We start from the raw sequence: 57,671 nt of genomic DNA, 5'->3' as shown, positions 1-57,671 counted from the left end.
GCCGCTCGTACTGCCTCAGCATCACACGTGTATATTAAAACCTGTGAACGATGTGGATTTTAATATAACGATAGACCATCGATTCTTAGTTCAGAAGAAAGTAAAATCTATTCAATATAGAGTAGCTGAAGAGAAGATACGATTTGCTAGATTTCGTCCATTTCCATTTTGGAAACGAGTTAAAGAATCGTTCGTTGGAGATTGATATGAACAATTTTAAAATGACTTGGACTGTGGAAGAAAAAGAGGCTCCCGTACTTTTACGAGACTATTTAAAAACGAAACAAATTTCTAAAGCAGCGCTGACCGATATTAAGTTTCACGGCGGCGCTCTTTTTGTGAATAAAGATGAAGTAACGGTAAGAACGCTCTTAAAAAGTGGGGATGAAGTAACAGTATGTTTTCCACCTGAGACGAAAAGTGAATCTATGGAGGCAGAGGATATTTCAATCAACATCGAATTTGAAGATGAGCATTTTTTAGTTGTAAATAAACCTGCAGGTATGCCAACGATTCCTTCTTTATATCAACCAAAAGGATCGCTCGCTGCAGCAGTGTTATTTTATTATCAAGAAAAGGGAATACCAGGTACTTTTCATGCTGTAAACCGACTGGATAAGGACACTTCAGGAATCGTTTTAATCGCCAAACATCGATTTTCCCATTCTCTTATGTCGAAGCAGCAGATCAATAAGTCAATAAAAAGAGGTTACATCGCTTTTGTACATGGAAAAATAAAAAACCAAGAAGGTACAATAGATGCTCCGATTGGCAGAAATCCTGACAGCATTATTGAACGAATGGTCAGGGAAGATGGACAGCATTCCATCACTCATTATGAAAAAATAGATTATCTTCCTGATCGTGACTTTTCAGTAATCAGACTAAAATTGGAAACTGGAAGAACTCATCAAATTCGAGTACATATGGCATCAATTGGCCATCCGCTTTTAGGAGATGATTTGTATGGAGGCAGCTTGGACCTCATTAATCGCCAGGCGCTCCATAGTGAACGAACAATTTTTACACACCCATTTACCGGTGAGCAAATAAAATTAGAAGTAAGCTGTCCAACGGATATGAAGGATTTGTGGCAATAGCACAAATCCTTCATATTTTTTAATCATCAAATGAGCGAAACTTTTCCGGTACAAAAGGAAGAGACGACGGAACACTTACTGACTCAAGCTCAGGATATCTTAAGGCACTTAATTTGCCCCCAAAGACACAGCCTGTATCTATATTCCACGTGTTTTGAATATGGCGGACTTCTTCAACCGGTGTATGGCCATATACGATCGTAATTCTGCCAGAATGTTTTTTTGCCCAGTCTCTTCTAACTGGTGTTCCATCAGGATTCGTTTCACCTGTTATATCTCCATATAATACGAAGGTTTTTACTTTCTTATGGCTCTGACCTACATAATCTTCACGTATACCAGCATGAGCTACGACTAACTTCCCATCATCAAGATGTAAATAAAGCGGAGCATTTTCATAAAGGCTGCAAAAATGATTTCTAACCTTAGTTCTTTCCTCCTGACTGAGTGCCTCTAATTCAGCAACAGTCGTTTCTAATCCGTGTTTAACCTGTACGTTACGTCCTAAAAAGTATCGATAAAGTTTGTTGCAGTGGTTTCCAGGTGTATAAAGTGCAAGATCATTTTGTACAAGGTCGTAAACATGTTCCATAACTTTTATTGACTCAGGCCCTCGATCCATTAAATCACCTAAGAAGACAAGTTTTCTGTTTTCTTTATGTACGGGAAGGCCGTTATGCCACTCGTATCCTAACACTGTTAATAGTTCACAATACTCTTTAAAGCATCCATGAATGTCACCAATGATATCGTATTTCATATTTTCACCTCATGACTAATAGGATACTTCAAAGGTAAAAGAAAAACACCTGAAAAAATTCAGGTGTTATTCAAACATATATTTTACAGTTCTTGATCGAACATTCAGAACGAGCCCAAATGCAATCATACATGCGAGTACTGAACTGCCTCCATAGCTGATAAACGGGAGAGGAATACCAGTGATCGGCATAACTTGAATGTTCATACCGATATTTTGAAATACTTGAAAGGTAAACATACCGATAACACCAGCACATAGATAACTTCCAAATGCTTCATTGCTTTCGAGGGCTGTATTAATCATTCTGTAGACCATTAAGAAAAAGAGTGAAATAACAAAGCTTGTGCCTACAAAACCAAATTCTTCACCGATGATTGAAAAGATAAAATCTGTTTGCGCTTCTGGTAGGTATACAGAGCCTTCTGTGAATCCTTTTCCAAAAAGCATTCCGCTGCCAATTGCAAGCAGAGCGTTTCTCGTATGATATCCTGCGTCTTTATGTCCATATGGATCAAGCCATGCATAAAATCGGTTGAGCTGATATTGATCCAGAATGTGTTCTACGAAAAATTGCGGGAAGGTAAAATATATCCAAACTAGGATTGATATGAACAAGATAAAGGAAAGAATAAGAATAAGTATAATTCTCCATCTGATTCCTGACACAAGTAGAAGGCTACCTGTGATTGCCATGAAAACAAGGCTCGTACCAAGGTCAGGCTGCAATAAAACAAGAAAAGTCGGAAAACCAGCGATTAAAGCAATTTTCCCGAGTAATAATAGGTCTTCATGAATTGTACGAATAATATACTTTTCATTATGTGTTGCAATCGTATTAGCTATGGCAATAACGAGTGCGACTTTAACAAGTTCTGAAGGCTGAAGTGCAAAAGGACCAAACCTGTACCAACTTTGTGCACCATTAATGTTTGGAACGATGCTTTCTGGTGCAGCAAGAATTCCTAATAGCAATATGATGCCTAGTCCATAAAGATACCAAGATAACTTTCTGAACTGATCAAAGTCTAAAACCATTACTCCGACTACAGCAATTCCACCGATAATGTACCATACGATTTGTTTAATCACGAAGTTGCTGCCGTATTGATCCATCATCTGTGCACTATAGATCGCAATACAGCTTGAGATGACCATTAAAAATAAAATAAACAATAGATTGTAATCGAGTTGTTGCCATGGAGATTTGTGGTTATTTTGCATGTGGAATCGACTCCTTAAAGTAAAACAATAACATGTATTATCTTACCGAAAAACAGAACGTTTGCAAATCATTTTGAGCACAATCGTTTGACATTTCTTTTTCCGCTTTACTATAGTAAACCAATAATATATAGAAACTATGGAGGGATTATGGAAGAACATGCATCTTTTGCTTCATTAGTTATTGTCATTCTTACAGCATTTTTTGTTCCTATCTTACTAAACAAATTTCGTTTGAGGATTATACCTGTTGTAGTTGCAGAAATTATAGTAGGAATTATTTTAGGAAAAAGCGGTTTTGATATCGTTCATTCTGACGCTTGGCTTGAAATATTATCCGTACTCGGCTTTATCTTTTTAATGTTTCTAAGTGGTCTTGAAATTGATTTTAGTATTTTTGCAGGAGAAACAAACGCTAAGAGAAAGAATAATGGAAAAAAAGAGCCAAACCGTATTGTTGTCTCGAGTGTGATTTTTCTATTTATTCTTATCCTCTCTTATGGTTTATCTCTATTATTCGTTTGGGGTGGATTTACAGAGAGTGCATTCTTCATGACGCTCGTTATCTCTACCATTTCTTTAGGTGTTGTAGTACCAACATTAAAGGAAGAGAAGTTATCAAAAACCACGATCGGTCAGATCATATTACTGGTGGCGGTTATAGCGGATCTTGTTACCATGATTTTATTAGCTTTATTTGTTTCACTTGAATCAGGCGATCCTGGTCGGATGTGGTTATTGCTTATCCTTTTCGCTGCAGGTGTGATTCTGTACTTTGTCGGAAAGCAACTAAGACACCGATCTTTTCTTGACACGATGTCAAAAGGAACAATACAGCTGGATACACGAGCTGTCTTTACGTTGATAATCGTTTTAGTTGGCCTTTCTGAGTCGGTTGGTGCTGAAAATATATTAGGAGCTTTTTTAGCGGGAGTATTAGTTTCGCTTTTATCGCCTAATAAGCAGCTTGTTCATAAACTAGACTCATTTGGATACGGATTTTTAATACCAATCTTTTTTGTTATGGTCGGGGTAGAACTAGATATTCGTTCCATTTTTGCTGATCCGAAAGCATTGGCGTTAATTCCGTTGTTATTGTTAGCGTTGCTCATTTCTAAGTTCTTGCCCATTTTATATCTTCGAAAGTGGTATGACTGGAAAACAGTAACAGCTGCTGGCTTTTTATTAACGTCCACACTTTCACTTGTTATTGCTGCGGCTAAAATTGGAGAACGAATCAACATTATTGATGCACGTACATCATCTGCGTTAATCTTAACAGCCGTTATAAGTGCAATCATTACACCGATATTCTTTAAAAAGTTCTTCCCTAAAAAGAAAGAAGAAGAAACACCGAAAGAACAGCTTGTGTTTGTAGGTGCAAACCAATTTACGCTGCCATTAACTACAGAACTAGATCAAACTCGTTTTGAATTTAGACTGTATCATACGAAACAAGAAGAAAAAGATCAGAAACAGTTAGAAAGCTTTAATATACGTGAACTTGAAAATTACGAAGTAGACACTCTTAAAGTGGCGAACGTCTTTGCAACCGATGTTATTGTTTTTGCTACAGGAAATGATGAAACGAACAAACAACTTGCTCTCCTCGCAAAAGAAGAAGGAGTACAGCGAATCGTTGCACGGATAGAGGATTCGGTTAAAAGAGATGCACTAAAAGAAGAAGGGATAGAAGTATATTCTGTTTACTTCTCATCACAAGTCTTATTAAAAGCATTAATCGAAAATCCGGCAGTTGTTGATATTCTTACAACATCAGACAACAGTCTAAATGAGATCATCGTTTCAAATAGTTCGTATCACCGAACAGCATTAAGAAATTTCCCGTTCTTAGGTGACAGTATCATCGTACGTATTTATAGAGGAAAAGAGTCGATCGTTCCACATGGTGATACAGAGATTCTATTAGGAGATAAGATGGTTGTAACAGGAAGCAAGGAACAGATTCTACAAATGAGACAAATACTGAGTTGATAAAAGTGCTGGTTTATGCCAGCGCTTTTTTGTATTTGCTTAGCTTTTTTCAAAGGAGTGTTGCTAACGGACATTTTTTTATTTTTACGTCCTTGAAATTTGATTGGAGTGTAAGATGCGAGACTCCTGCGGGACAAGCGGTCAGGTGAGATCCTTAAAGGCGCATAGCGGCAAGGGGCTCACCGCCTGCCCCGCGGAAATGGAGCATCTGAAACGGAAATCAACTACTTCTTTGATTTCTTTCAGAGCTACAAAGTTTGTCATAACAGCCTTAATTTTCGTGAAAAATGAGCATGCTAAGAATATAAAAAAAAGGGAGCTGAAAGATTTATGAAGCCAGTTGTTCATTGTCCCAAATGTCATAAAATGCATGATTTAAACCATGAGATATTAATTGCTCAATCTAATCAAAATGTGATTTATCGCTGTGATTCTTGCGGATATGAAGTGAAAAATATTCAGACTAGTAAAGGTTAACTAGTGAATTTCCTTATTATTTCTGTTATACTAATTAGGACTTGGTACTAATAACAATTACTAATTTGATAAAACTATGAATGTAACTACGGGGAGGAGAACTTTTATGTATCAATTATCATTAGAAAACAAAACGTTTGTTGTCATGGGTGTAGCGAATAAGAGAAGTATCGCATGGGGAATCGCACAATCTCTATCAAACGCGGGAGCACGCTTAGTGTTTACATACGCAGGAGAAAGACTAGAGAAAAACGTTAGAGATTTAGCAGAGTCACTTGATCGAAATGATTCAATCGTACTTCCTTGTGACATTACAAATGATGATGAAATTAAAAAAACGTTCGCTCAATTAAAAGAAGAAGTTGGAGTTATTCATGGATTAGCACACTGTATTGCATTTGCAAACACAGAGGAGCTTAAAGGTGAGTACTTGAACACAACTCGTGAAGGTTTCCTGTTAGCTCATAACATTTCCTCATATTCTCTTACTGCAGTAGTAAAAGAAGCACGTCCATTGATGACGGAAGGCGGCAGCATCGTAACGCTAACTTACCTTGGCGGAGAGAGAGTTGTGTCTAATTATAATGTAATGGGTGTTGCAAAAGCGTCATTGGATGCGAGCGTAAAATACCTAGCAAGTGATGTTGGAAAAGATGGAATTCGTGTCAATGCAATCTCAGCTGGACCAATTCGTACACTAGCAGCAAAAGGAATCGGTGACTTTAACTCTGTATTAAAAGAGATTGAAGAAAGATCACCGCTTAGAAAAGCGAACACACAAGAAGAAGTTGGAGACACTGCATTATTCTTGATGAGTGACCTTGCTCGTGGTATCACGGGAGAAATTCTTCATGTAGACAGCGGCTATAATATTATAGCTCGTTAAAAAAAACCTTGAATGGAATTCCATTCAAGGTTTTTTTTAGTTTAGGTTACTATTTGTTGAAAAAATTTCTTGAAGCTCGGGAAATACCCTGAAATTAATATATGTAGTATTCAAAAAATCTTGTGCATATTGTATAGAAATAATGGTAAGAGAAAAGAGGTGCAATATGTCTGTTGTCGTCATTACAGGTTCGGCAGGCTTAATTGGTTCTGAAGCCTCAGAATATTACCTTTCTAAAGGCTATACGGTAATCGGCATCGATAACAATATGCGTAAATTTTTTTTTGGTGATGAAGCAGATACATCATGGAACAGGACATATTTAGAACAGAAATACCCTAAAAATTATATTCACCATGAAGTAGATATAAGAAATACTCAGGAAGTTTTTCAAATTTTTAAACGATACCAAAATGAAATTGTATTAATAATTCATACAGCTGCACAGCCTTCACATGATTGGGCAAGTACAGATCCGATTACAGATTTTAATATAAATGCAAATGGTACCTTGAACTTATTGGAAGCATTTCGCCTATATAGTCCAAAAGCTGTGTTTATTTTCACATCTACAAATAAAGTTTATGGAGATTATCCTAATCAGCTTCCTTTGAAAGAATTAGAGAAAAGGTGGGAAATAGATCCCTTACATCCTTATTTTAACGGAATACAAGAGAACATGAATGTAGACCAATGTTTACACTCATTATTTGGAGTTTCAAAGCTATCGGCAGATGTATTAGTTCAAGAATATGGAAAATATTTCAAACTACATACTTATTGTTTAAGAGGGGGGGTTCTGAGTGGGTCAAAGCAATCTGGAGTTGCGGCACATGGTTTTATTAATTATCTCATGAAATGTGTAATGTTAGACATTCCATATATCATATACGGACATAAAGGCAAACAAGTACGTGATGTCATCCATTCAAAAGATGTAATATCAGCAATGGACTGTATTTTTCGTAATCCCCAAAAATGTGGTGAAGTTTATAACTTGGGTGGAGGACGTCATTCAAATGTATCAATATTAGAAGCTATTGATATTGCTCAAGAAATATCAGGACAGAAACTTAAGTATCAATATTCACCCAAGGCACGAATAGGAGATCATATCTGGTATGTAAGCAGCTTGAATAAATTTAAAACGGACTATCCAGATTGGGATATAAAATTTGATATTCAAAAAATTATGAAACAAATTTATAAAGAAAACAAAACCAAATGGAAAAAAACAACTTAAGAGATAAATGACTGAAAAACGAATAAGGGGGAGTATGATGAGTATTGAAGTTAGTGTGATAATGATTTCTTACAATAAATACCCGCAAAATCTGTTTTCATTATTTGCACTAGAAAATCAGACATTTGACCTCTCAAAAATGGAAGTCATTTTTGTAGATGACTCTTCTTCTGACGAAACACCTAAACTAAAAGAATATTCATCTGAATTTGAATTTAAGTATATACGCTGTGACCAGAATGTTGGAAGATCAAAGGCGAAAAACATTGGCATACAGGCATCAAGTGGGAGTATTCTTATTTTTATTGATGCTGAAATGATACTAGATCCAGAGTTTGTTGAACAGCACTATAATTATCATCAGATTGAAGATAATTTTGTTTTGACAGGTTGTTTACAGCATTACTGCGCCTACACAGTTATAGATCCAAACTATAATACTAAACAAAGAAAGCATGTATATTCACTAATTAAAAAAGCAAATCGAAAATCCTCTAAAAAAATAAAAATAAGTAAAAGTTCATTGAAAAGAACCCATGAAAAAGTCCAATTGTTTTCAGAAGAAGATATAAAAAATCTTCAATATAAGGATTTATCATTTTATGAACCCTTTTATCCGGAAATTATTAATAAGTATGGCATTGAATATAAAGACTTTTATATGCCTTGGATGTTTGTTATTACACATAACATATCATTACGGAAAAACCTGTTGAAGGAAGTTGGCCTTTTTTTTGAAGGTTTCCAAGGTTATGGATGTGAAGATTGGGAGTTAGGATACAGGTTATATAAGAATGGAGCAAAAATTATAGATATTCCACATGTACATGTATACCATCAAGAACACCCAAGAGGAAATAATGACAGCAATGAAGGGATAAAAAATTATTATAGGTTTTTTAGACAACATCCTAATTTTGATGTTGGGGTTCTTTGTCTTGCATGGATGGGTAAGTCATATATAGAAATAAACGATTTGATTGGTGAATTTGAAAAGCTTATTAGCGAAAATCCAAAACAGTATATTAATTTTACTAAAGTCATAGTTGAATTGTTTAATGGAGTATTTGTTTGTTTGAGTGAGAATAAAAGAATTGCTAACCTTCTTTCCTATTCTAAGATGAAAAATGATTTGAATGTAGAGTTAATGTTAAAAGAGAAGGAAAGATTAACAATTGAAAAAAAAGCAGGAAAATTAGTTAATACAATGAACTATTTATTAAATATTTGAATGAATCCACGTTTGAGATTTCAAAAAGAGGTGAACTCATTTGTTAGCTTCAGTAATAACAGCGGTTTTTAATGGGGAAAAATACCTACAAGAGTCTATTGAAAGTATATTAAATCAGACTATTAAAGAAATTGAATTTATCATTGTTAATGATGGATCAACAGATAGCACAAAAGATATATTAGATGCCATTACTGACAAAAGGGTGAAAATTATACACTTAGAAAAAAACCTTGGTGCTGCTAATGCATTAAATACAGGCATTAGTTATGCCAAAAGTGATTGGATAGCTATTCAAGATGCAGATGATATAAGTATGCCTACTAGAATAGAAGAACAATTACTTCATGTTTCTAAAAATCCTCACTTAGTAGGTGTTAGTTCTCTTGTCGAATGTATTAAAGGAAATATCCCAGTTTCTCCAAGTATATTTTATGGGGAACAAACTTTATATAACATTGTATTAAACAAGGAAGATAACTTTAATTCTCGATTATATAATTGCTATGTTTGCCATGGTTCAGTCATGTTTTCAAAAGAAGCTTTTCAAAGAGTAAATGGTTATAATCCACATTTTAAAATTTCCTATGATTATGATTTATGGCTTCGATTATATGATATATATCCGATTGAAAAGATTAATAGAATACTTTATCAATACCGTGTTCTTCCAAATTCATTAGGGAAAAGAAGTAAATCTGATACTATTTCAGAACTTATGACAAGTGTAATACATTTTATAGGTAATTCGATTATTTCAAATAAAAAAAAGAACAATCCTTCCTTTGTCGTTTTAGGATCTAAAAAGGGATGCTCATTTGTTATGAAAAAAGTTAAATTAAGAGAAGAAATAAATATTATGAAGTTTCTTGATGGTGGTAAAAATAGAAGTAAGAAAATTACTTTAGAATATTATAACCAGGGTTTAATTGATGGAATTATAATTCTTAATAATAAGAATGCTCAACATTTAATAGACTACTTCTTGGATATGGGGCTAATTTTTAATCAAGACGTTTTTAAAATTTGGAATTACAAGTTTTAAATTGGTTGCAGCTCTGTAATATAAGAATCAGTTTTAGAATTGACTATGCCCAATGTTAAATCTGCCTAACGGCTATAAAACCCAAAGAAAAAATAAATAAGGGTCACAACAAACTATTAAAACGAAACAACTGTTTATTTAGAGACATACCATTATTCGTGAAAAAATTTAATGTTTTCTGATTGGGTAGATTGGTTACTAGAAATATAATTCCATCGATCTTCTTATGTTGATATAGATTTTGTACCATTGAGAAATTTTCTATTGTTTCATCCGAACAATAGTCATACACTTGCATATTTAGATTAGGTGCTACATTTTGAACAAAATTCGGATAGGCGGCCGAAGAACCAAAGAAGTAGAACTGGGGTTTTCTGTTTAAGTGCTTAAAGTACCTGTTGTATATAAAATCACTCGAAATAATCATTACTTCGTTACACGTAAGGAGCATATTTTTGTGTGCAACAGAATCTTTTCTGATTCGATAATGGTACAGCACTTTTAAAATTTTTCTAAAGTGACCAAATTCATTCATTCTAGACAATAAATCATAATCGTGAGCGATTTCATACTTCGGATTATATTTACCTGCATTAATGAACACTTGTTTAGAAAAAGCTGTTGAGCCATGGCAAAAAGGCATTTTAAAGTGGATTTCTTTAGTGATTTCTTCTGGTGAAATAATGGAATTCCAATACTTTGGATAATGATCTAAACGGCCTTTTGAAATGCCTTTATTACCTGAAATACAATGAACCAATGAACCTAATACAGCAGTATCAGGGTATTGGTTTAAAAATTTCAACTGTTCTTCCAGTCGCTCTGGAAGACTAACATCATCTGCATCTTGTATGAAAATCCATTTTCCATTTGCTTGCTCAATTGCAAAGTTAAGTGCATTAGCAATCCCTTTGTTCTCATCAAAATGATAAACTTTAACCCTATTATCATTGATTTGTGCAAGTAGGTTATGAGTTCCGTCCGTGGACCCATCATTTATTATAATGTACTCAAAATCACGAAAGGATTGGCTAAGAATACTTTTGATAGCTTCTTCGATATAATCCTCCCCGTTAAAAACACTCATTACAACAGAAGCAAGCATAATAATCACTATCCTTTATTAGAATGCATATTTCCATATAATTAAATAAACCTATTGTTAGGTTATGAAAGGTGGATATAAGTTAAGGGAGTATTTTTATATTTGATTATAGTGTTGGTGGAGGAAATTTACGACCTGCTAACTTATTTATCGTTAAGCTTTGTTCGATATGCTTCAATTGTTTTGAGAAGCCCTTCTTCGAGTGTAGTATTTGGCTCCCATCCTAGTATACGGTTTGCTTTCTTTGTATTGGGACATCTTTGTTTAGGGTCGTCTTGTGGAAGGGGATGGAAGGTGATTACACTCGAAGAATTAGTCAGTTTTTTTATTAGCTCTGCTAATTTTATGACTGAAATTTCTTCGGAATTTCCAATGTTAATTAGTTCACCATTTGCCATATCATTGTCCATCATTAACATTAAAGCTTTGATGGTATCATCTACATAACAAAATGAACGAGTTTGTGTGCCGTCCCCATATACTGTAATATTTTCTCCTTTTAAAGCTTGAGTGATGAAATTTGAAATGACTCTTCCGTCATCATTGCGTAAACCCGCAGAGTACGTATTAAAAATACGGGCTACCTTGATCCGTAGATTAAATAGCTCATAATACAAATAGCAGAATACTTCACCAAGTCGTTTTCCCTCATCATAGCAAGCTCTTGGACCCCATGTATTTACAGACCCATTATAATCTTCATGCTGCGGGTGGATCTCAGGGTCTCCATATACCTCACTTGTGCTGAGGTAAACTAGCTTTGCTTTATTTCTTTTCGCAATATCCAACATGTTTTTTGTTCCAATCGTATTTACTGCAATAGTATCGAAAGGTGATTTCTGATAAAAGGCAGGGGAAGCAGGGGAGGCCAAATGATATATCTCATCAATATCATTTAACTCATCTAATTCCTTTACTTTTTCCAAGGATACATCCATGTCTATAAATATGAAATTGGGATTTGATGAAAAAGCTAATAAGTTCTGTTTCTTTCCAGTTGAAAAATTATCTAAACCAATAACCTTATTATTTTTAGATAAAAGGACTTTTGCAAGGTGAGAACCTAAAAAACCAGCAACACCAGTAATCACAATTTTTTTCAAGGTTAATTCCCTCCGTGAAAGTTAAGATTGTCGGTAGCCTATCCCTTCATAATAAAAACCTAACTCTGTCATTTTTCTGGCATTTAACATGTTTCTACCATCAAAGATGTAAGGGTTCCTCATTTTTTGCTTAACCTGTAACCAATCAATCGTTTCATATTGAGGCCAATCGGTACAGATTATGAGTGCATCTGTATTTTCCATTAAGGAGTGAATGGAAGTAATCTGGGTTATTTTCTGTGAAAGGTTTTTAGGGAGTTTTGCTACTGGATCATGAACAACGATGTTTGCTGATTGTTCATATAATTCCTCAATAATTTTTATCGCAGGAGATTCCCGGATATCATCCGTGTTAGGCTTGAATGACAAACCAAGAATTGCTATGTTTCTCCCCTTAATATCTCTTAATTTATTCTTAATCTTCTCGACGAAATAAAGTGGTTGAGTGTTATTAATGGCATAAGTTTTTTCTAAAAGTGATAGGTTAGTATTGTTTTGTTGTGCAGTTGAGAGTAATGCCAATACATCTTTTGGGAAGCACGAGCCTCCGTATCCAATTCCTGCTTGAAGGAAAGATAATCCAATTCTTGAATCTAAACCAATTCCGTAAGCAACGTCCTTTACATCAACATTTACGTTTTCACATAACCTAGCGATTTCATTTATGAAGGATATTTTAGTAGCTAAAAATGAATTTGCAGCATATTTAATCAGTTCTGCAGTTTGAGGAGTAGTGATAACAAAAGTAGCATTAAATTTAGAGTACAGATTTTTCATTTTATCTGTGGCTTTCTCGCTATAGCTTCCGATAACAATTCTTTCAGGGTTTAGAGAATCTGCTAAAGCTGTCCCTTCTTTTAAGAATTCGGGATTTGAAATTACGTCATAATGAACAGGGGATACTAAAGAGTCATGTATCCATTTTGTTACTTTTTCAGCTGTTCCTACAGGGACAGTACTTTTATTCACTATAACTTTATAGTTATTTAAATAGTTTCCAATCATGGAAGCTGCTTGTTGCACATATTCTAGGTTTGCACTTCCGTCATCTTTTTGAGGTGTTCCTACACAAATGAAGATAATTTCACTTTGTTGAACAGCTTGTTTTTGGTTTTCAGTAAATTGAATATTTCCGGAATGTAAATGCTTAACAAGTAATTCTTTCAATCCCGGTTCAAAAAAGTGTAAATTTTTATTTTGCAAGGAAGCAATCTTTAATGGGTCTACATCGTATCCTATAACTTGATGTCCAAGTTCACATAAGGTTAATGCGGTAGTTGTGCCGACATATCCGGTTCCCATTATTAGTATTTTCAATAAAGCACCTCCTAAATTTAAAAATATACATAACAATATATGGGGGTGCATGAAAACAGGAAACGGCTGGTGCCTAACAGATTGTTGCCATTCCTGCATATGAATTAATATGTAAGATCCTTAAAAGAAGAGGATTAATGTATGGTGGTATCTGTAGTACCTGAAGGACAAGTGAATAAAAAAATATTACAACTCACGGAAAAACGCTAAACACCTGAAAAGGTATTTAGCGTTTTTCAATTTATACAATGTCTAATTTACTTTTTAATTCTTTTTAATTCTAACTTAGTTTAGAATAATTTTTGTCTTGTCTCCTAAAATACAATTTGCTAAATTACTATTTAATCCCTTAATGTAAGTTTCTCTCCCAAAAATGGCATCAGTAAAGGTACAAGAACAATCTTTAATCACTGTCTCTTCGAGAAGAATACTATTTTGAATTTTACAGTTTTCTATAGAAGAACTTTTACCAATGGTTACAAATGGACCGACTGTTGAATTGGTTACAGTACAGCCTGCCCCAATAACAACTGGTGGTATAATAGTTGAATCTTTTATATTTACATCATTCAAGTTTAACTTACTTGTTGTAGCAGTTATTTCACTTAAAATCCAATGGTTGGCAAGAAGCCATCGTTCAGTTGTTCCAACATCAGTATATGGTTTGGTGGTAATCGTATGTGAAATTGTATGTCCATTGTCAATTAACCATTGTATAGCATCAGTAATCTCAAGTTCTCCCCTTGCGGAAGTTGTTATTTGATCAATTGCCTTAAAGATAGAGGGACGAAAAGCGTATGCTCCGATCACTGCCAAGTTTGACTTTGGAAATGGTGGCTTCTCTTCTAATGTGATGATTTCTTGATTTCTGATTTCCGCAATACCAAAATCCTTTGGGGAATCAACCTTCGCTAACATGACGGAGCTGGTGATTTCTGGATCATCTAAATGATTCCTAAGTGTGATAAGGGACTCTTTAATTAAATTATCACCTAATAAAAGTAAAAATGGTTCATTATTTATATATTCTTCTGCCTGCTTTACTGCGTGAGCAATTCCTTTTGCTTCATGCTGAAAGATAAAAGTAACATTTACCGATTGATCATATCTAGAATTGATATAATCTATAATTTCGTACTGTAATGAATTAATAACTATTCCAATTTCTTTAATATTGGCCATTTTTAAGTTTTCAATACAATATTCCAATACGGGTTTATTGGCGATAGGGAGCATTGTTTTTGGCTGTGTAAATGAAAATGGCTGCAACCGACTTCCTCTTCCTGCTGCTAAGATTATTCCTTTCAAGTGACTTCCACCACCATACGAATTAATCGCGTTTATAAAGTATATATATATAATATGAAGTCTTGTTGGCATTGTGCCTGCAATACAAAATGAGCGGATAAACATATAAAATAAGATTAAAAAAATGTAATTGATTATATATACACATTTCAACTTATGATCTGAAACCAAGTAACCAATGGGAGAATGAAAACCGAAATATAAAGGAGAAGAATGTGAATAAACCTGATGTTTCTGTATTAATTCCTTCTTATAATCCAGGCCAGTTTCTTAGAAAAGCAATAGAGAGTGTTTTTTATCAGTCCTATAAAGAGTGGCAAATTGTACTGGTAGATGATCATTCAACAGATAATAGTCTTTCAACTATTGATGAATATTTAAAAGATTCCCGTGTGACCCTTTTAAAGAATAATACCAACTTAGGTCAGTCCAAAACACAAAATAGAGGATTATCCCTTATCCAGACTCCGTATATATTAAAACTAGATGCAGATGACTGGCTATTTCCAAATACGATGGAAAAAATGAGAAAAGAAATGGATCTTGTTTCTGAAAAGGTTGCCTTGATTTGGGGAAATAAGACCGATATATATGAGGATCAAGATGGAAACATCCTGTTTGAAGTACCGCGTATAGGTGGACGTTCCTATAATAATCCATATGAATTTATGTTATCAAATGACGTCCCCTTTCCTAGATTTTATCGTACCTCTGCAGTAAAGAGCGTAGGTGGATGGCCGACTGATGACCCGTGGGATGGCAGGCACATGGAGGATAGAAGAATAGATTATTTACTAATCGAACAATTTGAAATACATTGGATGAATGAAATGCTTTACAATTATCGGCAGCATCCGAATAATGCTACCAAAAAAATTGCTCTTTATAATGAAGTGTTCGAATGGCTCGTACATTATACCTTAAAAAAATGGGGAGATCAGTATGAACCTATTTTTAAGACTTATTGTGGATGGAGACAATTAGCCCAACTGAAGCCAAAGAAGAAAGGGTGTGACCTATAGTTACATCCTTTATTAGCGTAATAGTAATGTAAGAAAAAGCGAGTGAGGATAAGTGATTAATGGAACATCTATAGGATAATCCGAATGGACGCCTTATATATCATACAGTGCTTTTATAGGTTTTTTATATTCCTTCCCTTTTTGTGTGGAAGGTATTTGTTTGGATTCATAATTTTTGAAGGTAATCAATAAACCTAAAGAAAGGAGTATTGAGGATATAGTTGATAGGGGTGATCATAAAGTGCGGGGTGTGATTTATGTATGATCTTAGTTACTGGTGGAGCTGGATATATCGGTAGTCATGTAGTTAAAGAGTTAATTTACAGAGGTTATGAAGTTATTGTTTTAGATAATTTAAATGAAGGTCATAAAGAAGCAGTTCAAGCAAAGGCAAAATTTTTTAAAGGTGATATTCTGAATGAACGGGATGTGGATTCCGTTTTTTTACAATACCCTTTATCTGCAGTCATACATTTTGCCGCACATTGTTATGTAGGTGAATCAGTAAAAAATCCGGACATATATTATGAAAACAATGTTCAAGGAACTCTAAATTTATTAAAAGTAATGAACAAGCATCAAGTAAGAAACATTGTCTTTTCATCTTCATGCGCAGTATATGGAAATACGAATTCCTTAATTAATGAAAATCTAGAAACTAACCCAATAAATCCGTATGGATGGTCAAAGCTAATGTGTGAACAAATAATTAAAGACTTTTATAATGCATATAAGTTGAACTATGTAATATTGCGTTATTTCAATGTAGCAGGTGCTGATATTTTTGGCGAACTGGGTGAAGACCACAATCCAGAAACACATTTAATCCCAAGTATTTTAAAGCATCTAATTGGTAAAAAGGAAAGTATACAAGTCTATGGAAACGATTATGAAACCAAAGACGGGACTTGCATAAGAGATTATATACATGTAACAGACTTGGCAAATGCTCATGTTAGAGCACTACAGAATATGATAAAAAATGACAATACGCAAGAGATTTATAATGTTGGAAATGAGAAAGGGTACTCGGTTAAAGATATTATCCAAGTGTGTGAAAACGTTACTAATAAAAAAGCAAAAGTAGAATATGTAAAAAGGAGAGAGGGAGATCCTCCAATATTAATCGCAAGTTCTTTGAAAATTAGGAAAGAGTTAAACTGGAAAGCCAAATACGAACTTGAACAGATGATTGAAACTGCATGGAAATGGCTTTCAACCCATCCGAATGGGTACACAAAAAAGTGAAATAGCGTATTAAGTAAGAAAGGAGCCGTTTATGGTTTCAATAATTACTTGTACCATGAGAGATCATTGTATGGAAAATATTTTTCAAAATTACCTAAATCAATCCTATGAACCTAAGGAACTAATTATTATTTTAAATCATGATTGCATGAATATTAATAAATGGAAAGAAAAAGCATTAGCATTTAAAAATGTTTCCGTATATCAATTGCAACAAGATACCAGCTTAGGATCTTGTATTAACTTTGCTATTGAAAAGGCAAAGTTTGATCTTATAGCAAATTTTGACGATGATGATTACTACAGTTCACATTACTTAGAAAAATCAGTTGAAAATCTCCATAAACTGAATGTAGATGTAATAGGAAAAACATCAGTGTATATCTATTTAAAAGATAGACAAATTTTAGCTGTATTTAATCCTAATAATGAAAACCAATTTGTGAATGATCAGAAGAGTTTTGGAAAGCAATATCTTCAAGGGGGAACTTTAGTTTTTAAAAAGAAAGTCCATGAGATAGTAAAGTTTCCAGATCAAATAAAAGAAGTTGACCGTGTTTTTAGTATGGATTGTGTTAAAAGAGGGTTTAAAGTTTATTCCTCAAATAAGGATGAATTTGTTTATATTCGATGTGATGATGAAGGGCAGCATACTTGGCAAGTGCCAATTGATATTATTATTAATGTAAGCAAGTTTATTGCAAATACCAAAAATTTTAAGGAGATTTTATAACAAGTTAATTAGTTAACTTATTGTATTTTGCATAACGTGTAGTAGCTGGAGGAGATTGTGATGGTTTCAATTATTACTTGCACAATAAGGCAGAAATGCTTAGATAATATCTTTCAAAACTATAACAGACAAACTTGGGAGGATAAAGAATTAATAATAATAATAAACAAAGATGAAATGGATATCGAAATATGGAATAATAAAGCACAAGCATACCCTAACGTTTCAGTATATCAATTACCAGAATCAGTGACTCTTGGTGAATGTATTAACTTTGGGGCACAAAAGGCAAAACATGATTATGTAGCTAAATTTGATGATGACGACTACTATTCGCCCTACTATTTAAAGCAAAGCATGAAGGCGTTTGAAGAGACGGATGCATCGGTTGTAGGGAAAACTACTATATACATGTTTTTTAAAAAACAAAAATTGCTTACATCGTTTAACCTTAATAAATTTGGTGGCGCTTTAGCGAATAACGAAAGTAAATATAATAATAATCTATTAATGGGTGGAACATTGATTATTAAAAAAAATGTATTTAATAAGGTGCAGTTTGCGAAAACAAATATTGCCGAAGATGCTGACTTTTGTTTAACATGCATTAATAATGGATATACACTATTTTCTACAACAAAAGAAAACTATGTTTACTTAAGAAGTGGTGAGCCTAGTGACCATACATGGAAAACTAAGAATGATACACTCTTAAAATTTTGCAATATAATTGTAAACACGGATCATTTTGAACCCTTTATAACAAAAGTATACGAATAATAAAAACAAGTTTAGCTAGTCTTATAATTTTTTTCTATCGGTTTTAAAGTACAGAGATTTTATTTAAGGTATTAGTTAAAGCCTATACAAAAAAGTGTTACAGCAACTTTTTAATTGAAACCTTATTTTGAATCCAGTAATCATAGTATACGGTACAAGTTAGAACTTTATATAGGATCACAAACAGTTTTCCTAAAATTAATAAAACATGAAATCAGACTTAATAATAGCCTGATTTCATGTTTTATTAGCGTAGAACTTGTATACCTACTATATTCTCGCAGTCAATGATAAATGGGTATCCTTCTAAAAGAAATGTAGCACAGCAAGTCTTATGATCTAAACGTACGAAAGCTAGTTCATCTTCAAAAAACTCATCTCCACCTTTTAGAACAATGTTGACTAAGGATCCTGCACATAATTTTTTTAAAACATCACAAGCACAACCCTTGCACTTATGAATAGGTTTAACGTTGTTGCAGTTATTGTCAAATAAACTCATTTAGTTTCCTCCTTTATATAACATTAATAAAATGAAAGGCGTAGTATACTATATTTCTTATGAACTGATTTTGTATAGCCTAATACCTATCAATATAAAAAAAGATATCGAAGTTCGAGTACTATTTTCCAATATCTAGAGTTAACGACAAAAAGGCTGATTTTTAAGCCGTTTTGTCGTTCTTACATGACCAGTCTATTTCATTTTGAACGGAGAGATCAGATGTATTCTATATCAAAAAAGAAACGGCTGATTTTATAGTCAGCCGTTTCTCCATTCTCGTATAAAATTAGTCTTCTAATTCAAAGAAAATCGCGTCAATCTTGCGGCAATCAAGAGTAAAGATTACTCTATCGCTATTTCTTCTAGCAATGAAAGTTGCACAGCAAGTTTTAGAGTCAAAACTGATAAAATTAATATCATCCAAATCTTCGAGCTCTTTTCCCTTAATAAGAATAGACTCAATCTCTGTTCCTACTCTTAGGTTTCTAAGCTGGTCACAAGCACAACCCACACAATTGTTTTCTTCTGCAGCGGCTGCAGCATTATTACATCCACAACCATTTTTTAATAAACCCATTTTGTTTCCTCCTTGTTGAATCCTTCCTGATAACTCAGGCTTAATATAATATATTTGGTTGGACGAGTTTTTGTATGGATGTCTACCTAGCTTGTACAAAAAAGGCTTTTTACTAGCTCCAAAAATATAAAATTAGATAGTTCTTATTTTATTTTCCACATTGCAATTTAAAATCCTCAATAAATAAAAAAGCTGCCATTGCAGCTTTTTAAAAGTTAATTACATAGCATATCAAGTAAAACCTGTTGTTTTTGGAGCAATTTTAGGGTTAAGTCTAACACCATTTTTTCGGACAGCTCAGTGAATGTACATTCTCTAGTTAACGGTTTTGAGTTACATTTTTTGCACATGCATTTAACGCATTTTTCACATTTTTTTGGTTTATCCTGACTGCAGTCTGGACACTTGGCAGGTTTTGTAAATATATCAGCAAAAAAGGAATCATTAGCAAATAATGATGAAGGTTTAACACCTTTATTACTTTGATTATTACACCATCTGCACGGTGTTTTACGACATTTTATACATTTGATAATTCTGCACTCTTTTTCAAATGGAATGTGTTCAATGTGAGATTTATGCTCGATGAATTCATCAATCTCAATAATATCAGAACGAACAATCTCACAAAAAGGGAGCTCGTTAAAATGTTCTGTACTATGCTGGTGGAATTGAGACTGGTCGTTAGAAAGTAAACGATCTTTTTCAGGGAAGCCTTTTCCAAGTGGCTGAGAGGTAAAGTATCCAAATTCATCCCGCGTGTCTAAAAAGGGCCCTACCGCAGGGCTTCGAAAACTTTCAATTTGCACAACACAATCGAAAGGGACATCCACGGTTAAAGATTTTATCGTAGACAATATTTCTTTTGCGCAGTCCACTTTTGGATTGGCAGCATATTGAATATTTTTGCGTACAAATCCGCTCAGAAATAGATTGCCAGATGTAGTGCTCCCTTTAGGTTGAACGAGACGACACTGGGTGATGAAGACCTTTTTTTTAATTTGCTTAATTTCGAGAACTTCTTCCCCTTTTGGAAATTCTATTTTTGCATGCATCGGTATTTGAACAGTGAACTTTTGCAGCAAGACAGGTACCGTAATAATTGTCCCATCGGTTGGGTCTGCATCAATGATTGCTTTACAAACATTCATTGATGTTGTTCTGGGAAAGGGATTAACACTCAATATTTTTCCTCCTTAATTTATTATGCAATTTATTGTATGCTAATTGCATTTGAATGTATGGACGAATACCCTTGCCTGGACAAATTCATTACTTGCTGATCAAGCTTCCATTTAAAAACAAAAAAAAGAGCCATATTGGCTCTTTTTTATAGTGCGTTTCTTAAGTGTTGCTGTCAGGGACAGGACCTAAAGAAGCAATACGAACTTGTTGAAGTTGCAATAATTTTACTGTCAACTCTAAAACCATTTTTTCTGAAAGTGCTGTAAAAGTTCGTTCACCAACTAGAAGGTTTTGATTAGCAGTACCACCTGCAGCAGGAGGAGGTACTGTAACATTCGTTAGAGGAGTTAATGCCTCATCGATTTCAATAATATCCGCCTGTACAAGCTCACAGAACGGCATCTCGTTGAAAAATTGAGTACTATCCTGATGGAACTGAGAAAGGTCAGTACCATTTAAACGATCTTTCGCAGGGTTGCCAGCTGGCAGAGCGTCTCGAGTGATCAAGTAGCCCCAATCAGCTCTTTGGTCATAAAAAGGTCCTACAGGATCGGATAGAAAGCTATCGACTTCTGTTACACAGTCCCATTGAACGTCTACCGTCAGTGATTTAATCGTAGTTAGAACTTCCCCTTGTGCATCAACACTACCTGGAGTACCAGTTGCTGGATCGGGTGGAGTGAAAGACGCATATTGAATGTTTTTACGTACGAAACCAGCTAGATAAACTTTAGGTCTAAAATCTCTTTGCCCTTCTCTAGGTTGTCTGTTAAGAAGTTTGCACTGAGTAACATACGTCTTTTTACCGATTGTTTTAACCTCTAATACGGTTTCCCCTGCTGGAAAGTCAATTCTAGCATGCATAGGAATCTGGACTGCTAATTCCGCTAAAACTACTGGAAGTTTAACGAATGTTTCTCGACTTGCAGGAATTACTGCGGGATCTACAGCTTCAGAATCACAAACATGTTTTGAAGTGGAATTGTTTGGAAATGGATTTACACTCATTTATTTTCCTCCTTGATTTTTCTTTGTTTTCTGGGAACAAAAATTGAACTTGTTCCCTTATATAGAAGATGCAATTTCAAAAGAATTGAAGCGGCGAATCAACCATGTCTTTCGCCTTTTTTTAGTACAACCTTCCTTTTTTTAGAAAAATGAAGGTTGCATAATTAAGAAGCAAAATAAAAAGAGCCCATGGCTCTTTATTATAGCGCGTTTCTTAAGTGTCACTACCAGGAGCAGGTGTTGGGGGCACAGGACCCAAAGAAGCAATACGAACTTGTTGAAGTTGCAATAATTTTACTGTCAACTCTAAAACCATTTTTTCTGAAAGTGCTGTAAAAATTCGTTCACCAACTAGAAGGTTTTGATCAGCATCAGCACCTGGTACTGTAACATTCGTTAGAGGAGTTAATGCCTCATCGATTTCAATAATATCAGCCTGTACAAGTTCACAGAACGGCATCTCGTTGAAAAATTGAGTACTATCCTGATGGAACTGAGAGAGGTCAGTACCATTTAAACGATCTTTCGCAGGGTTGCCATTTGGCAGGGCTCTATTGACCAAGTAGCCCCAATCAGCTCGTGTATCATAAAAAGGTCCAACAGGATCTGACAGAAAATTATCGACTTCTGTTACGCAGTCCCATTGAACGTCTACAGTCAGAGATTTAATCGTAGTTAAGACTTCTCCATCTGGATCAACACTACCTCGAATGAAAGATGCATATTGAATATTTTTACGAACGAAACCAGCGAGATAAACCTTAGGTCTAAATTCTCTTTGACCTTCTCTAGGTTGTCTATTAAGAAGTTTGCACTGAGTAACGAACGTCTTTTTACCGATTGTTTTCACCTCTAATACTCGTTCTTGGATGCCGGTAACTGGATCTACTGGAAAATCAATTCTAGCATGCATAGGAATCTGGACTGCTAATTCCGCTAAAACTACTGGAAGTTTAACGTATGTTTCTTGACTTGCAGGAATTACTGCGGGATCTACAGCTTCAGAATCACAAACATGTTTTGAAGTGGAATTGTTTGGAAATGGATTTACACTCATTTATTTTCCTCCTTGATTTTTCTTTGTTTTCTGGGAACAAATATTAAACTTGTTCCCTTATATAGAAGATGCAATTTCAATAGAATTGAGGCGGCGAATTGACCATGTCTTTCGCCTTTTTTTAGTACAACCTTCATTTTTCTATAAAAATTTTGACTGCATTAAAGAAACAAAATAAAAAGAGCACAAGGCCCTTTTTAAAGGTCATTATTAGCTTCCGCACCAAGGACAATGCTTTTCTTGAATGACACAGAAAATTTCAACACATTCTATACATTCACAATGACAATGACACTCTTTTTCACAATGGTGATGTTTTTTATCACATGTAAACAGTGTTTTTGGCTTCCAGCATGAGTCATGCTTTTTGCAGCAATGACAATCAACATGTTTGTCCATCCAGTCAGATTTACAGTCATGTTTTTTATTACAGTGACAATCATGATGTTTATTCCATTCATGTTTCTTATTACAGTGACACTCATGATGTTTATTCCATTCATGTTTCTTATTACAGTGACAATCATGATGTTTATTCCATTCATGTTTTTTATTACTGTGACAATCGTGATGTTTATTCCATTCATGTTTTTTATTACAGTGACACTCATGATGTTTGTCCCAATGATTAGGATTTCTTCTTGACATATACCTTACACCTCCTAGATGTTTACTAGTAGGTTGTCCTACCGATATTACAGTAGATGAAAAGATTGAGAGAATGGTAACGGCAGCAATCCTGCTTCTCTATAAAAAGGCTACTTATATGAATGTTTTTTTCCTGTAAATAAAAAAAGCCGCTTTATCGCAGCTTTTTTATTTATTCTTATTCGGTTTCCACTTTACTTTTCCACACGAACTGCAACCCTTTTTTGCTTGCTTGGTAAAGAGGGTTTTTACTTTTGTCGAAGGTTTAGATTTATTAGTTTTTATTTCATTGAAAAGATGCTGTACATCTTCCTTATTCACTTTCCATCTCTCCTTTGTTTGTATATCCTGCTGTCTTTTCTAGTATATTCTCGATTTAAGGACGAAGTGTGTTCTTTTGAATGAAATGGACTGATGACTGATGTTTTATCAGGATCGGTGTTACTTTGGCTGAATGGATGGATCGGTTGAGATTGATTTGGTGTTGACGAATTAAAAGGGTTAATAGGTTCCAATCTTCTGTTGTTTACTAAGCCAGGATTATAAGGCTTAGGAACATTACTTGTTATTAACGAACCAGATGCAGAAAAAGGTCTGATTTGTGGAACAGCTATTTTTTGTCCTGGACCATCTAGTGTATTTGGTTGATTCTCCATTTTCGCTTCATGTTCTATCGATTCTTTAGCAGGGGGTAATATTGAAGATTTCTCAGAATCAGGAGTATCTAATGGAGTTGCGTCCATTGATTTATAGTCTGAAAGTTGAATAGAAGCAAAGCGGTTATTAATCTTATCCAATACCTTTTCAACACATGTAAAAAAGGTAGCCTCTGAAATAGAAGTTAATGCTTCAAAATGTGATCTTAAGAAAGTTTGAACGATTAAATAACTAATCCACTCTGTGGCGTGAGTATCAAAAGATGGTTGAATAGCTAAAAAGATTGGGCCGTCTTTTCTCTTTAATGTAATACCTTTATGAATGGCTGTTTGAACAGTAAAACGTGTATCTTTCGTTGGATTGAGATAATACAGTTTTTGGTCTGGCGTTTTTAATGCTAAAGGCATAGGGTGGTTTTCATGAAAATCGACATAAAACCTTTGGTCGCATTTTTCACGATCATCCGTAGTGATTGTAATTCCGGTATGTTGCAAAAGTTGATTAAGCTCTATTACTTTTTGTTGTGTTAGGCCATGTATTCCTAACATAAAAGTGGAGAGAGCACCTGTAATTTCATTATCATCTTCAGACATCTTCAAACCCCAATAGGGCAATAAAAGTCGGATCGCTTCATATTCTAATGATGTCACATCACATACTTTACGATTGTTATACCACAGTGTATTCATATTTGTTCCTCCCTAACTGTTGTCTACAAAAATAGGCAGTCGTACTTGTGTCATAACCCACTCTATTCCCATAGTATGTATGGAATCTTCAGAACATGATGAGGAAAGGAAGGGAAACAATGGGAAACAACCACAAACACTTGCAGGATGAGTGTATCCGCGTACAGAAAGTTTACGACTGGGTGACGGATGCACTAAGCGTAAGAAAAACTGTATCTTTTACTCATGAACAAATTGCAAAAATAGAAGATGCTCTAGATGATCCTAAGCGTCGTCCGTTAAGAATCATTACAAAAGTACCTAAAACTCCACCAGCATTCCCGCTTTCAAACGATTCACATGATGAATGTGCAGAACATTTTCTATGCGAACAAGTAGGAGATAAGAGAGATGTAACAGTTGCACTAAACGGTGGGTTTGCGGATGCACAGCTAGTTGAACTCCTGTTTACAACAGATATAAAGGTGAAAGTTGTAGACCGTAACGGGGTAGAAGTTACAGAACTTTTAGTAAATGCTTCTGTTTTTGAATCTTTTGTATTGTGCTTTCCAGATGGAACAGACCTTTACTGCCGTATTACAAAAATCTTTGCCCGTGTACCGTCTGGTACTGTTCTGTTGAACAGTCCAGCACCAACGTCTTTCCCACTAGATATTACTTTCTGTGTCGACATCCAAGTTGAAGCTGAAGTAAAACTAGAGGTATTGGCTAAGTTCTGCTCTCCTCGTGAAAATGACTTAGAAGCAGAAGAAACTGTAAATGAAATGTGTCCGGCGGTAACGTTCCCTGAACAATGCCCTGACATCTTCCCTAGACCTGACTGTGTGTGCAAAGCAGAGGGTGAAGCAAGCGGATTAACAAGCGAATCAGGTGGAGCAACAGAAACTGGCCGTGCGTCAATACTGGTTGATATTTGTCCGAATTTCCAGCTGGTTAACAGTAAATTCTTGCTGAACTTTAATGATACGGACACATCTGATGGCGAAAGAGACTTTAGCTTTACAGCAACAGAATTTAACCAAGACACATTATGCTGTGAGAAATTCATGGGTGGAAAGAAATTAACGATCTCCGGAAAAGGAAAAGTTAATAACCATCATAAAAAAGGAGAAAAACTTGACTTTAATTTAGCTCTAGTTGACACTCCGAATGGCAGCTTGTTCGAGGTTGAATTGATTAACTCACATGGCAAGAAAGTATTTACAACAGGAACAGTCACAGTTGACAACGGTGAAATCTCTGTTGAAAATTGCTTGCAGCACCATTAATACAAAAGATCTGAAGAGTAAAAAGGACCGCTGGAAAACAGTTGGTCCTTTTTGTTATAGAAAAAAAAGTGAACGATTGGATAGGGGTTACATACAATAAGGAAAGAGCCTAATTTGCAAGGGGGAAGATGCATGGGGACTAAGGATAAATTAAGCTATGAGCGGCTCATATCAAGGGTAGAATATTATAAAGAAAAAGCACTAGATTTAGAAAAAAAGCTGGTCTTTGCTGAGGAAACCATCGAACGGTTAGAGAGTGAAACAAATAAGGATAACACCCTTCAACAAATCGAAGAAAAGGAAATAGAGCTTCAGAAACTACGTACTCAAGTAGAGGAGCTAACAAAAAAGCTGAATCGTTTAGAAGAACATGAAATGGAAAAACGTATCCAAGGGTATGAAGAATTATTAAAAAGTATTCAAGATGAAATAAATGATAAGGATCAGCAAATTGATCTTTATCAGCAGCGTATTAAGAGTATGGAAAAACGAATAAACATTAATCGGACATCTGAGCCTGTATTTGAAGATTTTCCAAAGGAAGATGATTCTAAGTCTGAACCAAAGAAAAAACAGGGCTTGAATTGTATGAGCTACTTCGATTATTCCGTTATTTATACAAAAGAGAATAATGGTTTTGTACGAGGCTCGTTTTATCTTGAGAATATAGGAACAGAAGCATTAGAGAACCCATATATCTGCTTTCGGTTCCAACCTGCTGAAACTTGCGCGCTAAAGGGCAAGATTGTCTCATTAATCGCTTCGCCTTCACAAGATGAAATGCGACAATCCATCTGGATGTACATGGATAACGAATGGGCAGAAAAAGCAAAAGAACGTGGAGAGATGTGGATCTGCCCGCTTCGTGAAACAAAATTCAAGACCGGTGATAAGCTTTCGCTGGATGATTTTCAGATTCCTTTTAAAAGCACTATAGATAAAAATATTACGGTGGAAGCATTTGTTTATTTTAATAAACAAAATTATCGAGCTAAAGCAGTAAATCATATAGCTATCAATTTTTAGTGAGACAGCCTATAACCAACTCGTTAGACATGCATAAGATGTACTATACGAGGAGGTTGAAACATGGAAGAATGTTTTTACTGTAAGAAGAAGAAGAAACACAAGAAGGTTCATGCTGATAAAGTAATCATCAAGGCAGATAAAGTTGTTGTAATCCATGAAAAGAAGGATCATTGCGAATCTTCTAGCTCTAGCTCTAGCAAACATGAATCTTGCCACAAGCATGAATCTTCATCTAGTTCTAGCTCCAGCTCTAGTTCTAGTTCCAGCTCCAGCTCCAGCAGCAGCTGCTTTTACGATCCGTGGGCTTAAGCAGTCCAGAATGAATTTTTGGGCACTCTTGTTAAAAGAGTGCTCTTTCTTTTTGAAAACGAATAATTTAGAAGGAAAAGGGAATAGGAAGAGGAATAGATAGGAAAGGGGATGTTGCATATGGGATATATTTTACCGTATATACCGATTCAGCGAATGCAATATGCTAGTCGAATGGAAAGACCAGAACAAGGTTTACCGATCGTATCGCAAGTACCTATTATTCAAAATAACAACGTTCACACATTTAGCCACAACAAAAAGTTCGACATAGAAAAACAGAAACGTTTTGATCAAATTCTAAGTGAAATAGAAGGAAAAGGATTATTTTTAAACGAAACCATCTAGTAGGTTTCTTTTTTTTTGCTTCTTTCGAATACATTGTTGCTTCTGAAAGTAGTTGATTTCCGCTCCAGGTTGCTCGCTTTCCACGGGGCGTGCGGTGAGCCTCCTGCCGCTTTGCGCCATTAGGAGTCTTCACCTGACCGCTCGCCCCGTAGGACAAGGAAGGCTCCGGCAGCGAGACATCGCACGAAGAAAATTTGAAATTTAATTTTCGAGGAGTCTCGCACCTTGCGCTCCAATCCCCTTGCGAATGAAGAAAGAAAAAATTCAAAAGTAACACTATTTTTTGGCTGTTTAAAGCTTCTCCATAACCTTGTTGGTTCTTATACTCTTTTTTATTGGTAAATTAATTGTAATGAAAGGTGATTCACCATACTGCCATTAAGAAAAAGCGAGTGACATATAACGGGAATCAAAGCAGCAATGAATACGAAAACAGCACTACTGAAATAGCAACCTAGTTTTTACACTGAATAAATAATTGGAGTGTTTAAAATGGAATTTAAAGAGATAGCAGCAGGGTGCTACTATTTTAATAGCGCTGTAAATATAGGCTATATTGTAAATGAAGATGAAAGCAAGGGGATGTTAATTGATGCAGGTCTAGAATCTTCAGCCGCAAAAAAAGCGGTTCAGCATCTTGTGAAAAAGAATCTGCCCATTACCCATCTCTTTATCACGCATGCTCACGCAGATCATTTTGGGGGAGCTCAATATATACAAAGAAATTTTAACGTACATACGATCGCTCCCTCATTAGAAGAAGCGATTATGAGAAACTCGATTCTTGAACCCATCTACTTATTTAACGGTAATTCCCCTCTAAGTGAGATGAGAAATAAGTTTTTGGAGGCTCCCTCTATTAGGGTAGATGAGATCTGTACGGAAGGTATTTGGGACAAAACATTTCCACTTGAATTCCTTGCTTTGCCGGGACACAGTCATAATCAATTTGGCGTATCGTACAAAGGAATTTTATATGCGGCAGATGCATTTTTAGGCAGTGATGTTCTTGAAAAGCATAAGATTCCCTTTATCGTAAATGCCACAGAGAATCAGGAGACATTATTAAAATTGAAAAACATGAACATAGAAGGAATGGTTCCTGGTCATGGGAAATTCACCAAGAAGTATCATGAAGTCATTCAAGAGAATATTGATGTTCATGAAAAAATAGCCACCCAAGTTCATTCTATCATTGCTGAATCAGGAGATTCTGGAATATCTTTAGAGAACTTAATAGCGAAAATAATAACGCAATATAATATACAGCCCGCAAATATCGGGATGTATACTCTTTTTAGAACAGCTGTTTCCGCCTATTTCATACAGCTTATTGAAGAAGGAAAAGCGATGTATAAAATATGGGGAGGAAAACCAATTATTTTTTTGGGTCAGTAAAAGGCATAAATAATAGTTTTCCTTCAGACTTTTCGGCGTAAACAACTTCTTCAACAGAAGAATAGCCCTGTTTATGAAGCTGTTCCATTAGTTCTTTTTTTGAGATTCCTGCTGTCGATAAATTATCATGATTAAGTTCTCCATCTAATATCAATGTTACTGGGAGTTCAGGCTGCTGCTGGCTATTCAAGTTCATATCTTGTCTATTTGGTGGGCCGTATTCAAACTTCGGCAGTATACTAAGTGACCCATTTGATTCTAAAATGGCATATTCAACTTCTCTTAATCCAAAAAAGCCTTTTTGGCGAACTAAGTTTTGAAGCTGGTTTATATCAAGCTTGCTTTTCTTTAACATTTCACGGTCAATCATGCCTTTCCGTATAACGATTGTAGGTGCTCCTTCCAAAAACTGACGAGTACCTTTAAATTTCTGTGAAATAATTTCTACGACATAAACCATTGTTCCCCAAATCAAAATAGCATACAAAATAACAAAAATCGATGTTTCATCATCATACATGGCATTACCCACTAATTCACCTAAAAAGATAGACGAAATAAAATCAAATGGGGTAATTTGAGAGATTTGCGTTTTACCTAAAATCTTTGTGAGTATAAAAAGAGCAACAAAGCCCACAATTAGTTCGGTCGTTAACTGTCCAACATGAATGTTCATCAACCATTGTCTCCTCATAAAAACGAATTATAGTACAGTTTTGACGAGAAAATATGTTTATAAACGAAAAAAGTATTGAAGCCGTCACATGGACGATTTCAATACTTTTTTCATTGCGACATGAGGTATGTTGGCATCTAGAAAAGGTTCTTTAGAAGTGGTGCTGTACCCGAGTTTTTTATAAAAGTCTTCTGCTTGAGTTTGTGCATATAATATAAGGCTGGAATAAGAACGTTCAAGTGCACTTTCTTCCATTGCCTTCATCAATTCTTCGCCTAAACCCTTTTTACGATGAGAAGAAAGGACGCAAACCCGTTCAACTTTTCCTTCACCGTTTACTTCTCGAAGCCTGGCTGCTCCAACAGGCTTTTCGTTTTCGTAAAGAACAAAATGAAAAGAAACATCTTCGTTTCCATCAATTTCTTCACTTTCATCAATCTGCTGTTCACGAACGAATACATCTTTTCTGACAGATAAAGCATCTTGAAATCCATGTTCGTTCGTTGTGTATGTCTTAATCAATCTGCTTAAACTCCTTTTCCAAGTCGAAATGTTTCATATACAGTCCAAGATCCGTTATCAAGTTGATAAAGCAATTGAAAACGGTCAATTCTTTCTTCGTGTACAATATCAATCATACGCAGACGTTCCAATACATCCGAATGTTCTTCGTCCGATAGCTTTTGCCCCAACGTTAAATGAGGAACAAAATTGTAGGGCTGCTGATGTTCAAGAGGACCTGAGTACAGCTGATCGTGCAATGACTTTAATTCTTCAGCTTCGTTTACTTTTAAGTAAATTGCATTATTAACAGGGTGGAAGGAGCCAACCTTGTTAATCATTATTGAAAACGGATTAATGTTTTGAGCAACAGATGAGATATAGGAAATCTGATCCTGAAGCTCTTCTTCAGTCGCCTCGAAGGGTTCCTTTAAAGTGATGTGAGGTGCGATAAGGGCATAATGCGGATCGTACCGTTTTCGGTAGGAATTTACTTTATCTTGTAGATTTTTTGATGGAAAAATAGCAATACCGTATTTCATAATTCTTCCTCCCTCATCTTTTGAACTAGTATACCAAATATTCTATTTATTTCCCACAGTTAGTGATTGTTGTAAAGAAACATTAACGCAGGAACCAAATCTTTCTGCCAGTTTACCCAAAGGTGATTTCCTTGAAACTCAGAGTATTCATAATCCAATGCTAGATTATTTAACAAGTTTTTAATCATTCTATTTGGAGTTAAAAAGTCCCGTGTAATTCCTTCTGGATTCGTAAATTGATCTTCTTCGTCCCCAATAGAATGGTAGATGGTTAATGTTTGAATCTGTTCGATAGCCTCAACTGTTTCTATGAGGCTTTCAGGAACATAAGGTGATTGCAGAATAACTTTGCCAAACGTATTGGGATACAAAAGACTTAATTTAAATGCCACATAACCGCCTAATGAATCACCAATTAAGCCCATTCCAGCACCTAATTGAAGTGTGTTGAACTTTTCGTTTAGGTAAGCTGTTAATTCAAATGCCATAAAACGTATATAATTTTCGTGCTTTTCACCCGCAGGATCATATTTAGCTTTTCGATCTTCAATCCCTTTATGATTAACACCTACGATAATGCAGCTTTGCATTTGATCTTCTTCCATAAGTCTATCAGCGGTCTTTGCCAGCTTTCCTAATTGAAAGTAATCTCTGCCATCTTGTGCAACAAGGATTGGATATTTAACAAGCGGAGTGAATTTGGACGGAAGGTAAATTAACAAGTCAATTTCTTCATCCAAATATTTGCTATAAATCTTATCATCTGTAATAGAACCCTTAAGTATGGCCATAAAATGGACCTCCTTTGCTGACAGTTATCATAAATTATAAGCGTTTTCATTCAACTCGTATAATTGTAACACATAATGATATAATGAAAGAATCAATACGAATGCAGCCATACAGTGAACATAAAAAAATGAGGTGAAGTCTGTTGAAAAATAGAGTGCACAGTCGTGAAGTCGAGGCAGCTGCAAGAAGGCTGCTGAATGAAAGAGGCGTCACCATACCAGAGATTGCAGATATAGTGTATGAAATGCAGATTCCGTTTTCACCAGGTTTAACAAAAGATGAGTGTATTGAAAGTGTAGATGCTGTATTAATGAAGCGGGAGATCCAGCATGCTATTTTAGTAGGTGTTGAACTTGATATTTTGGCCGAACAAAAAAAGCTTTCTGAACCTCTGCAGAGCATTGTGGAACAAGACGAAGGGTTGTTCGGCGTGGATGAAACGATCGCACTAGGCGCTGTATTTGGATACGGAAGCATTGCAGTTACAACGTTTGGGCACTTGGATAAATTTAAGATGGGAATTATCCAAAAGCTTGATACGAAAATCGCAAACGGTAAAGTGCACACGTTCTTAGACGATCTAGTAGCAAGTATTGCAGCAAACGCCTCAAGCCGTCTTGCACACAGACTTCGAGATAAACAAGAGCGTTTAACAGCTGAAGAAATTGCTCAGCATGAGAATGAAGAGAAGATTGGATAATAGATTGTATTAAGCCTCCTTTTAGTAGGAGGCTTTTATTGTTGAAAAAGCAACAATTGTCGAATGGCCTATAAAAAGAATTTAAAGGCCTATAAATTGATTTGAAGGGCCTATAAATCTTTCATATGGGCCTATAAATTGATTTGAAGTCTTAGAGCGTGGCTCATAAACTTATAAAAGGATTAATACGCTTAATAAAAAATGATTGACAGAGCAATAATGGTGTCGTATATTTTAAAATATCTTAAAAGATTGCTAGAAACCGATTAAGACCTGTTAGCTCAGTGGGAGAGCACTTCCTTGACAGGGAAGGGGTCGGGGGTTCAAGTCCCTCACAGGTCACCATAACAACATACATACGTAAACTTCTTATCTAGTTGATAAGAAGTTTTTTTGTTTTTAGTCTCTTAATAGCTAGTTTGTGAGTGGATCTGGGTTATAGGACCCATTTGCATCTGTTGGTTTTGTCGACTCGCCGATATATGAGCAAAACTCGCCGTATTCTAGCTGAAATTCGCCGGAATAAGTCCAATATTTCTAGAATTAATCCTTAAATTTCTAGAATTCGTTGTCTATATACCCCACTCAGTATAAGTGAACCTGTTTTCATAACCGAAATTCGCACCTATATTCAAATTTGGACGAACTTTTTAAGTCGTCCTACATAAAATATAGAGAAATATGATTCATGGTTTTTGAAAGGAGAACACTTTTTTGGGTTTATTTAAACGCCCTGGCATTTTTGCTAAAAAGGGAATGGGTATGCCTGCAGCTGGTGCAATGGGAATGGGTCCAATGGGTCCTACGATGGGTGCAATGGGAATGGGTCCAACTATGGGTGCAATGGGACAAATGGGTGGTCCAGTAATGGGAGCTATGTCACAGATGCCGCAGATGGGCGCTTTACCATCACAATATTATCCTCCGCAAGTTTTGCCTGCGCAATATAGTCCTACAAATCAACAAGTTCAATATAATCAGCAAGATGTTTATGTTCCGATGATCCATCCAACTCAAACAACACAAGTAAATCAGATGAACTACAAATATGTACATTATTTCCCGCAGAACACAAACGTCCTAAACCAGGCAACGCAGCAAAATATTATGGGAACAACTCAACCTATGCTGCCCCCATGTCCTTGTCCGCCACCATGCCCGCCGCCATGCGGCCCATGGCGCAAGAAATAATGTTTAAGCTGTCGACGTTGTCGGCAGTTTTCTTTTTGTTTACGTCCTTCTAAACAGAATTAGTTTTGAAAGTGAACAAAGATAGGGAATAAATAGAGTAATACATATATATGATGGAGGTTTTGAACCATGAAAAATGACGATAAAGTGGTAATTGTAACAGGAGCTGCTAAAGGGATCGGAAAACAAATTGCGATCGATTTTGCTAAAGCAGGGTGGATTCCATCATTAATTGACTACAATGCAAACGAACTTGAGTTAACACTAGAAGAAGTTCGTCACATACAACATAAGGCGGTAGGTATTACGTGTGACGTCAAAAATCCTGAAGAAATCATAAAAGCTGTGTCAGAAACACATGATAATCTTGGTAAAATCAATTGTTTGATTAATAATGCAGGACTTTCAAAATGGAAATCTCCCTATGAATTAACAGTTGATGAATGGGATGAGATTATAAACACCAACTTAAGAAGTGTCTTTCTTTTTTCAAGAGAAGCAGCTAAATTTATGTCTCAATCTAGCGGTGGCTCGATAATTAATATGGCATCAACTAGAGCGTCAATGTCTGAGCCGAATTCTGAGGCTTATGCTGCGACAAAAGGTGGGATTGTTGCGTTAACTCACGCTCTGGCAGCTTCGTTTACTGACGATTTCATCACAGTTAACGCTATAAGTCCTGGCTGGATTCATACAGGAAATTATACAGAGCTGCGAGAGATTGACCATGATCAGCACCTTTCTAAAAGAGTAGGAGTTCCATCTGATATTTCGAGAGCTTGTTTATTCCTTGCTCAAAGTGATAATAATTTTATCACAGGGGAGAACATTACAATCGATGGCGGAATGACTAGAAAAATGATTTACGAGCATTAATGTTTCCTATAGGGAAAAAGATTGCTCTAGACCCACCCGGAATCCATTCTTTATGATGTAAAAGGTATCATTGAACGAAGGAGAATAGAGAATGCAATCTGATCAGCAAAAAAGAGTGGAACGCGGTGTTTATATTAGTTTAGGAGCATATATTTTTCTTTCTATCGTAAAACTTGTGTCAGGATTCATATACCATTCTGATGCCTTAGTTGCTGACGGATTGAACAATGCGACAGATATTATTGCTTCGATCGCCGTATTAATTGGTCTTAAAATTTCACGAAAACCTGCAGATGAAGATCACCCGTATGGTCACCTGCGAGCAGAAACCATAGCATCAATGGTAGCCTCTTTTATCATGGTTGTCATCGGTATCGAAGTCCTAATCTCGTCTATTAAAAAGATGGTTAATGGGGTTGAATCAGAGCCGTCTTTAATAGCGGCTATAATCGCATTGTTCGGTGCAGCGGTTATGTTGGTCGTTTATTTTTATAATATTAAAGTTGCAAAAGATACAGACAGCCAAGGACTAAAAGCAGCAGCTCTTGATAACCGGTCAGACGCATTTGTCAGTATTGGAGCTGCAGTGGGAATCTTTGGGGCACAGATCGGATTACCATGGCTAGATCCTGCTGCAGCGGTTCTGGTTGGTCTCATTATCATTAAGACCGGATGGGAAATTTTTACCGAGACTTCTCATAACCTTTCTGACGGATTTGATTATGAAGAAGGAAAAGAAATGGAGCACAAAATTCTAGATGTTGAAGGCGTTGAGAATGTTGGTGATCTTAAAGCACGTAAACACGGTAACCGAGCGATCATTGATGTTACGATCAAAGTTGATCCTTCTTTAAACGTTGTTGAAAGCCATGAAATCACAGAGAAGATAGAAGATACCATTAAAGAAGCATATAATGTTGAAAGTATTCAAATTCATGTTGAACCAGAAGACGGCAAAGACAATGGGAAACCTTAAACTAAGCTGCGCTCAATAAACTCAATTCGATTTCCAAACGGATCACGAATAGTGAAGCGATTAAAACCTGGGATGGGAAGTTCATCTTGAATCTGTATATTATGAAGAATGAGATGGTCGCGTAATTCTTGAAGGCTTTCAACTAAAAAAGCTGGATGATGTTTACCTTTATAAATCTGGTCTTCAACACCTATGTGGAGCTCTTGATGACCGATTTGAAACCACATCCCGCCATTTTTTTGAAGTGCTTTAGGCTTTGTGATTTCCTGAAGCTGCAAGATCCCTCGATAGAAGTCTTTTGCTTCCTTTACTTTATTGTGTGGAATGCATAATTGGACGTGATGGATGCCGTTAATTTTCATTTTTCTTACCCCCACTGAATAATTAATTGAAGTATCAGCATAACAGTTACAGTCCGCATTAGGATTGTAACTTGTTTTGTTTTTAATTTTGGTGCTAATTTAACAGCAGCTTGTGCCCCGCAAATACTGCCGATCGTTAACGGAATAGCCACACCCCACATATAGTGACCAGCCCACAAATAAGTGAAAACAGCTCCTGTGCAGCTTAAGAATGTGTTGAAACGAGTGAACGATACCGTTCGAATATATGTAAAACCGTTTCGTAAAAAAAGCTGCATCTGCATCGTTCCTTGACCTGGACCAAACATGCCGTCATATGCCCCGATTCCAAAAAGGTATGGGTACTTCCTCAGAGGCAGCTGTGTAGTTTCATTTTCTGGATTGACGTCTTTCTTCGTTTTTATAAACGTTAAAAACAGTGCGCCCGTTAGTAATATCAAGGCGATGATTGTTAAATGTTCCCTTGAGATCGATGAGGCAATCAAACCGCCGCATATACCCCCTGCTAAACTAATAGACCCTGAAACAAAGTATGGAGCGAGCTTCGTATCATTCTTGCGGAGCAGAACGAAAAAGCTTGAGAAAGAACTGAACATATTTGCGAACTTATTAGCAGCAATTGCTGAGTGAACAGGAATACCTAACAACAGCATAATAGGAAAGTTGATCATACCTCCGCCTCCGGAAAGCGTGCCAACAAAAGTAGCCGCAAAACCGACTAGTATAAGGAAATACATCATGATTCTCACGTCCTTTCATTTCTGCTTACATTTATATCCTATGCTAAGGTATACTTAAATTAAATTACATAAAATGAACAATATTCAATAAGAAATACTTATCACATAAAAAGGAGTATATATGCAGTTATCCGAGTTTCGAATTCTAAAAGTGCTTGCGGAAGAACTGAATATGAGGAAAGCATCAGAAAGGCTGTATGTTTCACAACCAGCTCTAAGTCAGCGTCTTCAATCCATCGAAAATAATTGGGGAACGATTATTTTTATCCGATCACAAAAGGGATTAAATTTAACCCCAGCGGGTGAAAAGATTATCTCCTTTGTTACAGAAGTTCTTCAAAAAGAAGAAGTGGTGAAAGAGGAGCTCCAATCCCTTTCTGAACACGTTCATGGGACGTTGAAACTTGCTGTAGCGTCAATTATTGGACAATATTGGCTGCCGCATGTTTTAAAAGAATATGTCAATCTTTACCCTCATGTAAATATTTCTCTAATAACAGGGTGGAGTTCAGAGATTATAAAGCACTTGTATGAAGATAAAATACATCTTGGAATTGTTAGAGGTAATCCCGAATGGCGGGGAAGTAAGGATCATATTCTGTCTGATCATTTGTACTTAGTAGACACGACGATTTCTTCATTAGACGAACTAGCTGAGACTTCAAAGCCTTTTATTCAATTTAAAAGCCATTCTACCTATTATCAAGAAATCCAGGACTGGTGGCACTCTCATTTTAAAACAACACCTCAAAAAACGATTGTTGTAGACCAAATTGAAACGTGCAAACAGATGGCACTGAATGGAATCGGCTATGCGATCCTGCCTTCTATCAGCCTTAGACCAGAAGATGACGTTTTTAAGATTCCGTTAACTGATAAGAGGGGTAACGCGATTAAGCGAGATACGTGGCTTATTCATCATGGAACGGGATCTGAACTGAAACAAGTGAATGCATTTATGGATTTAATCCGAAAATTAACGAATGAATAAGGTTTGAATCTTTCTATATTTAGTGGTTTAATACAATACAGAATGACTTTTAAGGAGGAACTAACAAACATGAAAATGATGGATGCAAACGAAATTATCTCTTTTATTCAAAACTCAACAAAATCTACACCTGTAAAAGTTTACGTTAAAGGAAATCTTGAAAACATTGATTTCGGTAAAGAAACTAAGGTGTTCCCTTCAGGCAATACAGCTGTATTGTTTGGTGAGTGGAAAGACATCGAAGCTGCGATTCGCGAAAACGAAAGCAACATTGAAGACTTTGTAATCGAAAACGACCGTCGCAATTCTGCGATTCCTCTATTAGATATGAAAAACATTAAAGCACGTATCGAACCTGGCGCGATTATTCGTGATCAAGTTGAAATCGGTGATAATGCCGTTATCATGATGGGTGCTTCAATTAATATCGGCTCAGTTATTGGTGAAGGTACAATGATTGATATGAACGTTGTACTAGGTGGACGAGCTACAGTAGGTAAGAACTGTCACATTGGTGCAGGCACGGTTCTAGCGGGTGTGATCGAGCCGCCATCTGCTAAGCCAGTAGTCGTTGAAGACGATGTTGTAATCGGTGCAAATGCTGTTGTTTTAGAAGGTGTTACAGTAGGTAAAGGTGCGGTAGTTGCTGCAGGTGCGATCGTAATTGAAGATGTTGAGCCTTACACGGTTGTAGGTGGAACACCAGCACGTGTTCTAAAAAAGATCGACGAAAAAACGAAATCAAAAACAGAAATCAGACAAGAGCTTCGTCAGTTAAACGACTAATCAGTTAATGTCTGGCAGTCAGTATTGAGTCTAAAATTGTTTTATTGAGTCTTTTGACAAATATAAGGGGATGAAAGAAGATGAAGCCATTAATTGAGATTAGAAAAGACCTTCACCGAATACCGGAGTTGGGCTTTCGGGAATTTAAAACTCAAAGTTATCTTCTAAATCTCATCTCCACACTTCCACAGGATCATCTTGAAGTTCATCCTTGGGAAACTGGTATTTTTGTAAAAGTGAAAGGGAAGAGACCAGCCAAAACAATAGCCTATCGTACTGATATAGATGGGCTTCCAATTATTGAAGAAACGGGCTATGAATTCTCCTCGCTTCATGAAGGTATGATGCATGCGTGCGGCCATGATATTCATATGACAATCGCGATTGGCTTATTGTCTCATTTTGCGGTGAACCCGATTGACGACCATCTGTTATTCATTTTTCAGCCTGCTGAAGAAGGACCAGGTGGAGCGCTTCCAATGCGCGAGAGTGAGCTTTTTCAACAATTAAAACCTGATATGATTACAGCACTGCACATTGCACCTGAATATCCGGTAGGTACGATTGCTGTAAAAGAAGGTTTGTTATTTGCAAATACTTCGGAACTTTTCATCGATCTTATCGGAAAGGGCGGACATGCAGCATATCCCCACCATAGTAATGATATGGTTGTCGCTGCTAGTCATCTCGTAACACAATTGCAAACCATTGTTGCCCGAAACATAGATCCTTTGGATTCTGCTGTTGTCACGATCGGCAAAATTACCGGTGGAACAAAACAAAACATAATCGCTGAACGGTCAAGGCTAGAAGGGACAATTAGAACCTTGTCTCAGGAGGCGATGGTTAAGGTGAAAAGCCGGATTGAGGCACTAATTCAAGGGATTAAAAGTGGATTTGAATGTGAAGCGGTTATTGATTATGGATCTAATTACAGGCAAGTAGACAATGAACCAGAGTTAACTCGCGAGTTTATGAATTTTGCTGATAAGTATAATGGTGTAAATGTTATTGAATGCAAAGAGGCAATGACAGGAGAAGACTATGGATATTTTTTAGAAAAAATCCCTGGTTTCATGTTCTGGCTTGGGGTCGATACCCAATATGGTCTCCATCACTCAAAATTAAAGCCGCAAGAAGAAGCGATTCAGCCTGCGGTAGATCTTTTAATTCAATATTTCACTTTTAAAGGGAATAGAAATTAGGAAAACGGCCACTGCGGCCGTTTTTTTGTTTTTTGAAGTGAAAAGCGAGCTCCATCCACATAAAATAGCTGCCAATCCAAAAGTTTTGGTGTCGGCACACACTCTTTAAACGGCATTCGTACGTTAGAGGAATCACATGATGCGTTCGTTACATATTACCTCTCAGAGTTGGAAACATTAACAAAGGTAAGGAGGTGGGAATATGGCTAGAATTGGTGTTGAACAATCATTAACAAATGTTTCTGAGGCTTTAAGAGCTGCAGGACATGATGTAGTGGAACTTCGTCAGGAACAAGATGCAAATGGCTGTGATTGCTGTGTAATTTCCGGTCAGGATGAGAATGTTATGGGCATGCAAAACGCGGTGACTCAAGGCTCTGTCTTGAACGCTCATGGCATGTCAGCAGATGAAATTTGTCAGGCTGTTGAAAGCAGATTACAATCATAGCATTCCCGGGGACAGCCATGCTGCCCCTTATTTCTGTTTAACGCACGTTTTAACAGGGAAATAGTTGACCAACCAATCATATAAAAAATAAAGTTAGCTGCAGATGGGGGAGGTTCATATGCCAATCTTAAATGTCCTTATGATCATATTATTAATCATATTAACCGCTTTTTTCGTGGTTACTGAATTTGCTATTGTTAAAGTGCGTAAAACGAGAATCGACCACTTAGCATCTGAAGGGAATGGTAAAGCCATCGCCGCTCAAAAAGTTCTCGGTAATCTTGATGGCTATTTATCAGCTTGTCAGTTAGGAATTACGATTACAGCTCTAGGACTAGGTTGGCTGGGAGAACCAACCGTTGAGATTTTTCTAAGACCTTTATTTGAAAATGCCGGGTTAAATGAAGGCCTTACGCATACACTCTCTTTTTCAATTGCCTTTTTCATTATTACTTTCCTACATGTGGTTCTAGGAGAATTAGCACCTAAAACTGTAGCGATTCAAAAAGCGGAAATGGTCTCATTGGCTACAGCAAAACCGATTATCGTGTTTTATAAGGTCATGTATCCTTTCATCTTCTTACTAAATGGATCAGCAAATATGCTGACACGAGTCTTTGGTATTAGTCCTGCAAGTGAACATGAAGTGGTACATACAGAAGAAGAACTTCGTCTAATCCTTTCAGAAAGCTTACAAGGGGGCGAGATTAATCAATCTGAGTATCGTTATGTAAATAGAATCTTTGAATTTGATGATCGAATAGCAAAAGAAATTATGATACCAAGAACTGAAATGGTTTGTTTATTTTTAGAAAACTCGTGTGAAGAGAATATGGCGATCATGCGTGAAGAGAAATTTACGAGGTACCCAGTCGGAAACGAGGATAAGGATCATATTGTTGGACTAGTAAATATAAAAGAATTCTTTAATGAACATTTCAGCAGAGAAAATTTCGAACTGAAAGAATATATCAGGCCAATCATAACCGTCCATGAAACCATTCCTATTCAAAAACTATTGGTTAAAATGCAAAAAGACCAAACACATATGGCAGTTCTTGTAGATGAGTATGGAGGAACTGCAGGAATTGTTACCGTTGAGGACATATTAGAAGAAATCGTTGGGGAGATCAGAGACGAGTTCGATGTAGATGAAGAGCCAGAAATCCAGCAGATTAATAACGATCAAACCGTTGTTGATGGAAAAGTGTTAATCTCACAAATAAACGAACTATTTGCGCTTGATATCGATAACTCTGAAATTGATACGATCGGAGGTTGGGTTTTAACAAGGTCGATTGATCTTGAGACCAATCATTCATTCAACTATGAGAGCTACCGCTTTACCATTTTAGAATTAGATGGAAGGCAGATAAAAAAAATTGGCATTGAAAAGCTTTCAGATGAAAATAAAACAACTTTTCAAAACAAAGACTCCTGATTACTAAGTCAGGAGTCTTTACTTTTCCACGTACCATCTTCAGTTTTTTTGTATTTGTGTTTAACAGCACTCCACGCTACTTTATGAGCTGTTTCTTCTTCTTTATATTCTTTAAGTGCAGAATTGAATGCTTCTTTATAAATTTCTTGTCCATGGTGGGGGAGGTTATCTTTTACCCCATCAGGCAGTTCTCTTATTGAATCATATGGCAATGTTATCCCTCCTTTGACTATATGATTTCCCAAGCAATCCTCAATTCAAACTACTTTATTGAGAATGTAATTATCTATAACGAGCGGATTATTTCACTTTTTTAGTTTAACTTGCTATGATTAAGGAGAAATTAAAAAGTGGGAACAGAAATCCTTATTTAAATTAATTATTACTTAATATTGACTAAAAATAAGGGTTGTACTATAATTACCCATGTAAATAAAACAGATTTTTTGGAGGGATTTTCACCTATGGCAGAACGTATGGTAGCAAAACAGGCACCTCGATTTGAAATGGATGCAGTATTACCAAATAAAGAATTTGGAAAAGTAAGTCTTCAAGAAAACATGAAGAACGATAAATGGACAGTTCTTTATTTCTACCCAATGGACTTCACTTTCGTATGTCCAACTGAGATCACTTCTCTTAGCGACCGTTTTGACGAGTTTGAAGACCTTGATGCTGAAGTAATCGGTGTTTCAACTGATACTATTCACACTCACAAAGCATGGATTAACACTCCTCGTGACATGAACGGACTTGGAGAGTTAAATTACGCACTAGCTGCTGATACTAACCACTCTGTAGCACGTGACTATGGTGTTCTAATCGAAGAAGAAGGTATTGCTCTTCGTGGGTTATTCATCATCTCTCCTGAAGGTGAATTAATGTACTCTGTAGTAAACCACAACAACATCGGCCGTGATGTTGAGGAAACGTTACGTGTTCTTCAAGCGCTTCAAACTGGCGGACTTTGCCCAGCTAACTGGAAGCCTGGACAAAAAACTCTTGAAGTTTAATAACTAATTTTGATTGAAATAACCCAAGACATAGCTCTTGGGTTATTTTTGCAATATAAAAGAAGATGAGTGGATAACGTGTTTTTTTCGTTTTTATACATATGATGCAATAAGATAAGATAATGAATAATTGAATATGTGGTAAAATAAGGCTATGACACTGGGATTGGAGTGAGTATGTTTGAAGAAGCAGTTTGCAGTTATCGGTCTGGGGCGTTTTGGAGGCAGTATGTGTAAAGCATTGTCTGATCAAGGAATGGAAGTATTAGCGATAGATATTGATGAAGATCGAGTGAATGAGTTTTCTAATATTGTGACACATGCTGTAATTGCTGACTCAACAGATGAAGGTGTGTTAAAAAGTTTAGGTATACGGAACTTTCAGCATGTTGTAGTGGCCATTGGAGATAATCTCCAATCCAGTATACTCACAACGCTCATATTAAAAGAAATGGGTGTTGGTAAAATAACGGTTAAAGCACAGAATGATTATCATGAAAAAGTGTTAAGGAAAATAGGAGCAGATAAGATTATTCACCCTGAACGCGATATGGGTGTACGAATTGCTCACCAAATCGTATCCAATAACGTTCTGGATTACTTAGAATTATCCGATGAACATAGTATAGTAGAGCTTGTAGCAACTCAAAAATTGAATGGGAAATCTCTGATCGAGCTTGATATCCGTGCACGATTTGGCTGTAACGTTGTTGCAGTTAAACGGGGGAAAGATATCTTTGTATCACCACAAGCTGATCAATCGATCCGTCAGGGAGATGTGCTTATTGTAATTGGCAAGGACAAAGATATAAATCGGTTAGAAAAGCAAATGGCAAACGAAGAATAAAAAACCGTTACCCTCAAAAAGGGGAACGGTTTTTATTATGTTTATTAAATTTCCATAATAATAGGAAGAATCATTGGACGCCTTTTTGTCTTTTCATACAAAAACGGTGCTAATGTGTCTGTTATTTCGTTTTTGATTTCCGACCACTGAGTTGTTCGTTTTTCATTCATGATCGTTTCAAGGTGCTTACTTAGTAAACTTTGTGCGTCATGTATCAGATCTCCTGATTCTCGCATATAAACAAATCCTCTGGAGATGATATCAGGTCCTGCTTCAATTTTAAATTCCTTCATGTCCATGCTTACAACGACAACGACAAGTCCCTCTTCTGAGAGGATTTTACGGTCTCTAAGAACGATGTTTCCAATATCGCCAATTCCGCTGCCATCAACATAAACAGATCCAGAAGGGATTTTACCTGCAACCATCGCTTCATTTTGGGATAAAGCAAGTACTTCACCATTGTCCATTACAAAAGAATTTTGCGAAGGAACATCACAATCAGATGCAAGTTTCGTATGCATCTTAAGCATTCTATACTCACCGTGGATCGGCATAAAGAACTTTGGCTTCATTAGACGAAGCATAAGCTTTTGTTCCTGCTGACCGCCATGTCCTGAAGTATGAATATCGTTTAAAGATCCATGAATAACTTCTGCACCTGCACGATATAACTGGTTAATCGTTTTACTTACACTGAGTGCGTTTCCTGGGATCGGTGAAGATGAAAAGACAACAGTATCACCAGGAATGATTTGAATCTGACGGTGTGTGCCATTTGCAATTCTAGATAGAGCTGCCATTGGCTCACCCTGGCTCCCTGTACATAAAATTGTAACTTGATTATCAGGAAGACGGTTAATTTGGTTTGCATCCACAAACGTATTCTTAGGTGCCTTAATAAATCCAAGTTCTTGTCCTACCGTGATTGCAGAATCCATGCTTCGGCCAAAAACTGCTATTTTACGGTTGTTAGCGACTGATGCTTCAACAACCTGCTGCAATCTATGAATGTTTGATGCGAAGGTAGCAAAGATAACTCTGCCTTCCATTTTCCTGAAGATATCTTGAATACTTTCTCCGACACGTCTCTCAGATAAAGTAAATCCAGGAACTTCACTGTTTGTTGAGTCAGAAAGCAAGCATAGAACGCCTTCTTTTCCGATCTCAGCCATCTTCGTTAAGTTTGCTGGTTCACCAACAGGTGTGAAGTCAAACTTAAAGTCACCTGTATGTACAATGTTACCTGGAGGTGTTTTCACAACTAGGCCGTATGAGTCTGGAATGCTGTGAGTGGTTCTGAAAAAGCTTACAGAAGTTTTTCTGAACTTAATCACATCTTCTTCTGTGATTTCATGTAATTGCGCACGACGCAGCAAACCGTGTTCTTCAAGTTTGTTCTTAATTAACGCTAGTGCAAGTTTACCGCCATAAATCGGAATGTTAACTTGTCTTAACAGATAAGGAATACCGCCAATATGATCTTCATGACCATGAGTGATGAATAAACCTTTAATTTTTTCTTCGTTTTTTACAAGGTACGTATAATCAGGAATTACGTAATCAATTCCCAAAAGCTCATCTTCAGGGAATTTGATACCTGCATCAATTAAAATGATTTCATCTTGAAATTGAACGGCATACGTATTTTTACCGATTTCTCCTAAACCGCCAAGAGCAAAAACAGCGGCTTGATGATTTTTTACAAATTTCATAAATTATACATTCTCCAATTCCAATGAGTTCGTTTCTTTTTCATACTCTAGAAATTTACCGTTAATTTCTTGTATGAACTCAATGTTGTATTTGCGGTCAGCTAGTTTTAGACGTACATCATTAATCGTTTCAGCTTCTACATATACTGTTTGTGTATGTTCGCGTACAGGAACCTCTGTTAAGCTAGTTTGAAAAAATACTTTATAAATCATCTTTCATGTCTCCTTACCGGTCTGTAGTTTTTGAGTTTCTTTGTCCTATTATAAAGGAAAGTGACATGTTTTTCATGTTTTTTCATAAAGGTTCATGTTAAAACACGTAATAATAGAAAAATAATTACTATTAAGTGTACATTGTTATCCATTATAATGACTGTAGTCTAAAGAAAATTTAACTTAGTTAATAATCAGTTTTCCATTATTATTTTGCTGTTTGACCCATTTTCTTAATTTCTTTAAAAAACGCATTCTCATTTTCATTTATTGCCCTCCGTCACTTTTTTTATTACATAGTATGTGTAAGTTGAAAGAGATTTTGAGAGGGAAATTGTTACATTTTATTTAAAGGGGTTTTTATATAAAGGGGGAGTCGAAGTGATGAAACTTTATTCAGCACTTTTCGTTTTAAGTTTAATCTGGGGAATGTCCTTTTTGTTCATAAAGGTTCTGCTTAGTGTGTTTGAACCTTGGCAGATTGTTTTTATTCGATGTTTGCTAGGAATTATTACCATTCTACCTTTGTTTCTTTTAAGTAAACAAACCGTAAACTGGGGTTCTATTCCTGTAAAAAAGCTTGCCTTTGTAGGCGTATTGAATGCAGGAATTCCTTGGGGTTTAATCGCTTGGAGTGAAACTTTTCTTGATAGTGGATATACAGCCATTCTAAATGCTACAACTCCAATTTGGACAACGATGATGGGAGTTTTTTTCTTTTCGATAAAATTACAATGGAGACAATGGATAGGGGTTATGATAGGTTTCGTGGGAATTCTATTTTTAATGGATATTGATGCACCAGGACTTGCGAAGAACCAGCTTATATTAGGGATAGTCTTAATGCTAATAGCTACAAGCTGCTATGGCTACAGCTCACAATTTGCCAAGAAGCATTTACAAGGGACGACAGTTTGGATAACAGCCTCTACGACTCTTTTAGCTGGACTTTTATTAAGTACAATAATGATGGGGTTCACTGGTGGATGGCATATGCCTGATCATGTGTTCGATCAAAAGGTTGTACTCTCCTTTATAGGTTTAGGTGTTTTCGGATCAGGCCTAGCATATCTTTTGTATTATTACATGATCTCAGCTGGTTCAGCAGAGTTCGCCACTCTTGTGACGTATCTAGTTCCTGTATCAGCGGTGATATGGGGAAGTGTGTTATTGGATGAGAAGATACATCCTATCGCTTTTTTAGGATTGATATTGATTTTTACAGGAGTTTATTTAACTGGAAAGAAAAAACGAATCAAAGCTATTTCAATCAAACATGACCAATCCGCGTGAACACTCAGTTTAAAATTGAGTGTTTTTTCTTTTTCGTGTAGAATGTAAGCGTATACAACAAGGGAGGGGATCAACATGATTACATTTTTATTATCCATCGTTTTATTAATTGTCGGTTATTTTACGTATGGAAAGTATGTTGAGAAAGTATTTGGGATTAAGCAAAACAGGAAAACCCCAGCATATGCACAAAAAGATGGTATTGATTATGTGCCTATGGGGACGAAAACAAATTCCCTCGTTCAACTATTAAACATTGCAGGTGTGGGTCCAATCTTCGGACCGATTATGGGAGCACTATATGGACCTGTTGCCTTTCTATGGATTGTATTAGGAGCCATATTCGCAGGTGCTGTTCACGATTATTTAACAGGAATGATATCGATTCGTAATCGAGGGGCGCATTTACCCCAGCTAGCTGGTAAGTTTTTAGGGAAAGCGATGAAGCATGTTGTAAACGGGTTTACGCTCTTACTTTTGTTATTAGTAGGTACCGTTTTCGTCAGTGCTCCAGCAGCACTTATTCATGATTTAATAGGAAACTGGATGAGTTTAAGTGTGATCATTGGTCTTATTTTCGTTTATTATATTTTAGCAACGCTTCTGCCGGTAGATAAGATTATAGGTCGCGTGTACCCTATCTTTGGGGCATTGCTTGTAATCAGTGCAGTCGGTATTGGTGGAGGACTAATTCTCACGGGAGCACCTATCCCAGAAATCTCATTAGAAAATATGCATCCTGATAATGTACCGATTTTTCCTTTATTATTCTTAACCATTTCTTGTGGTGCACTTTCTGGGTTTCATGCTACACAGTCACCGATTATTTCCCGCACGACTAAAAATGAAAAAGAAGGCAGAAAAATCTTTTATGGCATGATGATTGCAGAAGCTGTAATCGCTATGATCTGGGCAGCTGCAGCTATGAGCTTGTTCAATGGGAAATCACTTGCCGCAATCATTGCACAAGGCGGACCTGCAGCCGTTGTAAGTGAAGTGTCCGTTACAATGCTAGGAGCAGTTGGTGGTACACTTGCTGTGATTGGAGTAATTATTTTACCTATTACTTCAGGTGATACTTCATTTAGAAGCGCAAGAATGATTTTAGCTGATTATTTTAATATCAGCCAAAAGAAACTAGCGCCAAGACTTTGGATTGCAATACCTATGTTTGTAATTTCTTTTCTACTAACTAAAATTGATTTTACACTTTTGTGGCGTTATTTTTCTTGGGCAAACCAATCAACAGCTATGCTTGCTTTATGGGTAGGAGCTATGTATTTAAAGAGATCGAATAAAAACCACTGGATCGCAACGCTTCCGGCCATTTTTATGACGATGGTAACGGTAACCTACATTTGTAATGCGCCTATCGGATTAGGATTATCAACAATGATTTCCTATTCAATTGCAGGAGTTACGACCGTGTTTGTAACGATGTTATTTATTCGAAGTAAAACGAATGAACAAGACGCATTGCTCGTTGATGATGACCGTGATGCAGCTTAAATAAACAGAGGGATGACTCAAGGCAGAGTCATTCCTCTTTCTTTTTGTAAAAACCAACGTAATACCTTAAAAATTCCCGGGTTAAGACTAAAGCATTATGGATTTTATAGCTGGTTTGCCGCTGCTGACATGCTTAGAAGACCTTTTAATACCGAAACTGCCTATATTTTAATGTGGTGACTGAAAATCGCCTAGGGAGCGATTGTGCGTGGAACTGAAGCTCAACTTCGCGAAAACTGCATTCAACTGAGCGTAAATGAAAGGAAGTTGCGCGAACGTGTGAAAAATAAATGAACACGTACCGTAACCACACTATCTACATTAAAAAATGCAACTTTCTTTTCTAAACCTTACGATAATATGTATAGACCCGTTTTGTTAGTGAACGTAAAAATAACTCACAAAGGCTTTTTTTGAGCCCTTATGAGTTATCTTCTGGTAATTCTATTCAGCTATCTGAACACTACTGAGTTTGCTGGTGGTTCAAATGGCTGTTTTTCGTTGATGCGATCGTAGAACATGATGCCGTCCAAATGATCAAGCTCATGCTGAAAGCAAATTCCGGGCAGACCCTTTAGCTTAAGTTCCACTTCTGAACCATCTGGTGTAAATCCTTTTACGGTTACTTTTGCATAACGAGGGACAAGCCCTGGAACCTCTCGATCAACAGATAGACAACCTTCACCACCGTCTAAATAAGTCATCTGGACCGAGTGGCTAATAATTTTGGGGTTTAATAATGCATAGCTGTATAACTTTCCATTTTCATCAGTAACGTGGAAAGCGAAAATACGTTTTGTAATGCCAATTTGAGGTGCTGCTATTCCAATTCCTGGTCTTAAATTGTATTTACTTGCAATTTCAGGATCTTGACTGTTTTTTACAAACTCGAGTAGCTGGTTAGCTATTTTAATATCTTCTTCTGAAAAAGGGACAGGTACCTCAGCTGCTTTTTCTCGTAAAGCAGGATGACCTTCTCTTACAATATCTTTCATGGTTAACACAAGCATAACCTCCGTGCCATTAAACTTTTTATCTAATTACAATTTCCTCTTATCATAACATAGAGGTTTTTTAATAAAAAAGAACGGAAATACAAAATTCTTTTGTGACTTGGACTTCTGCCAAATTTGAGAATAAACAAAATCAATATTAAGCAACATTAATAAACACGTTGAAATATCGATATGCCCTATGAAACAGGAACTAATACAGTGGTTATTTTGTAGTGAAACAGTTTAATGAAATTCAGTTAGTATCTTAAAATGAAAAACACTTAAAGTTGTATTAACTATATGCAACCTATGGATTGACTGTGTTTGAAGGGTGGTGTAAACTAATTTACGTGAAAAGGATTGTTGTGTTACTCTAGTTACATAAAATAGTAATACAGTTAGGGTGCCGCAAGATGGTTTAGCTCTTGAATACAAGGGAAAACTTCAGGTGGGTACACAAAGGCATACCTAAAAGCCTTTTAAAAATATAAACCTGTCTTAAAAATGTATCACTTTGGGCAACCTGTTAAATATGTGCATGTTTTTAAGATAAGGGAAAATTGACAGGGTAAAAGAAAGGAAGAGGTGACTTTTCATGACGAAAACAATTGATGCTGTTCAAGATCAATTTGAAACGTTCCAGATTCTTTCTGAAGACGGAGAAGTTGTTAACGAATCGGCGATGCCGAAATTGTCTGATGAAGATCTGCAAGAATTAATGCGTCGCATGGTTTACACACGTATTTGGGATCAGCGTGCAATCTCTTTAAACAGACAAGGACGTCTTGGTTTCTATGCACCAGTAGCTGGACAAGAAGCTTCGATGCTTGGTACTCACTTTGCATTAGACAAAGAAGATTGGATTCTTCCAGGATACCGTGATATCCCACAAATGGTTTTCCACGGTTTCCCATTATCTCAAGCGTTCTTATGGTCTCGTGGACACTACCAAGGTGGACAGATTCCTGAAGGCGTTAACGTATTAATGCCTCAAATTATCATCGGTGCTCAAATTATCCAAGCTGCTGGTGTTGGTTTCGGTCTTAAGAAACAAGGCAAGAAAAACGTATGTATCACATACACAGGTGACGGTGGAGCATCACAAGGTGACTTCTATGAAGGACTTAACTTTGCAGGTGCTTATCGTGCTAATGCAATTTTCGTTGTTCAAAACAACCGTTTTGCTATCTCTGTTCCTGTTGAGAAGCAATCTGCAGCAAAAACAATCGCTCAAAAAGCGGTTGCAGCTGGTATTGAAGGTATTCAAGTTGACGGAATGGATGTTCTTGCCGTGTATGCAGCGACTCAACAAGCTCGTGAGCGTGCAATTTCTGGTGAAGGTCCTACCTTAATTGAAACTCTTACTTATCGTTATGGACCACATACGATGGCAGGGGACGACCCTACTCGCTACCGTACAAAAGATCTTGATAACGAATGGGAAAAGAAAGATCCACTAGTTCGTTTCCGTAAGTTCTTGGAAAAGAAAAACCTTTGGTCTGAAGAGCAAGAAAATAAAGTAGTTGAAGAAGCGAAAGAAGATATTAAAGCTGCCATCAAGAAAGCAGACGGAGCTCCTAAGCAAAAGGTTAGTGACCTAATCGGGTTCATGTTTGAAGACCTTCCGTTCAACCTTCGTGAGCAGTTAGAAGAATACACAGCAAAGGAGTCGAAATAATATGGCTCAAATGACTATGATTCAAGCAATTACAGACGCTATGCGTAATGAATTAAAGAACAATGAACAAGTTCTTGTTTTCGGTGAAGACGTAGGTCAAAACGGCGGAGTTTTCCGTGCTACTGAAGGACTTCAAAAAGAATTTGGAGAAGAGCGCGTTTTTGATACTCCGCTAGCTGAGTCTGGAATTGGGGGACTTGCAATAGGTCTTGGGCTTACAGGTTTCCGTCCAGTAATGGAGATTCAGTTCTTTGGATTCGTTTTTGAAGTATTTGATTCAGTTGCTGCACAAATGGCTCGTATGAGATACCGTTCAGGCGGAGTTTACACTTCTCCTGTAACAATTCGTTCACCATTTGGTGGTGGCGTTAAAACACCTGAGCTTCATGCAGACAGCCTTGAAGGCTTGATGTATCAAACTCCTGGTATCAAGGTTGTTATTCCTTCAACTCCTTATGATGCAAAAGGACTTTTAATCTCTGCTATCCGTGATAATGATCCGGTAGTTTATCTAGAGCATATGAAATTGTATCGTTCTTTCCGTGGTGAAGTGCCAGAGGAAGAATACACGATCGAACTTGGTAAAGCAGATGTGAAGCGTGAAGGTAAAGATGTATCTATCATTACTTACGGTGCTATGGTTCACGCATCACTAAAAGCTGCTGAAGAATTAGAAAAAGAAGGTATTTCTGCTGAAGTTATTGACCTTCGTACGATCAGCCCGCTTGATATTGAAACAATCATGGCTTCTGTTGAAAAAACAGGACGAGCTATCGTGGTACAAGAAGCACAGAAACAAGCTGGTATTGGTGCGTTCGTTGTTGCTGAAATTAACGATCGTGCAATCCTTCACTTAGAAGCACCTGTACTTCGTGTAACAGCACCAGATACAGTGTTCCCGTATGCTTCTGCAGAAGATGTTTGGATCCCAGATCATCGTGATATTGTAGAAAAAGCAAAGAAGGTCTACAATTTCTAAAAAAAATGAATGTTAGCTGAAAGAGAAGTCTGTAATAGACTATTTCTTTCAGCTCTTTCACATAAGTGACGAATAAAGATTGTTATAAAATAGGAGGCGTTAGTCGTGGCATATGAATTTAAGCTTCCCGATATTGGTGAAGGAATTCACGAAGGTGAAATCGTAAAGTGGTTTGTTAAAGCAGGGGACGCAGTTAAAGAAGACGATATTCTGCTTGAAGTACAAAACGATAAGGCTGTAGTTGAAATTCCATCTCCTGTAGACGGTAAAATCCTTGAATTAAAAGTAGATGAAGGAACAGTATCTGTTGTTGGTGATGTTCTAGTAACGATCGAGGCAGAAGGTGAGATTCCTGCTGATGCTCATGGCGGAGGCGACGAAGCTCCGGAACAGCCTAAAGCTGAAGAAGAGAAGAATGTGACTGCTGATCAAGCGAAAGAAGCTGATCAATCAGAAGCTAAAACAGATAAAACGGAAGTTACATCTAAAGAAGAACCAGCAGACGAATCTAAACGTGTAATCGCAATGCCTTCTGTTCGTAAATATGCTCGTGAAAAAGAAGTAGATATCCGTAAAGTACAAGGTTCTGGAGATAACGGACGTGTATTAAAAGAAGATATTGACAAGTTTGTAAGCGGCGGTGGAGAAGCGGCGGCAGAAGCACCAAAAGCTGGCGAAGAAGCACCTAAAGCGGAAGCGAAGAAAGAAGCTCCAAAAGCAATTCCAGCTGGAGAAATGGAAACGCGTGAAAAGATCAAAGGAATTAGAAAAGCGATCTCTAAAGCGATGGTTAACTCCAAACATACAGCTCCACATGTTACACTAATGGATGAAGTGGACGTTACTGATCTTGTTGCACACCGTAAGAAGTTCAAGCAAGTTGCTGCTGATAAAGGCATCAAGCTTACTTATCTTCCATACGTGGTAAAAGCATTAACTTCTGCACTTCGTGAGTACCCAGTGCTTAATGCATCAATTGATGATGCTAACGAAGAAATCGTGTACAAGCACTATTACAACATCGGAATCGCAGCAGATACAGATAACGGTTTAATGGTACCAGTTGTAAAAGATGCTGATCGTAAATCCATCTTCAAAATCTCTGCTGAAATCAATGAGCTAGCTACTAAAGCACGTGATGGCAAGCTTTCTGGTGAAGAGATGAAAGGCGGATCTTGTACGATTACAAATATCGGTTCTGCAGGCGGTCAATGGTTCACACCAGTAATCAACCACCCAGAAGTAGCGATCTTAGGTATCGGCCGTATTGCTGAAAAAGCAGTTGTTAAAGATGGAGAAGTAGTAGTAGCTCCTGTTTTAGCGCTATCTCTTAGCTTTGACCACCGTCTAATCGATGGTGCAACAGCTCAAAATGCATTGAATCACATTAAGCGTTTATTGAACGATCCACAACTATTAGTAATGGAGGCGTAATTCGATGGTAGTAGGAGATTTTCCAATTGAGTTAGACACACTTGTTATTGGTTCAGGTCCTGGGGGATATGTTGCGGCTATTCGCGCTGCACAATTAGGACAAAAAGTGGCTATTGCGGAAAAGGCAGAAATGGGCGGCGTTTGTTTGAACGTTGGTTGTATTCCATCAAAAGCTTTAATTAATGCAGGTCACCGTGTAGAACATGCTAATCACTCAGAAGATATGGGTATTACTGTTGAAAACGTAAAAGTTGATTTCAGCAAAGTTCAAGACTGGAAAGCAGGCATCGTTAAGAAGCTTACTGGCGGAGTAGAAGGACTTTTAAAAGGAAATAAAGTGGAAATCCTTCGTGGTGAAGCTTATTTCGTAAATGAAAACACTGTACGTATCATGGATGAGAAAAACTCTCAAACTTACACGTTCAAAAATGCGATCATCGCTACTGGATCACGTCCTATTGAAATCCCAGGTTTCAAATGGAGTGACCGTATTATCTCTTCTACAGGAGCTCTTGCTCTTAAAGAAATCCCTAAGAAGATGGTAGTTATCGGTGGCGGATATATTGGAATGGAGCTTGGAACGGCTTATGCTAACTTTGGTACTGAAGTAACAATCCTTGAAGGTGGAAAACAAATCCTTCCAGGGTTCGAAAAGCAGATGAGTCAAGTTGTTTCAAAGCGCTTGAAGAAAAAAGGCAATGTGGAAGTATTTACTGAAGCAATGGCTAAAGGCGTAGAAGAAACAAAAGACGGTGTTACTGTAACAGCTGAAATCAAAGGTGAGTCAAAAACTTTTGAAGCAGATTATGTACTTGTAACAGTTGGACGCCGTCCAAACACTGAAGAACTTGGTCTTGAGCAAGTTGGTGTTGAAATGACTGAACGCGGTCTTATCAAGATCAACAAGAAAGCTCAAACAAGCGTTAACGGCATCTATGCAATCGGTGATGTAGTTGAAGGTCCAGCTCTTGCTCATAAGGCATCTTATGAAGGTAAAGTAGCAGCTGAAGTAATCTCAGGACATGCAGCTGAAATTGATTACTTAGCTATTCCTGCTGTCGTATTCACAGACCCAGAACTAGCTTCTGTAGGTTATGATGAAAAGTCAGCAAAAGAAGCAGGATATGAAGTGAAAGCTTCTAAATTCCCATTCGCAGCTAACGGACGTGCTCTATCTATGAACGAAACAGATGGTTTCATGAAACTTATCACTCGTAAAGAAGATGGACTCGTTTTAGGAGCTCAAATTGCTGGTGGAAATGCATCTGATATGATCGCTGAATTAGGATTAGCAATTGAAGCAGGAATGACTGCTGAAGATATTGCTATGACGATCCATGCGCATCCAACTTTCGGAGAAATTTCTATGGAAGCAGCTGAAGTTGCGATCGGACTTCCAGTTCATATCGTAAAATAAATAAAACAAAACCCCCTTGCAGGCTGTAATTTCAGCTTGCAAGGGGGTTTTTTTATGTCTCTTTTCTATAAGGTTGTTGTTTTTAAGTCTTTTACCTCGGAGCAAAGCATCTTCATTGAAAAGTTGATTGTAGTGCAAGGTGCGAGACTCCTGGGGGATTAGCGGGACAGGTGAGACTCCTAAGGTCGCAAAGCGACGAGGAGGCTCACCGCACGCCCCCCGGAAAGCGAGCATCCTGTAACGGAAATCAACCACATTCTAGAGCGACAAAGATTGGAAAACCAGCCTTTTTCATTCAATCATATATTGCAAAATCTGTCATACCCTTTAATTATAATGAAGTACACGGAGGACAAGATGAACGTATTGTTTAGTATACTTATTCAATTTGTAATGTGGTGCGGATATTCAATCGTTCTTTTTCTTTCGCACCATGATCATAGTTTTTACGAAACGATCCTATTGCTGATGTTTGGATATTTCAACTTCTTAGTGGCATACCGATTCATTCAAAATAGGGCAGTGGCATTCCATATTACAATTTCATTAACCGTTATTTATGTAACGGGTAAACTTTTGTTCATTTAGTTTCAGTATTATTTTTTCTCTTCAGATAAAGCTTTTTGAAGAGAAAACATCATAAAGATCAAAACAAACGCAAATGGAAATGCAGCAATGATGGAAGCTGTTTGTAACGCCTCTAAACCACCGGAATACAGAAGGATTGCTGCTGCAGCTGCAATAACTATTCCCCAGATAAACTTTGTCATAGAGGAAGGATTTAAACGGCCATGGCTCGTTTGCATACCAAGTACAAATGTAGCTGAATCAGCAGATGTAATAAAGAACGTACTGATCAAGAATATAGCAAGCATTGACATGATCGTTCCAAAAGGCAAGTTTTCAAATAATGCGAATAAAGCAACCTCAGTCCCTTTATCTGTAATGATTTTATTCAAACCAACATTGTTGAAAATCTCCAGATGTAATGCTGCTCCTCCAAAAATAGAAAACCAAAGAGCTCCGAAAACGGTTGGAACCAACAATACTCCTAATATGAACTCGCGAATGGTTCTTCCTTTAGATACACGTGCGATAAAGGTACCGACGAAAGGTGCCCAAGCAATCCACCACGCCCAATAAAAGACGGTCCAACCTTGTATCCATCCAGCTTCACTAGGACGAAACGGACTTAACTTCAAACTCATACTAGGCAAATATTGAAGGTAATTTCCTAATGACTGTACAAATACGTCCATAATAAAGTTTGTAGATGATGCAAAGAGCAAGAAAGCCATTAGTAAGACAGCTAGAAAAATATTAAGGTTACTTAAGTATTTAATACCTTTGTTCAATCCTGTTTGCGCAGATAGAGTAAATAATATCGTAACAATAGCAATAATAATCAACTGTGTTGTAAAGTTATTAGCTATATTCGTTAAATATGAAATACCTCCGCTTATTTGTACTGCCCCAAGTCCGAGTGATGTTGCAACCCCAAAAATAGTAGCGAATACAGCGATAATATCGATTGTTTTACCAATAGGTCCATTTACTTTATCTCCTATTAACGGCGTGAAGATGGAGCTGATTAAACCTGGAGCTCCTTTTCTAAATTTAAAATAAGCAAGCGATAACCCGATGAGCGTGTAAATTGCCCATGGATGTAATCCCCAGTGAAAGAAGCTATACCTAAGAGCGGCTTGTGCTGAGGCTGCATTTCCGCCTTCTCCTGAAGGTGGAGTATAGAAATGGCTTATTGGTTCTGCTACACCCCAAAATACAAGACCAATTCCCATTCCGGCACTGAATAACATGGCAAACCACGTAACGGTATGGTATTCGGGTTTTTCATCTGGTTCTCCAAGTTTAATTTTTCCGTACCTGCTAAAAGCTAAATAAAGAACAAAGATTAAAAAGCTTGTAGCGGAAAGTAGATAGAACCAGCCAAATTTCTCTTGCAAGAAATTTTGGATTGCTGTAGCTTTTGTTTGGAATTCGGCAGGAAATAAACTTCCTATAATAATAAAAACGATAGAAATCAATAGTGAAACGATAAAAACAGTATTAGGTTGTTTTTTCATTTCGTCACATCCTTTCTCAATATGTATTCTTTATATTTTCCCCTAAGGGCCCGAAAGTTTACATTGTAGTAAAAATAAAATAGGAAGTCCAATCATATGATTGGACTTCCTATTCGAAAATGGGGTTTTAACACTAATAATTGTTGTTTTAAAAGTAAAGTGTAGTTGTAGTGTCTCTGTAATTAACTGACTAGCTTAAGGGCTTATACTGTCAATTCTTCTTTAATATACTAGGAGAAAGATTTCAGCTTATTTGTCTTAGCTTTTCTCCATTTGCAAGTTGATAGTAGTGCAAGGTGTAAGACTCCTGCGGGACAGGCTGGCAGGTGAGACACTTAAGAGTGAAACGTACGAATGTGGCTCACCGCCTGCCCCGCGGAAAGCGAGCACCTGGAACGGATATCAACCACTTTCAAGAACATCGAAGATTTAACGAAAACTGCTAATAAGAACAACAAAGCTAATAAAGAATTGTTTCTATTTCTTCGGATAATAATACATCACTCTGCCGTTAAAAAGGTGGAGTTCGCCTTTCAGTTTTGAAGCTAAAAACTTACAAAACTCATTGGCTTTTCCCTTGTCTCCATGAGTAGAAATATCAGTTAGTGACACTTGAATGTAGTTCACCATTTCTTCTGAATCGGCCAGTTTTTCTTCTCCTACACCGATTAAGATATACTTATTTTTCTGTGGATCTATCCCTTTTAAATAAAACCATTTGTGGTCCGCTTCTTCTTTTTCCTCAATTGTATAGGGAAAGGCCGCTTCAGAATAACCCCATGATAATTGGTCCCCTGTTTTTGAGGTGATAGAACGGTAGTAGATGAGTAAGTCTTTCACTTCTTCTATTGTGATAACTTGTTTTTCAGAAGCGGGAACAAGCTTTATATAGGCGTTTTGAGACATATAACTCACTCCAGTTAGTCATTTTTAAAGGCGTTTATACATAGAATAGTATATCATATTTTAAGAAGATTTTGACAAATTGGAGTTTGAATATCCAGATTTAAGG

At 36.7% G+C, this 57,671-nt stretch carries 60 protein-coding genes and 1 tRNA gene (1 of these 61 only partly in view); 36 read left to right on the top strand and 25 right to left on the bottom strand.

The genetic code is table 11. The features are described 5' to 3' along the window. Positions 1 to 205, top strand: the end of a protein-coding gene (locus tag QUF49_RS12200; protein WP_289495890.1) for an NAD kinase. Its footprint begins 590 nt before the window's first position; 205 of the gene's 795 nt are visible here — the last part of the coding sequence; the start codon falls outside the window, past its left edge; the stop codon is at positions 203 to 205. A gap of 1 nt (position 206) precedes the next feature. Beyond that, positions 207 to 1,100, top strand: coding sequence for an RluA family pseudouridine synthase (locus QUF49_RS12195; RefSeq protein WP_289495889.1), 894 nt, complete (start codon positions 207 to 209; stop codon positions 1,098 to 1,100). Positions 1,101 to 1,119: 19 nt separating this feature from the next. On the opposite strand, the gene prpE is transcribed toward QUF49_RS12195, so the two are convergent. Both prpE and QUF49_RS12185 read right to left on the bottom strand, forming a co-directional pair. After that, complete coding sequence (gene prpE, locus QUF49_RS12190; RefSeq protein ID WP_289495888.1) at positions 1,120 to 1,860, bottom strand: bis(5'-nucleosyl)-tetraphosphatase PrpE; 741 nt, start codon at positions 1,858 to 1,860, stop codon at positions 1,120 to 1,122. Between the two features lie 66 nt (positions 1,861 to 1,926). Then, positions 1,927 to 3,084, bottom strand: coding sequence for an FtsW/RodA/SpoVE family cell cycle protein (locus QUF49_RS12185; protein ID WP_289495887.1), 1,158 nt, complete (start codon positions 3,082 to 3,084; stop codon positions 1,927 to 1,929). A gap of 150 nt (positions 3,085 to 3,234) precedes the next feature. Here QUF49_RS12185 and QUF49_RS12180 point away from each other — a divergent pair, with 150 nt between their 5' ends. From QUF49_RS12180 to QUF49_RS12155, 6 genes are all read left to right on the top strand, one after another. Next, positions 3,235 to 5,079, top strand: coding sequence for a monovalent cation:proton antiporter family protein (locus QUF49_RS12180; RefSeq protein ID WP_289495886.1), 1,845 nt, complete (start codon positions 3,235 to 3,237; stop codon positions 5,077 to 5,079). A 115-nt stretch (positions 5,080 to 5,194) separates the two neighbouring features. After that, positions 5,195 to 5,413, top strand: a complete 219-nt coding sequence (locus tag QUF49_RS12175; protein WP_289495885.1) for a hypothetical protein — start codon at positions 5,195 to 5,197, stop codon at positions 5,411 to 5,413. Positions 5,414 to 5,662: 249 nt separating this feature from the next. Further along, a complete protein-coding gene (gene fabI, locus QUF49_RS12170; RefSeq protein ID WP_289495884.1) occupies positions 5,663 to 6,442 on the top strand; it encodes an enoyl-ACP reductase FabI in 780 nt (259 codons plus the stop codon). A gap of 166 nt (positions 6,443 to 6,608) precedes the next feature. Then, the gene (locus QUF49_RS12165; protein ID WP_289495883.1) at positions 6,609 to 7,685 is read left to right on the top strand and encodes an NAD-dependent epimerase/dehydratase family protein; all 1,077 of its coding nucleotides are present in this window, start codon (positions 6,609 to 6,611) and stop codon (positions 7,683 to 7,685) included. A 37-nt stretch (positions 7,686 to 7,722) separates the two neighbouring features. Continuing rightward, positions 7,723 to 8,916 (top strand): glycosyltransferase family 2 protein, encoded by a 1,194-nt coding sequence (locus tag QUF49_RS12160; protein ID WP_289495882.1) that lies wholly within the window; start codon positions 7,723 to 7,725, stop codon positions 8,914 to 8,916. Positions 8,917 to 8,956: 40 nt separating this feature from the next. Beyond that, positions 8,957 to 9,961 carry a glycosyltransferase family 2 protein gene (locus QUF49_RS12155; RefSeq protein WP_289495881.1) on the top strand — a complete coding sequence of 335 codons (1,005 nt, stop codon included), beginning with the start codon at positions 8,957 to 8,959 and terminating at the stop codon, positions 9,959 to 9,961. 103 nt (positions 9,962 to 10,064) lie between these two features. On the opposite strand, the gene QUF49_RS12150 is transcribed toward QUF49_RS12155, so the two are convergent. From QUF49_RS12150 to QUF49_RS12135, 4 genes are all read right to left on the bottom strand, one after another. After that, positions 10,065 to 11,066, bottom strand: coding sequence for a glycosyltransferase family 2 protein (locus tag QUF49_RS12150; protein ID WP_289497646.1), 1,002 nt, complete (start codon positions 11,064 to 11,066; stop codon positions 10,065 to 10,067). A 143-nt stretch (positions 11,067 to 11,209) separates the two neighbouring features. After that, positions 11,210 to 12,169 carry a UDP-glucuronic acid decarboxylase family protein gene (locus tag QUF49_RS12145; protein WP_289495880.1) on the bottom strand — a complete coding sequence of 320 codons (960 nt, stop codon included), beginning with the start codon at positions 12,167 to 12,169 and terminating at the stop codon, positions 11,210 to 11,212. Positions 12,170 to 12,190: 21 nt separating this feature from the next. Beyond that, complete coding sequence (locus tag QUF49_RS12140; RefSeq protein WP_289495879.1) at positions 12,191 to 13,486, bottom strand: UDP-glucose dehydrogenase family protein; 1,296 nt, start codon at positions 13,484 to 13,486, stop codon at positions 12,191 to 12,193. Positions 13,487 to 13,771: 285 nt separating this feature from the next. Further along, complete coding sequence (locus tag QUF49_RS12135; RefSeq protein WP_289495878.1) at positions 13,772 to 14,794, bottom strand: sugar phosphate nucleotidyltransferase; 1,023 nt, start codon at positions 14,792 to 14,794, stop codon at positions 13,772 to 13,774. A gap of 215 nt (positions 14,795 to 15,009) precedes the next feature. On the opposite strand from QUF49_RS12135, the gene QUF49_RS12130 reads away from it, so the two are divergent. From QUF49_RS12130 to QUF49_RS12115, 4 genes are all read left to right on the top strand, one after another. After that, entirely contained in the window at positions 15,010 to 15,816 is an 807-nt protein-coding gene (locus QUF49_RS12130) for a glycosyltransferase family 2 protein (protein WP_289495877.1), read from the top strand. Positions 15,817 to 16,077: 261 nt separating this feature from the next. Beyond that, positions 16,078 to 17,064: a UDP-glucose 4-epimerase GalE gene (gene galE / locus QUF49_RS12125; protein ID WP_289495876.1), complete on the top strand. Its 987-nt coding sequence runs from the start codon at positions 16,078 to 16,080 to the stop codon at positions 17,062 to 17,064. 31 nt (positions 17,065 to 17,095) lie between these two features. Continuing rightward, complete coding sequence (locus tag QUF49_RS12120; RefSeq protein ID WP_289495875.1) at positions 17,096 to 17,797, top strand: glycosyltransferase family A protein; 702 nt, start codon at positions 17,096 to 17,098, stop codon at positions 17,795 to 17,797. A 60-nt stretch (positions 17,798 to 17,857) separates the two neighbouring features. Continuing rightward, positions 17,858 to 18,577 (top strand): glycosyltransferase, encoded by a 720-nt coding sequence (locus QUF49_RS12115; RefSeq protein ID WP_289495874.1) that lies wholly within the window; start codon positions 17,858 to 17,860, stop codon positions 18,575 to 18,577. A gap of 247 nt (positions 18,578 to 18,824) precedes the next feature. Here QUF49_RS12115 and QUF49_RS12110 read toward each other — a convergent pair whose 3' ends face one another. The 7 genes from QUF49_RS12110 to QUF49_RS12080 form a co-directional block, all read right to left on the bottom strand. Further along, positions 18,825 to 19,079 carry a hypothetical protein gene (locus QUF49_RS12110; RefSeq protein ID WP_289495873.1) on the bottom strand — a complete coding sequence of 85 codons (255 nt, stop codon included), beginning with the start codon at positions 19,077 to 19,079 and terminating at the stop codon, positions 18,825 to 18,827. A 289-nt stretch (positions 19,080 to 19,368) separates the two neighbouring features. Next, complete coding sequence (locus QUF49_RS12105) at positions 19,369 to 19,659, bottom strand: hydrolase (protein ID WP_289495872.1); 291 nt, start codon at positions 19,657 to 19,659, stop codon at positions 19,369 to 19,371. A 215-nt stretch (positions 19,660 to 19,874) separates the two neighbouring features. Beyond that, a complete protein-coding gene (locus tag QUF49_RS12100) occupies positions 19,875 to 20,843 on the bottom strand; it encodes a CsxC family protein (RefSeq protein WP_289495871.1) in 969 nt (322 codons plus the stop codon). A gap of 160 nt (positions 20,844 to 21,003) precedes the next feature. After that, positions 21,004 to 21,852, bottom strand: a complete 849-nt coding sequence (locus tag QUF49_RS12095; RefSeq protein ID WP_289495870.1) for a CsxC family protein — start codon at positions 21,850 to 21,852, stop codon at positions 21,004 to 21,006. A gap of 214 nt (positions 21,853 to 22,066) precedes the next feature. Continuing rightward, positions 22,067 to 22,909: a CsxC family protein gene (locus QUF49_RS12090; RefSeq protein WP_289495869.1), complete on the bottom strand. Its 843-nt coding sequence runs from the start codon at positions 22,907 to 22,909 to the stop codon at positions 22,067 to 22,069. Between the two features lie 269 nt (positions 22,910 to 23,178). Continuing rightward, positions 23,179 to 23,496 carry a hypothetical protein gene (locus tag QUF49_RS12085; protein ID WP_289495868.1) on the bottom strand — a complete coding sequence of 106 codons (318 nt, stop codon included), beginning with the start codon at positions 23,494 to 23,496 and terminating at the stop codon, positions 23,179 to 23,181. 378 nt (positions 23,497 to 23,874) lie between these two features. After that, positions 23,875 to 24,903, bottom strand: a complete 1,029-nt coding sequence (locus QUF49_RS12080) for a hypothetical protein (protein ID WP_289495867.1) — start codon at positions 24,901 to 24,903, stop codon at positions 23,875 to 23,877. 119 nt (positions 24,904 to 25,022) lie between these two features. Between QUF49_RS12080 and QUF49_RS12075 the strand changes: the two genes are divergently transcribed. From QUF49_RS12075 to QUF49_RS12055, 5 genes are all read left to right on the top strand, one after another. Continuing rightward, on the top strand, positions 25,023 to 26,171 hold the full coding sequence (locus tag QUF49_RS12075; protein ID WP_289495866.1) for a hypothetical protein: 1,149 nt from the start codon (positions 25,023 to 25,025) through the stop codon (positions 26,169 to 26,171). A gap of 132 nt (positions 26,172 to 26,303) precedes the next feature. Next, positions 26,304 to 27,197, top strand: coding sequence for a hypothetical protein (locus QUF49_RS12070; protein WP_289495865.1), 894 nt, complete (start codon positions 26,304 to 26,306; stop codon positions 27,195 to 27,197). 157 nt (positions 27,198 to 27,354) lie between these two features. Then, complete coding sequence (locus QUF49_RS12065) at positions 27,355 to 27,612, top strand: hypothetical protein (protein ID WP_289495864.1); 258 nt, start codon at positions 27,355 to 27,357, stop codon at positions 27,610 to 27,612. A 17-nt stretch (positions 27,613 to 27,629) separates the two neighbouring features. Beyond that, on the top strand, positions 27,630 to 27,857 hold the full coding sequence (locus tag QUF49_RS12060; protein WP_289495863.1) for a hypothetical protein: 228 nt from the start codon (positions 27,630 to 27,632) through the stop codon (positions 27,855 to 27,857). 492 nt (positions 27,858 to 28,349) lie between these two features. Continuing rightward, a complete protein-coding gene (locus QUF49_RS12055; RefSeq protein WP_289495862.1) occupies positions 28,350 to 29,255 on the top strand; it encodes an MBL fold metallo-hydrolase in 906 nt (301 codons plus the stop codon). Here the strand turns inward: QUF49_RS12055 and QUF49_RS12050 are convergent. The 4 genes from QUF49_RS12050 to QUF49_RS12035 form a co-directional block, all read right to left on the bottom strand. Next, complete coding sequence (locus tag QUF49_RS12050; RefSeq protein ID WP_289495861.1) at positions 29,236 to 29,931, bottom strand: YetF domain-containing protein; 696 nt, start codon at positions 29,929 to 29,931, stop codon at positions 29,236 to 29,238. The two genes, QUF49_RS12055 and QUF49_RS12050, sit on opposite strands and share 20 nt — an antisense overlap. A gap of 84 nt (positions 29,932 to 30,015) precedes the next feature. After that, positions 30,016 to 30,453 (bottom strand): GNAT family N-acetyltransferase, encoded by a 438-nt coding sequence (locus QUF49_RS12045; RefSeq protein WP_289495860.1) that lies wholly within the window; start codon positions 30,451 to 30,453, stop codon positions 30,016 to 30,018. A 5-nt stretch (positions 30,454 to 30,458) separates the two neighbouring features. Further along, positions 30,459 to 30,974 (bottom strand): YjcG family protein, encoded by a 516-nt coding sequence (locus QUF49_RS12040; protein ID WP_289495859.1) that lies wholly within the window; start codon positions 30,972 to 30,974, stop codon positions 30,459 to 30,461. A 59-nt stretch (positions 30,975 to 31,033) separates the two neighbouring features. After that, on the bottom strand, positions 31,034 to 31,765 hold the full coding sequence (locus QUF49_RS12035) for an alpha/beta hydrolase (protein ID WP_289495858.1): 732 nt from the start codon (positions 31,763 to 31,765) through the stop codon (positions 31,034 to 31,036). Between the two features lie 143 nt (positions 31,766 to 31,908). On the opposite strand from QUF49_RS12035, the gene QUF49_RS12030 reads away from it, so the two are divergent. The 5 genes from QUF49_RS12030 (at position 31,909) to QUF49_RS12010 (ending at position 35,509) form a co-directional block, all read left to right on the top strand. Next, complete coding sequence (locus QUF49_RS12030; protein WP_289495857.1) at positions 31,909 to 32,466, top strand: phosphatidylglycerophosphatase A family protein; 558 nt, start codon at positions 31,909 to 31,911, stop codon at positions 32,464 to 32,466. Positions 32,467 to 32,736: 270 nt separating this feature from the next. Next, positions 32,737 to 32,811 (top strand) — tRNA-Val (locus tag QUF49_RS12025). Positions 32,812 to 33,180: 369 nt separating this feature from the next. Further along, on the top strand, positions 33,181 to 33,657 hold the full coding sequence (locus QUF49_RS12020) for a CotD family spore coat protein (RefSeq protein ID WP_289495856.1): 477 nt from the start codon (positions 33,181 to 33,183) through the stop codon (positions 33,655 to 33,657). A gap of 129 nt (positions 33,658 to 33,786) precedes the next feature. After that, the gene (locus QUF49_RS12015; RefSeq protein WP_289495855.1) at positions 33,787 to 34,533 is read left to right on the top strand and encodes an SDR family NAD(P)-dependent oxidoreductase; all 747 of its coding nucleotides are present in this window, start codon (positions 33,787 to 33,789) and stop codon (positions 34,531 to 34,533) included. Between the two features lie 91 nt (positions 34,534 to 34,624). Beyond that, entirely contained in the window at positions 34,625 to 35,509 is an 885-nt protein-coding gene (locus QUF49_RS12010) for a cation diffusion facilitator family transporter (RefSeq protein WP_289495854.1), read from the top strand. Here QUF49_RS12010 and QUF49_RS12005 read toward each other — a convergent pair. Further along, positions 35,506 to 35,871, bottom strand: coding sequence for a VOC family protein (locus tag QUF49_RS12005; protein WP_289495853.1), 366 nt, complete (start codon positions 35,869 to 35,871; stop codon positions 35,506 to 35,508). The genes QUF49_RS12010 and QUF49_RS12005 overlap by 4 nt on opposite strands. Positions 35,872 to 35,876: 5 nt before the next feature. Beyond that, on the bottom strand, positions 35,877 to 36,611 hold the full coding sequence (locus QUF49_RS12000; RefSeq protein ID WP_289495852.1) for a sulfite exporter TauE/SafE family protein: 735 nt from the start codon (positions 36,609 to 36,611) through the stop codon (positions 35,877 to 35,879). A gap of 121 nt (positions 36,612 to 36,732) precedes the next feature. Between QUF49_RS12000 and QUF49_RS11995 the strand changes: the two genes are divergently transcribed. The 5 genes from QUF49_RS11995 (at position 36,733) to QUF49_RS11975 (ending at position 41,482) form a co-directional block, all read left to right on the top strand. After that, positions 36,733 to 37,602 (top strand): LysR family transcriptional regulator, encoded by an 870-nt coding sequence (locus QUF49_RS11995; RefSeq protein WP_289495851.1) that lies wholly within the window; start codon positions 36,733 to 36,735, stop codon positions 37,600 to 37,602. A gap of 69 nt (positions 37,603 to 37,671) precedes the next feature. Further along, a complete protein-coding gene (gene dapD, locus QUF49_RS11990; RefSeq protein WP_289495850.1) occupies positions 37,672 to 38,388 on the top strand; it encodes a 2,3,4,5-tetrahydropyridine-2,6-dicarboxylate N-acetyltransferase in 717 nt (238 codons plus the stop codon). 80 nt (positions 38,389 to 38,468) lie between these two features. After that, positions 38,469 to 39,593 (top strand): N-acetyldiaminopimelate deacetylase, encoded by a 1,125-nt coding sequence (locus QUF49_RS11985; protein WP_289495849.1) that lies wholly within the window; start codon positions 38,469 to 38,471, stop codon positions 39,591 to 39,593. 202 nt (positions 39,594 to 39,795) lie between these two features. Then, entirely contained in the window at positions 39,796 to 40,041 is a 246-nt protein-coding gene (locus tag QUF49_RS11980; RefSeq protein ID WP_289495848.1) for a YkuS family protein, read from the top strand. A 118-nt stretch (positions 40,042 to 40,159) separates the two neighbouring features. Continuing rightward, complete coding sequence (locus tag QUF49_RS11975; RefSeq protein ID WP_289495847.1) at positions 40,160 to 41,482, top strand: hemolysin family protein; 1,323 nt, start codon at positions 40,160 to 40,162, stop codon at positions 41,480 to 41,482. A gap of 8 nt (positions 41,483 to 41,490) precedes the next feature. On the opposite strand, the gene QUF49_RS11970 is transcribed toward QUF49_RS11975, so the two are convergent. Further along, the gene (locus QUF49_RS11970) at positions 41,491 to 41,694 is read right to left on the bottom strand and encodes a ChaB family protein (protein ID WP_289495846.1); all 204 of its coding nucleotides are present in this window, start codon (positions 41,692 to 41,694) and stop codon (positions 41,491 to 41,493) included. A gap of 252 nt (positions 41,695 to 41,946) precedes the next feature. On the opposite strand from QUF49_RS11970, the gene QUF49_RS11965 reads away from it, so the two are divergent. Together QUF49_RS11965 and QUF49_RS11960 are read left to right on the top strand one after the other, a co-directional pair. After that, complete coding sequence (locus QUF49_RS11965; protein WP_289495845.1) at positions 41,947 to 42,495, top strand: peroxiredoxin; 549 nt, start codon at positions 41,947 to 41,949, stop codon at positions 42,493 to 42,495. A gap of 181 nt (positions 42,496 to 42,676) precedes the next feature. Next, positions 42,677 to 43,342: a potassium channel family protein gene (locus QUF49_RS11960; RefSeq protein ID WP_289495844.1), complete on the top strand. Its 666-nt coding sequence runs from the start codon at positions 42,677 to 42,679 to the stop codon at positions 43,340 to 43,342. A 44-nt stretch (positions 43,343 to 43,386) separates the two neighbouring features. On the opposite strand, the gene rnjA is transcribed toward QUF49_RS11960, so the two are convergent. Together rnjA and QUF49_RS11950 are read right to left on the bottom strand one after the other, a co-directional pair. Further along, positions 43,387 to 45,057 (bottom strand): ribonuclease J1, encoded by a 1,671-nt coding sequence (gene rnjA, locus QUF49_RS11955; RefSeq protein WP_289495843.1) that lies wholly within the window; start codon positions 45,055 to 45,057, stop codon positions 43,387 to 43,389. Between the two features lie 3 nt (positions 45,058 to 45,060). Continuing rightward, a complete protein-coding gene (locus QUF49_RS11950; protein ID WP_289495842.1) occupies positions 45,061 to 45,270 on the bottom strand; it encodes a DNA-dependent RNA polymerase subunit epsilon in 210 nt (69 codons plus the stop codon). Positions 45,271 to 45,654: 384 nt separating this feature from the next. Between QUF49_RS11950 and QUF49_RS11945 the strand changes: the two genes are divergently transcribed. Together QUF49_RS11945 and QUF49_RS11940 are read left to right on the top strand one after the other, a co-directional pair. Further along, positions 45,655 to 46,563, top strand: a complete 909-nt coding sequence (locus QUF49_RS11945; protein WP_289497645.1) for a DMT family transporter — start codon at positions 45,655 to 45,657, stop codon at positions 46,561 to 46,563. 75 nt (positions 46,564 to 46,638) lie between these two features. Then, positions 46,639 to 48,072 (top strand): carbon starvation CstA family protein, encoded by a 1,434-nt coding sequence (locus QUF49_RS11940; RefSeq protein ID WP_289495841.1) that lies wholly within the window; start codon positions 46,639 to 46,641, stop codon positions 48,070 to 48,072. Positions 48,073 to 48,524: 452 nt separating this feature from the next. Here the strand turns inward: QUF49_RS11940 and def are convergent, their stop codons facing one another. Next, positions 48,525 to 49,076 carry a peptide deformylase gene (gene def / locus QUF49_RS11935; RefSeq protein WP_289495840.1) on the bottom strand — a complete coding sequence of 184 codons (552 nt, stop codon included), beginning with the start codon at positions 49,074 to 49,076 and terminating at the stop codon, positions 48,525 to 48,527. Positions 49,077 to 49,662: 586 nt separating this feature from the next. On the opposite strand from def, the gene pdhA reads away from it, so the two are divergent. The 5 genes from pdhA to QUF49_RS11910 all read left to right on the top strand — a co-directional run bounded on the left by pdhA (position 49,663) and on the right by QUF49_RS11910 (position 55,163). After that, on the top strand, positions 49,663 to 50,745 hold the full coding sequence (gene pdhA / locus QUF49_RS11930; protein WP_289495839.1) for a pyruvate dehydrogenase (acetyl-transferring) E1 component subunit alpha: 1,083 nt from the start codon (positions 49,663 to 49,665) through the stop codon (positions 50,743 to 50,745). A 1-nt stretch (position 50,746) separates the two neighbouring features. Further along, entirely contained in the window at positions 50,747 to 51,724 is a 978-nt protein-coding gene (locus tag QUF49_RS11925) for an alpha-ketoacid dehydrogenase subunit beta (RefSeq protein WP_289495838.1), read from the top strand. Positions 51,725 to 51,829: 105 nt separating this feature from the next. Continuing rightward, positions 51,830 to 53,158 carry a dihydrolipoamide acetyltransferase family protein gene (locus tag QUF49_RS11920; protein ID WP_289495837.1) on the top strand — a complete coding sequence of 443 codons (1,329 nt, stop codon included), beginning with the start codon at positions 51,830 to 51,832 and terminating at the stop codon, positions 53,156 to 53,158. A 4-nt stretch (positions 53,159 to 53,162) separates the two neighbouring features. Beyond that, positions 53,163 to 54,575 carry a dihydrolipoyl dehydrogenase gene (lpdA, locus tag QUF49_RS11915; protein ID WP_289495836.1) on the top strand — a complete coding sequence of 471 codons (1,413 nt, stop codon included), beginning with the start codon at positions 53,163 to 53,165 and terminating at the stop codon, positions 54,573 to 54,575. A 357-nt stretch (positions 54,576 to 54,932) separates the two neighbouring features. Beyond that, entirely contained in the window at positions 54,933 to 55,163 is a 231-nt protein-coding gene (locus tag QUF49_RS11910; RefSeq protein ID WP_289495835.1) for a hypothetical protein, read from the top strand. A gap of 8 nt (positions 55,164 to 55,171) precedes the next feature. Here the strand turns inward: QUF49_RS11910 and QUF49_RS11905 are convergent, their stop codons facing one another. Continuing rightward, positions 55,172 to 56,659 carry a glycine betaine uptake BCCT transporter gene (locus QUF49_RS11905; protein WP_289495834.1) on the bottom strand — a complete coding sequence of 496 codons (1,488 nt, stop codon included), beginning with the start codon at positions 56,657 to 56,659 and terminating at the stop codon, positions 55,172 to 55,174. 477 nt (positions 56,660 to 57,136) lie between these two features. Continuing rightward, positions 57,137 to 57,565, bottom strand: coding sequence for a DUF1885 family protein (locus QUF49_RS11900; protein ID WP_289495833.1), 429 nt, complete (start codon positions 57,563 to 57,565; stop codon positions 57,137 to 57,139). Positions 57,566 to 57,671: the final 106 nt, after the last annotated feature.

Origin of the sequence: Fictibacillus sp. b24 (genome assembly GCF_030348825.1) — a bacterium.
Lineage (GTDB): Bacteria > Bacillota > Bacilli > Bacillales > Fictibacillaceae > Fictibacillus.
Note: the sequence above shows the minus strand (reverse complement) of the source record. Positions and strands in the feature narration are given on the sequence as shown.

Bases quoted from the DNA above. Each gene is read 5' to 3' on its own strand.
- QUF49_RS12195 (WP_289495889.1), top strand. From the start codon at position 207: ATGAACAATTTTAAAATGACTTGGACTGTGGAAGAAAAAGAGGCTCCC.
- prpE (WP_289495888.1), bottom strand. From the start codon at position 1,860: ATGAAATACGATATCATTGGTGACATTCATGGATGCTTTAAAGAGTAT.
- QUF49_RS12185 (WP_289495887.1), bottom strand. From the start codon at position 3,084: ATGCAAAATAACCACAAATCTCCATGGCAACAACTCGATTACAATCTA.
- QUF49_RS12180 (WP_289495886.1), top strand. From the start codon at position 3,235: ATGGAAGAACATGCATCTTTTGCTTCATTAGTTATTGTCATTCTTACA.
- QUF49_RS12175 (WP_289495885.1), top strand. From the start codon at position 5,195: ATGCGAGACTCCTGCGGGACAAGCGGTCAGGTGAGATCCTTAAAGGCG.
- fabI (WP_289495884.1), top strand. From the start codon at position 5,663: ATGTATCAATTATCATTAGAAAACAAAACGTTTGTTGTCATGGGTGTA.
- QUF49_RS12165 (WP_289495883.1), top strand. From the start codon at position 6,609: ATGTCTGTTGTCGTCATTACAGGTTCGGCAGGCTTAATTGGTTCTGAA.
- QUF49_RS12160 (WP_289495882.1), top strand. From the start codon at position 7,723: ATGAGTATTGAAGTTAGTGTGATAATGATTTCTTACAATAAATACCCG.
- QUF49_RS12150 (WP_289497646.1), bottom strand. From the start codon at position 11,066: ATGCTTGCTTCTGTTGTAATGAGTGTTTTTAACGGGGAGGATTATATC.
- galE (WP_289495876.1), top strand. From the start codon at position 16,078: ATGATCTTAGTTACTGGTGGAGCTGGATATATCGGTAGTCATGTAGTT.
- QUF49_RS12120 (WP_289495875.1), top strand. From the start codon at position 17,096: ATGGTTTCAATAATTACTTGTACCATGAGAGATCATTGTATGGAAAAT.
- QUF49_RS12115 (WP_289495874.1), top strand. From the start codon at position 17,858: ATGGTTTCAATTATTACTTGCACAATAAGGCAGAAATGCTTAGATAAT.
- QUF49_RS12110 (WP_289495873.1), bottom strand. From the start codon at position 19,079: ATGAGTTTATTTGACAATAACTGCAACAACGTTAAACCTATTCATAAG.
- QUF49_RS12105 (WP_289495872.1), bottom strand. From the start codon at position 19,659: ATGGGTTTATTAAAAAATGGTTGTGGATGTAATAATGCTGCAGCCGCT.
- QUF49_RS12095 (WP_289495870.1), bottom strand. From the start codon at position 21,852: ATGAGTGTAAATCCATTTCCAAACAATTCCACTTCAAAACATGTTTGT.
- QUF49_RS12090 (WP_289495869.1), bottom strand. From the start codon at position 22,909: ATGAGTGTAAATCCATTTCCAAACAATTCCACTTCAAAACATGTTTGT.
- QUF49_RS12085 (WP_289495868.1), bottom strand. From the start codon at position 23,496: ATGAATGGAATAAACATCACGATTGTCACAGTAATAAAAAACATGAAT.
- QUF49_RS12080 (WP_289495867.1), bottom strand. From the start codon at position 24,903: ATGAATACACTGTGGTATAACAATCGTAAAGTATGTGATGTGACATCA.
- QUF49_RS12075 (WP_289495866.1), top strand. From the start codon at position 25,023: ATGGGAAACAACCACAAACACTTGCAGGATGAGTGTATCCGCGTACAG.
- QUF49_RS12070 (WP_289495865.1), top strand. From the start codon at position 26,304: ATGGGGACTAAGGATAAATTAAGCTATGAGCGGCTCATATCAAGGGTA.
- QUF49_RS12065 (WP_289495864.1), top strand. From the start codon at position 27,355: ATGAAAAGAAGGATCATTGCGAATCTTCTAGCTCTAGCTCTAGCAAAC.
- QUF49_RS12060 (WP_289495863.1), top strand. From the start codon at position 27,630: ATGGGATATATTTTACCGTATATACCGATTCAGCGAATGCAATATGCT.
- QUF49_RS12055 (WP_289495862.1), top strand. From the start codon at position 28,350: ATGGAATTTAAAGAGATAGCAGCAGGGTGCTACTATTTTAATAGCGCT.
- QUF49_RS12050 (WP_289495861.1), bottom strand. From the start codon at position 29,931: ATGAACATTCATGTTGGACAGTTAACGACCGAACTAATTGTGGGCTTT.
- QUF49_RS12040 (WP_289495859.1), bottom strand. From the start codon at position 30,974: ATGAAATACGGTATTGCTATTTTTCCATCAAAAAATCTACAAGATAAA.
- QUF49_RS12035 (WP_289495858.1), bottom strand. From the start codon at position 31,765: ATGGCCATACTTAAGGGTTCTATTACAGATGATAAGATTTATAGCAAA.
- QUF49_RS12015 (WP_289495855.1), top strand. From the start codon at position 33,787: ATGAAAAATGACGATAAAGTGGTAATTGTAACAGGAGCTGCTAAAGGG.
- QUF49_RS12010 (WP_289495854.1), top strand. From the start codon at position 34,625: ATGCAATCTGATCAGCAAAAAAGAGTGGAACGCGGTGTTTATATTAGT.
- QUF49_RS12005 (WP_289495853.1), bottom strand. From the start codon at position 35,871: ATGAAAATTAACGGCATCCATCACGTCCAATTATGCATTCCACACAAT.
- QUF49_RS12000 (WP_289495852.1), bottom strand. From the start codon at position 36,611: ATGATGTATTTCCTTATACTAGTCGGTTTTGCGGCTACTTTTGTTGGC.
- QUF49_RS11995 (WP_289495851.1), top strand. From the start codon at position 36,733: ATGCAGTTATCCGAGTTTCGAATTCTAAAAGTGCTTGCGGAAGAACTG.
- dapD (WP_289495850.1), top strand. From the start codon at position 37,672: ATGAAAATGATGGATGCAAACGAAATTATCTCTTTTATTCAAAACTCA.
- QUF49_RS11985 (WP_289495849.1), top strand. From the start codon at position 38,469: ATGAAGCCATTAATTGAGATTAGAAAAGACCTTCACCGAATACCGGAG.
- QUF49_RS11980 (WP_289495848.1), top strand. From the start codon at position 39,796: ATGGCTAGAATTGGTGTTGAACAATCATTAACAAATGTTTCTGAGGCT.
- QUF49_RS11975 (WP_289495847.1), top strand. From the start codon at position 40,160: ATGCCAATCTTAAATGTCCTTATGATCATATTATTAATCATATTAACC.
- QUF49_RS11965 (WP_289495845.1), top strand. From the start codon at position 41,947: ATGGCAGAACGTATGGTAGCAAAACAGGCACCTCGATTTGAAATGGAT.
- rnjA (WP_289495843.1), bottom strand. From the start codon at position 45,057: ATGAAATTTGTAAAAAATCATCAAGCCGCTGTTTTTGCTCTTGGCGGT.
- QUF49_RS11950 (WP_289495842.1), bottom strand. From the start codon at position 45,270: ATGATTTATAAAGTATTTTTTCAAACTAGCTTAACAGAGGTTCCTGTA.
- QUF49_RS11945 (WP_289497645.1), top strand. From the start codon at position 45,655: ATGAAACTTTATTCAGCACTTTTCGTTTTAAGTTTAATCTGGGGAATG.
- QUF49_RS11940 (WP_289495841.1), top strand. From the start codon at position 46,639: ATGATTACATTTTTATTATCCATCGTTTTATTAATTGTCGGTTATTTT.
- pdhA (WP_289495839.1), top strand. From the start codon at position 49,663: ATGACGAAAACAATTGATGCTGTTCAAGATCAATTTGAAACGTTCCAG.
- QUF49_RS11925 (WP_289495838.1), top strand. From the start codon at position 50,747: ATGGCTCAAATGACTATGATTCAAGCAATTACAGACGCTATGCGTAAT.
- lpdA (WP_289495836.1), top strand. From the start codon at position 53,163: ATGGTAGTAGGAGATTTTCCAATTGAGTTAGACACACTTGTTATTGGT.
- QUF49_RS11910 (WP_289495835.1), top strand. From the start codon at position 54,933: ATGAACGTATTGTTTAGTATACTTATTCAATTTGTAATGTGGTGCGGA.
- QUF49_RS11905 (WP_289495834.1), bottom strand. From the start codon at position 56,659: ATGAAAAAACAACCTAATACTGTTTTTATCGTTTCACTATTGATTTCT.
- QUF49_RS11900 (WP_289495833.1), bottom strand. From the start codon at position 57,565: ATGTCTCAAAACGCCTATATAAAGCTTGTTCCCGCTTCTGAAAAACAA.